The organism is Cyanobium sp. BA5m-10, assembly GCF_024346255.1.
Taxonomy (GTDB): Bacteria; Cyanobacteriota; Cyanobacteriia; order PCC-6307; family Cyanobiaceae; genus Cyanobium_A; species Cyanobium_A usitatum.
The window spans coordinates 1-44,424 of the sequence record NZ_JAGQCP010000023.1; the positions used below are offsets into that span (position 1 = coordinate 1).

55 protein-coding genes, 2 tRNA genes and 1 pseudogene are annotated in these 44,424 nt (G+C 58.1%); 37 read left to right on the forward strand and 21 right to left on the reverse strand.

Annotation, left to right across the window (positions count from 1 at the left end; all coding sequences use genetic code 11):
- Nucleotides 1-419: 419 nt before the first annotated feature.
- Nucleotides 420-902 (reverse strand): cytochrome b6-f complex subunit IV, encoded by a 483-nt coding sequence (gene petD / locus KBY85_RS09255; RefSeq protein ID WP_106632801.1) that lies wholly within the window; start codon nt 900-902, stop codon nt 420-422.
- Between the two features lie 88 nt (nt 903-990).
- On the reverse strand, nt 991-1,674 hold the full coding sequence (petB, locus tag KBY85_RS09260; RefSeq protein ID WP_106632802.1) for a cytochrome b6: 684 nt from the start codon (nt 1,672-1,674) through the stop codon (nt 991-993).
- Between the two features lie 100 nt (nt 1,675-1,774).
- Between petB and ctpZ the strand changes: the two genes are divergently transcribed.
- From ctpZ to minC, 3 genes are read left to right on the forward strand one after another with little or no spacing between them, the layout of a single operon-like run.
- On the forward strand, nt 1,775-3,001 hold the full coding sequence (gene ctpZ, locus KBY85_RS09265; RefSeq protein WP_254961214.1) for a carboxyl-terminal processing protease CtpZ: 1,227 nt from the start codon (nt 1,775-1,777) through the stop codon (nt 2,999-3,001).
- Between the two features lie 2 nt (nt 3,002-3,003).
- Nucleotides 3,004-4,245 (forward strand): HD domain-containing protein, encoded by a 1,242-nt coding sequence (locus tag KBY85_RS09270; RefSeq protein WP_254961215.1) that lies wholly within the window; start codon nt 3,004-3,006, stop codon nt 4,243-4,245.
- A gap of 57 nt (nt 4,246-4,302) precedes the next feature.
- Entirely contained in the window at nt 4,303-4,980 is a 678-nt protein-coding gene (gene minC, locus KBY85_RS09275) for a septum site-determining protein MinC (RefSeq protein ID WP_254961216.1), read from the forward strand.
- Here the strand turns inward: minC and KBY85_RS09280 are convergent.
- Genes KBY85_RS09280 through KBY85_RS09290 form a run of 3 tightly spaced genes read right to left on the reverse strand, consistent with a single transcriptional unit; the run spans nt 4,970 to nt 7,129 of the window.
- Nucleotides 4,970-5,572, reverse strand: a complete 603-nt coding sequence (locus KBY85_RS09280; protein WP_106632805.1) for a chromate transporter — start codon at nt 5,570-5,572, stop codon at nt 4,970-4,972. The genes minC and KBY85_RS09280 overlap by 11 nt on opposite strands.
- Nucleotides 5,569-6,120, reverse strand: coding sequence for a chromate transporter (locus KBY85_RS09285; RefSeq protein ID WP_254961218.1), 552 nt, complete (start codon nt 6,118-6,120; stop codon nt 5,569-5,571). Before KBY85_RS09285 ends, KBY85_RS09280 begins: the two co-directional genes overlap by 4 nt.
- Entirely contained in the window at nt 6,113-7,129 is a 1,017-nt protein-coding gene (locus KBY85_RS09290) for a phospholipase D-like domain-containing protein (RefSeq protein WP_254961220.1), read from the reverse strand. The genes KBY85_RS09285 and KBY85_RS09290 overlap by 8 nt, the downstream gene beginning before the upstream one ends.
- Nucleotides 7,130-7,244: 115 nt before the next feature.
- Here KBY85_RS09290 and minD point away from each other — a divergent pair, with 115 nt between their 5' ends.
- The 4 genes from minD (at nt 7,245) to KBY85_RS09310 (ending at nt 8,741) form a co-directional block, all read left to right on the forward strand.
- Nucleotides 7,245-8,063 carry a septum site-determining protein MinD gene (minD, locus tag KBY85_RS09295; protein WP_254961223.1) on the forward strand — a complete coding sequence of 273 codons (819 nt, stop codon included), beginning with the start codon at nt 7,245-7,247 and terminating at the stop codon, nt 8,061-8,063.
- 5 nt (nt 8,064-8,068) lie between these two features.
- The gene (gene minE / locus KBY85_RS09300; RefSeq protein WP_254961228.1) at nt 8,069-8,383 is read left to right on the forward strand and encodes a cell division topological specificity factor MinE; all 315 of its coding nucleotides are present in this window, start codon (nt 8,069-8,071) and stop codon (nt 8,381-8,383) included.
- Nucleotides 8,384-8,422: 39 nt separating this feature from the next.
- Nucleotides 8,423-8,635, forward strand: coding sequence for a response regulator transcription factor (locus KBY85_RS09305; protein ID WP_106632809.1), 213 nt, complete (start codon nt 8,423-8,425; stop codon nt 8,633-8,635).
- 34 nt (nt 8,636-8,669) lie between these two features.
- Nucleotides 8,670-8,741, forward strand: a tRNA-Thr gene (locus KBY85_RS09310).
- Between the two features lie 660 nt (nt 8,742-9,401).
- Here KBY85_RS09310 and KBY85_RS09315 read toward each other — a convergent pair.
- Genes KBY85_RS09315 through KBY85_RS09335 form a run of 5 tightly spaced genes read right to left on the reverse strand, consistent with a single transcriptional unit; the run spans nt 9,402 to nt 12,714 of the window.
- On the reverse strand, nt 9,402-9,569 hold the full coding sequence (locus tag KBY85_RS09315; RefSeq protein ID WP_254961229.1) for a hypothetical protein: 168 nt from the start codon (nt 9,567-9,569) through the stop codon (nt 9,402-9,404).
- Nucleotides 9,570-9,581: 12 nt separating this feature from the next.
- Entirely contained in the window at nt 9,582-10,193 is a 612-nt protein-coding gene (locus KBY85_RS09320) for an L-threonylcarbamoyladenylate synthase (protein ID WP_254961230.1), read from the reverse strand.
- Nucleotides 10,183-11,079 carry a peptide chain release factor N(5)-glutamine methyltransferase gene (gene prmC, locus KBY85_RS09325; RefSeq protein ID WP_254961231.1) on the reverse strand — a complete coding sequence of 299 codons (897 nt, stop codon included), beginning with the start codon at nt 11,077-11,079 and terminating at the stop codon, nt 10,183-10,185. The genes KBY85_RS09320 and prmC overlap by 11 nt, the downstream gene beginning before the upstream one ends.
- Before the next feature lie 9 nt (nt 11,080-11,088).
- Nucleotides 11,089-12,243 carry a DNA-processing protein DprA gene (locus KBY85_RS09330; protein ID WP_254961232.1) on the reverse strand — a complete coding sequence of 385 codons (1,155 nt, stop codon included), beginning with the start codon at nt 12,241-12,243 and terminating at the stop codon, nt 11,089-11,091.
- Between the two features lie 27 nt (nt 12,244-12,270).
- Entirely contained in the window at nt 12,271-12,714 is a 444-nt protein-coding gene (locus KBY85_RS09335; protein ID WP_254961233.1) for an acyl-CoA thioesterase, read from the reverse strand.
- A gap of 113 nt (nt 12,715-12,827) precedes the next feature.
- Here KBY85_RS09335 and KBY85_RS09340 point away from each other — a divergent pair, with 113 nt between their 5' ends.
- Nucleotides 12,828-13,676 (forward strand): universal stress protein, encoded by an 849-nt coding sequence (locus KBY85_RS09340; RefSeq protein ID WP_254961234.1) that lies wholly within the window; start codon nt 12,828-12,830, stop codon nt 13,674-13,676.
- Here KBY85_RS09340 and psbM read toward each other — a convergent pair.
- Nucleotides 13,673-13,780 carry a photosystem II reaction center protein PsbM gene (gene psbM / locus KBY85_RS09345; RefSeq protein WP_015109223.1) on the reverse strand — a complete coding sequence of 36 codons (108 nt, stop codon included), beginning with the start codon at nt 13,778-13,780 and terminating at the stop codon, nt 13,673-13,675. The genes KBY85_RS09340 and psbM overlap by 4 nt on opposite strands.
- Before the next feature lie 48 nt (nt 13,781-13,828).
- Nucleotides 13,829-14,314 carry a 2Fe-2S iron-sulfur cluster-binding protein gene (locus KBY85_RS09350; protein WP_254961235.1) on the reverse strand — a complete coding sequence of 162 codons (486 nt, stop codon included), beginning with the start codon at nt 14,312-14,314 and terminating at the stop codon, nt 13,829-13,831.
- A 114-nt stretch (nt 14,315-14,428) separates the two neighbouring features.
- Here KBY85_RS09350 and psbB point away from each other — a divergent pair, with 114 nt between their 5' ends.
- The 12 genes from psbB to KBY85_RS09410 all read left to right on the forward strand — a co-directional run bounded on the left by psbB (nt 14,429) and on the right by KBY85_RS09410 (nt 23,547).
- Nucleotides 14,429-15,988, forward strand: a complete 1,560-nt coding sequence (gene psbB, locus KBY85_RS09355; RefSeq protein ID WP_254961236.1) for a photosystem II chlorophyll-binding protein CP47 — start codon at nt 14,429-14,431, stop codon at nt 15,986-15,988.
- A 24-nt stretch (nt 15,989-16,012) separates the two neighbouring features.
- Complete coding sequence (locus tag KBY85_RS09360; RefSeq protein WP_010314684.1) at nt 16,013-16,108, forward strand: photosystem II reaction center protein T; 96 nt, start codon at nt 16,013-16,015, stop codon at nt 16,106-16,108.
- 124 nt (nt 16,109-16,232) lie between these two features.
- Nucleotides 16,233-16,727, forward strand: coding sequence for a transcriptional regulator NrdR (nrdR, locus tag KBY85_RS09365; protein ID WP_106632821.1), 495 nt, complete (start codon nt 16,233-16,235; stop codon nt 16,725-16,727).
- A 151-nt stretch (nt 16,728-16,878) separates the two neighbouring features.
- Nucleotides 16,879-17,964 carry a 30S ribosomal protein S1 gene (locus KBY85_RS09370; RefSeq protein ID WP_254961238.1) on the forward strand — a complete coding sequence of 362 codons (1,086 nt, stop codon included), beginning with the start codon at nt 16,879-16,881 and terminating at the stop codon, nt 17,962-17,964.
- Nucleotides 17,965-17,988: 24 nt separating this feature from the next.
- Nucleotides 17,989-18,804: an HAD family hydrolase gene (locus tag KBY85_RS09375; RefSeq protein WP_254961239.1), complete on the forward strand. Its 816-nt coding sequence runs from the start codon at nt 17,989-17,991 to the stop codon at nt 18,802-18,804.
- Between the two features lie 21 nt (nt 18,805-18,825).
- Complete coding sequence (gene metK / locus KBY85_RS09380) at nt 18,826-20,073, forward strand: methionine adenosyltransferase (protein ID WP_254961241.1); 1,248 nt, start codon at nt 18,826-18,828, stop codon at nt 20,071-20,073.
- Between the two features lie 16 nt (nt 20,074-20,089).
- Entirely contained in the window at nt 20,090-21,355 is a 1,266-nt protein-coding gene (locus KBY85_RS09385; RefSeq protein WP_254961243.1) for an FGGY-family carbohydrate kinase, read from the forward strand.
- A gap of 175 nt (nt 21,356-21,530) precedes the next feature.
- Entirely contained in the window at nt 21,531-21,797 is a 267-nt protein-coding gene (locus KBY85_RS09390) for a DUF2470 domain-containing protein (RefSeq protein ID WP_254961244.1), read from the forward strand.
- Nucleotides 21,798-21,959: 162 nt separating this feature from the next.
- Nucleotides 21,960-22,529 (forward strand): ComF family protein, encoded by a 570-nt coding sequence (locus KBY85_RS09395; RefSeq protein ID WP_254961246.1) that lies wholly within the window; start codon nt 21,960-21,962, stop codon nt 22,527-22,529.
- Nucleotides 22,520-22,592 (forward strand) — tRNA-Phe (locus tag KBY85_RS09400). The genes KBY85_RS09395 and KBY85_RS09400 overlap by 10 nt, the downstream gene beginning before the upstream one ends.
- Nucleotides 22,593-22,675: 83 nt before the next feature.
- Complete coding sequence (locus KBY85_RS09405; RefSeq protein WP_254961249.1) at nt 22,676-22,924, forward strand: hypothetical protein; 249 nt, start codon at nt 22,676-22,678, stop codon at nt 22,922-22,924.
- A gap of 29 nt (nt 22,925-22,953) precedes the next feature.
- Entirely contained in the window at nt 22,954-23,547 is a 594-nt protein-coding gene (locus KBY85_RS09410; protein WP_254961252.1) for a chromophore lyase CpcT/CpeT, read from the forward strand.
- A gap of 12 nt (nt 23,548-23,559) precedes the next feature.
- Here the strand turns inward: KBY85_RS09410 and KBY85_RS09415 are convergent, their stop codons facing one another.
- On the reverse strand, nt 23,560-23,973 hold the full coding sequence (locus tag KBY85_RS09415; protein WP_254961253.1) for a hypothetical protein: 414 nt from the start codon (nt 23,971-23,973) through the stop codon (nt 23,560-23,562).
- Between the two features lie 552 nt (nt 23,974-24,525).
- Between KBY85_RS09415 and KBY85_RS09420 the strand changes: the two genes are divergently transcribed.
- From KBY85_RS09420 to KBY85_RS09465, 10 genes are all read left to right on the forward strand, one after another.
- On the forward strand, nt 24,526-25,044 hold the full coding sequence (locus KBY85_RS09420) for a phycocyanin subunit beta (RefSeq protein WP_254961254.1): 519 nt from the start codon (nt 24,526-24,528) through the stop codon (nt 25,042-25,044).
- 42 nt (nt 25,045-25,086) lie between these two features.
- On the forward strand, nt 25,087-25,575 hold the full coding sequence (gene cpcA, locus KBY85_RS09425) for a phycocyanin subunit alpha (RefSeq protein WP_254961255.1): 489 nt from the start codon (nt 25,087-25,089) through the stop codon (nt 25,573-25,575).
- 187 nt (nt 25,576-25,762) lie between these two features.
- On the forward strand, nt 25,763-26,179 hold the full coding sequence (locus KBY85_RS09430; protein ID WP_254961256.1) for a hypothetical protein: 417 nt from the start codon (nt 25,763-25,765) through the stop codon (nt 26,177-26,179).
- Nucleotides 26,180-26,205: 26 nt separating this feature from the next.
- A complete protein-coding gene (locus KBY85_RS09435; protein WP_254961257.1) occupies nt 26,206-26,784 on the forward strand; it encodes a phycobilisome polypeptide in 579 nt (192 codons plus the stop codon).
- An 82-nt stretch (nt 26,785-26,866) separates the two neighbouring features.
- Nucleotides 26,867-27,598 (forward strand): pentapeptide repeat-containing protein, encoded by a 732-nt coding sequence (locus tag KBY85_RS09440; protein ID WP_254961258.1) that lies wholly within the window; start codon nt 26,867-26,869, stop codon nt 27,596-27,598.
- A 116-nt stretch (nt 27,599-27,714) separates the two neighbouring features.
- Nucleotides 27,715-28,599, forward strand: coding sequence for a phycobilisome linker polypeptide (locus KBY85_RS09445; RefSeq protein WP_106632835.1), 885 nt, complete (start codon nt 27,715-27,717; stop codon nt 28,597-28,599).
- A 132-nt stretch (nt 28,600-28,731) separates the two neighbouring features.
- Nucleotides 28,732-30,348 carry a phycobilisome rod-core linker polypeptide gene (locus KBY85_RS09450; RefSeq protein ID WP_254961259.1) on the forward strand — a complete coding sequence of 539 codons (1,617 nt, stop codon included), beginning with the start codon at nt 28,732-28,734 and terminating at the stop codon, nt 30,346-30,348.
- Nucleotides 30,349-30,419: 71 nt separating this feature from the next.
- Nucleotides 30,420-31,160: a phycobilisome rod-core linker polypeptide gene (locus KBY85_RS09455; protein ID WP_254961260.1), complete on the forward strand. Its 741-nt coding sequence runs from the start codon at nt 30,420-30,422 to the stop codon at nt 31,158-31,160.
- Between the two features lie 273 nt (nt 31,161-31,433).
- Nucleotides 31,434-31,976 (forward strand): phycobiliprotein lyase, encoded by a 543-nt coding sequence (locus tag KBY85_RS09460; RefSeq protein WP_254961261.1) that lies wholly within the window; start codon nt 31,434-31,436, stop codon nt 31,974-31,976.
- 8 nt (nt 31,977-31,984) lie between these two features.
- Nucleotides 31,985-32,623 (forward strand): chromophore lyase CpcT/CpeT, encoded by a 639-nt coding sequence (locus KBY85_RS09465; protein ID WP_254961262.1) that lies wholly within the window; start codon nt 31,985-31,987, stop codon nt 32,621-32,623.
- Nucleotides 32,624-32,917: 294 nt separating this feature from the next.
- Here the strand turns inward: KBY85_RS09465 and KBY85_RS09475 are convergent, their stop codons facing one another.
- A complete protein-coding gene (locus tag KBY85_RS09475) occupies nt 32,918-34,279 on the reverse strand; it encodes a HEAT repeat domain-containing protein (protein ID WP_254961263.1) in 1,362 nt (453 codons plus the stop codon).
- A 417-nt stretch (nt 34,280-34,696) separates the two neighbouring features.
- Nucleotides 34,697-35,125, reverse strand: coding sequence for a DUF2656 family protein (locus tag KBY85_RS09480; RefSeq protein ID WP_106632840.1), 429 nt, complete (start codon nt 35,123-35,125; stop codon nt 34,697-34,699).
- Between the two features lie 72 nt (nt 35,126-35,197).
- Here KBY85_RS09480 and KBY85_RS09485 point away from each other — a divergent pair, with 72 nt between their 5' ends.
- Nucleotides 35,198-36,088 (forward strand): HEAT repeat domain-containing protein, encoded by an 891-nt coding sequence (locus tag KBY85_RS09485; protein WP_254961264.1) that lies wholly within the window; start codon nt 35,198-35,200, stop codon nt 36,086-36,088.
- 19 nt (nt 36,089-36,107) lie between these two features.
- On the opposite strand, the gene KBY85_RS09490 is transcribed toward KBY85_RS09485, so the two are convergent.
- The 3 genes from KBY85_RS09490 to cpeB all read right to left on the reverse strand — a co-directional run bounded on the left by KBY85_RS09490 (nt 36,108) and on the right by cpeB (nt 37,938).
- Nucleotides 36,108-36,728, reverse strand: a complete 621-nt coding sequence (locus tag KBY85_RS09490; RefSeq protein ID WP_254941609.1) for a HEAT repeat domain-containing protein — start codon at nt 36,726-36,728, stop codon at nt 36,108-36,110.
- A gap of 93 nt (nt 36,729-36,821) precedes the next feature.
- Nucleotides 36,822-37,316, reverse strand: a complete 495-nt coding sequence (gene cpeA / locus KBY85_RS09495; RefSeq protein ID WP_106632843.1) for a class 1 C-phycoerythrin subunit alpha — start codon at nt 37,314-37,316, stop codon at nt 36,822-36,824.
- A 61-nt stretch (nt 37,317-37,377) separates the two neighbouring features.
- Nucleotides 37,378-37,938, reverse strand: coding sequence for a class 1 C-phycoerythrin subunit beta (gene cpeB, locus KBY85_RS09500; RefSeq protein WP_197148055.1), 561 nt, complete (start codon nt 37,936-37,938; stop codon nt 37,378-37,380).
- Between the two features lie 371 nt (nt 37,939-38,309).
- Between cpeB and KBY85_RS09505 the strand changes: the two genes are divergently transcribed.
- The 4 genes from KBY85_RS09505 to KBY85_RS09520 are packed head-to-tail and all read left to right on the forward strand — an operon-like array spanning nt 38,310 to nt 40,735.
- Nucleotides 38,310-38,564: a hypothetical protein gene (locus tag KBY85_RS09505; protein WP_254961265.1), complete on the forward strand. Its 255-nt coding sequence runs from the start codon at nt 38,310-38,312 to the stop codon at nt 38,562-38,564.
- A 31-nt stretch (nt 38,565-38,595) separates the two neighbouring features.
- The gene (locus KBY85_RS09510) at nt 38,596-39,183 is read left to right on the forward strand and encodes a phycobiliprotein lyase (RefSeq protein WP_254961266.1); all 588 of its coding nucleotides are present in this window, start codon (nt 38,596-38,598) and stop codon (nt 39,181-39,183) included.
- Nucleotides 39,184-39,209: 26 nt separating this feature from the next.
- On the forward strand, nt 39,210-39,917 hold the full coding sequence (locus tag KBY85_RS09515; protein ID WP_254961267.1) for a 15,16-dihydrobiliverdin:ferredoxin oxidoreductase: 708 nt from the start codon (nt 39,210-39,212) through the stop codon (nt 39,915-39,917).
- Nucleotides 39,914-40,735 carry a phycoerythrobilin:ferredoxin oxidoreductase gene (locus tag KBY85_RS09520; protein WP_254961268.1) on the forward strand — a complete coding sequence of 274 codons (822 nt, stop codon included), beginning with the start codon at nt 39,914-39,916 and terminating at the stop codon, nt 40,733-40,735. The genes KBY85_RS09515 and KBY85_RS09520 overlap by 4 nt, the downstream gene beginning before the upstream one ends.
- On the opposite strand, the gene hemH is transcribed toward KBY85_RS09520, so the two are convergent.
- Complete coding sequence (gene hemH / locus KBY85_RS09525) at nt 40,714-41,889, reverse strand: ferrochelatase (protein ID WP_254961269.1); 1,176 nt, start codon at nt 41,887-41,889, stop codon at nt 40,714-40,716. The genes KBY85_RS09520 and hemH overlap by 22 nt on opposite strands.
- A gap of 240 nt (nt 41,890-42,129) precedes the next feature.
- On the opposite strand from hemH, the gene KBY85_RS09530 reads away from it, so the two are divergent.
- Nucleotides 42,130-42,960: a hypothetical protein gene (locus KBY85_RS09530; protein ID WP_254961270.1), complete on the forward strand. Its 831-nt coding sequence runs from the start codon at nt 42,130-42,132 to the stop codon at nt 42,958-42,960.
- Here KBY85_RS09530 and KBY85_RS09535 read toward each other — a convergent pair.
- A complete protein-coding gene (locus tag KBY85_RS09535; protein WP_254961271.1) occupies nt 42,939-43,856 on the reverse strand; it encodes an NAD-dependent epimerase/dehydratase family protein in 918 nt (305 codons plus the stop codon). The genes KBY85_RS09530 and KBY85_RS09535 overlap by 22 nt on opposite strands.
- Nucleotides 43,857-43,987: 131 nt before the next feature.
- Between KBY85_RS09535 and KBY85_RS09540 the strand changes: the two genes are divergently transcribed.
- Nucleotides 43,988-44,230, forward strand: a complete 243-nt coding sequence (locus KBY85_RS09540) for a hypothetical protein (RefSeq protein WP_254961272.1) — start codon at nt 43,988-43,990, stop codon at nt 44,228-44,230.
- 27 nt (nt 44,231-44,257) lie between these two features.
- Here the strand turns inward: KBY85_RS09540 and KBY85_RS09545 are convergent.
- Nucleotides 44,258-44,424: pseudogene (locus KBY85_RS09545) on the reverse strand (heme oxygenase); the annotation flags it as partial.

The following is a 44,424-nucleotide window of genomic DNA, read 5'->3' on the forward strand; positions in this document are numbered from 1 at the left end:
CAGCGACTCAGAAAACTTACAACACCGTCGGCTCTCGCCTTCTTCGTCGTAAGCCTGCTCGCTTCGGGATCTTCCCCCTTGCGCGCAGTCCAAAAACATATCACCTCCAACGCCCTTCTGGCAAGGACCCGTATCGAGCGCGACAGCGCATCAAGCCAAAACCATTGCGGCCAGGCATGTAGGTGCATTCCATTTGCTGCCTTCCCCCTGGCGCCGCTGCAGGCCTTTCAGCGCCAATTGCGCCAAGAGTTGGCCAATAGGGAAGCCACTGGGGCAGGGAGGCTCCCAGAGCTCTGCCAGGGACGGGCCAAAGCAGCTGAAAGAGCCTCTCTATTCATGCCATAAAAAAAGCCGCGACCGAAGTCGCGGCTCAATGAGGGGACCTAGACAGAATGCCTAGGCTGATTTGCTCCTAAATCTCAGAACAGACCAAGGGTGAGTGACTTGTCGATCGGCATAGCTGCGCCAATGCCGAGATAAATCGCAAACACCGTGCCGAACAAGAAGGTGGCCATGGCCACGGGCCTGCGGAAAGGATTCTGAAACTTATTGAAACTCTCGATGAAAGGCACCAGCATCAGGCCCAGGGGGATCATCGTCTGCAGGGCAATGCCCAAAAGCTTGTTAGGAACGACCCTGAGGATCTGGAAGACCGGATACAGGTACCACTCAGGCAGGATCTCGAGAGGGGTTGCAAACGGATCAGCCTTGTCGCCCAGCATGGCCGGATCCATGACTGCCAAACCAACCATGCAGCCAATGGTCCCGAGGATTACCACGGGGAACATGTAGAGGAGGTCGTTGGGCCAGGCTGGCTCACCGTAGTAATTGTGACCCATGCCCTTCGCCAACTTGGCGCGGAGCTTGGGATCGGTGAGATCAGGCTTCTTAAGGATGTGCATGGCAGCTGCCGGCAGCAGGGATCTTTGTAGTAATGGTGTGGAGCTTAAGGGGTGAGATTCGGGAGGCGAGAGGCCTCGAATCAATAGGTCACAAGGGACCAGAGATGCCCTGCTTCCGGATCATCAGGAAGTGCATCAGCATGAAAACGGCAAGCAGCCAAGGCATCACAAAGGTATGCAGACTGTAAAAGCGGGTCAGAGTGGACTGACCAACGCTCTCTCCACCGCGGAGAAGCTCAACCATGAAATCACCGATGACCGGCACAGCCGCAGGGACTCCAGAAACAATTTTGACGGCCCAGTAGCCGAGTTGATCCCAAGGCAAGGAGTAGCCGGTAACGCCGAAGGAAACGGTGATCACCGCCATGGTGACGCCAGTAACCCAGGTGAGCTCCCTGGGACGCTTGAAACCACCGGTGAGATAAACGCGGAAGACGTGCAGGATCAGCATCAGCACCATCATTGAGGCGCTCCAGCGGTGCACAGACCTGATCAACCAGCCAAAGCTGACGTCGGTCATCAGGTACTGGACAGAGGAATAGGCCTCGGCCACCGTTGGCTTGTAATAGAAGGTCATCGCAAACCCAGTGGCGAACTGGATAAGGAAGCACACCAGGGTGATGCCGCCCAGGCAGTAAAAAATGTTGACGTGGGGGGGCACGTATTTCGACGAGATGTCGTCGGCAATCGACTGGATCTCAAGGCGCTCGTCGAACCAGTTGTAAACCGGGTTCGAAGCCTGTCCGGAGTTTCCAGCAGGAGTGTTCGCCATGCAGCTGGGGTATTGGTTGAGAGATCCTACCGATGACCTCGAGCCGCTTGTGAGTGTCCAGCCCTCTAAGCCAGCGCCTTCTCAACCGTTTGCAACAGCCGTGAAAAACCTTTTGGCAACACTGCTGCAGCGTTTGCTTGGCCCCGTGCTGGCCCTAGCCCTGCTGGCAGCCTCCGGCGCCTCGGCCTTGGCCCTCAGCGATACCCAGCAGCTGGTGGTTGAGGCATGGCGCCTAGTGAACCAGAGCTACGTGGATCCCGGACGCTTTGAAACGGTGCATTGGAAGCGGCTGCGCCAAAAAGCGCTCGAGCAACCAATCAACAGCTCAGGAGATGCATACGACGCCATCGAATCAATGCTCACCCCCCTTGGGGATCCCTACACCCGCCTTTTGCGGCCTGCCGACTACGCCACCCTGCGCTCCAACACTCAGGGCACCGTGACCGGAGTGGGACTGCAGCTGGGCTTGCGCAGCAACGACCAAGCAGTCGTTGTGATCGCCCCACTGGACGGCTCCCCCGCCGCTGAAGCCCTTATCCCTAGTGGCGCCGAGGTACTGCAGGTAGATGGCCAGAACACTGGGGGGCTGGGGCTGGAACGCACCGCAGCCGCCCTGCGCGGCCCCGCCGGGAGCCGGGTGCTGGTGCAACTCAACATGCAAGGACAGCCGCGCGAAGTGGAGCTCGAACGGCGTGAGGTGGAGCTGCGTCCTGTGCGCAGCAAGCGGCTGCGGGTGGGAGAGCACACGCTCGGCTACCTACGTATCACCCAATTTTCTGAACCGGTGCCCCAGGACGTGCAGGAAGCCCTCGCCGATCTCAACAGCAAGGCGATCGAGGGACTGATTCTTGATCTGCGCAACAACTCCGGCGGGCTGGTGAGCGCCGGCTTAGCCGTGGCCGACGACCTGCTCAATGGCGAGCCCATCGTGGAAACCCAGGACCGTGATGGACTCAGCTCGCCCCAACAGGCCAACCCCGGCATGCTCTTCGACGGGCCGATGCTCACCCTGGTGAACGGCGGCACAGCTAGTGCCAGCGAAATCCTGGCGGGAGCACTTCAAGACAATGGCCGCAGTGAGCTGGTGGGAACTCAAACCTTCGGCAAAGGGCTGATTCAGACCCTGATACCCCTGGGCGACACCAGTGGCCTGGCCGTAACCGTGGCCCGTTACCTCACCCCCAGTGGCAGGGACATTCAGCACCAGGGAATCGCACCGGATCTAGTGCTGCCCGAACCCGAACCCTTAGATCCCGGCGGTGAGGGTGACAGCTGGCTCGATGCCGCGGGCCGCTTGCTGGCCAGCCGGCTGGAAGCGACCCTCTGAATATGGGAGAGCGCACTTATCACGATCCACTGCACGGAGCGATTCGACTCGATCGCACCGATCCAGCTGAAGCCCTGGCCATCGACCTGATCGATTCCGCTCCCTTCCAGCGCTTGCGCCGAGTACGTCAATTGGGCCCAGCCTTTCTGACCTTCCATGGAGCCGAGTCCAGCCGCTTCACCCATTCCCTCGGGGTGCTGCACCTAGCCCGCCTAGCCCTGCAACAGCTGGAGCGCCACCACCTTGAACTGGCGGAACATCGAGCCGTGCTCTACGCCGCGGCCTTGCTGCACGATGTGGGCCATGCTCCCCTAAGCCACTCCGGCGAGGAGATGTATGGGCTGCACCACGAGGCTTGGTCGGGGCGTCTGATCCGGGAGCATCCGGCCTTGCGCGACCGCCTCGAAGCCCACTCCCCCGGCACGGCCAGCGTCGTGGCCGACCTGCTAGAGCACGGCCGCCACCCCTGCCCAGCGATCAAGGCCCTAGTGAGCAGCCAGCTGGACTGCGACCGGCTTGATTACCTGGTCCGCGATAGCTACAGCACGGGCACTACCTACGGGCGACTGGATCTCGAGCGGATCCTGGCCGCCTTCACCTTGGCTCCCGATGGCCAGCTGGCGATCACCCCAAAGGGCCTGATGGCCGTGGAGCACTACCTGGTGGTGCGCAACCTGATGTATCGCAGCGTCTACAACCACCGGCTCAACGTGGTGTGCAACTGGCTGCTCAACCAGGCCATCGCCACCGCCCGACGCCTGGGACCAAAGCGAGTTTGGGCCGACCAGGTGATGGGCCGCTGGCTGTGGCACTGCGACGCTCTCGATCTGGAGTCATTTCTTGCCAACGACGACATCCGCACTGGCTACCACCTGATGCGCTGGATGGAAGAGGGCCCGGACGAACTGCAGGATCCTTGCGGTCGGCTGCTGGAGCGGCGTCTACTCAAGGCCACCGATGTGAGTCACTGCAGCCCCGCCCAGCGACTGGAGCTCCTGGCTGCAGCGAGGCAGTTAAGCGAAGCAGAGGGCCTGAGTGCCGAAACCAGCTGCGGCCTACAGCAGCGCCAGAGCCGCGGTTATCACCCCTACAAGGGTGGCCTGCGCCTTTGGGATGGCGAGCACCTACAGGCCCTGGAGCAGCGCTCAAACCTGGTGCAAAGCCTCACTGTTGAAGTCGAGCTGGCCTGGCTGATCCATCCCGGTGAGGTGGCACCTAGGTTGCGCCAATTGCTGGGGCGCTGAGGGGGAATGGGGATGGAGATAGGGCCGGGAACGGAGTTGGAGCCTGCTCGGGGAGCCTTGTTGGTTGCAGACGAATCTGGGCGAGGCAGCCACCGGCTAGTGCTGCCCGCCTCTTGCCAGACCCCTTTGCCCGCTCTGGTGCAACAAGCAATCGATAGCGGCGCCCTGCTGGCTAATCGGCCAATCGAGGGCCAGGTGCTGCTCGAGGCTGGGGCCTGGCGTATCGGCCTAAGCCAACTTGGCGAGCTGCAGCGCACCCTGAACGGCCGGGGGCTTGAGCTGGTGACGATCTGCAGCAGTCAGCCCCACACCCACGTAGCAGCTGCGGGGCTGGGGATCTTGAGCCAGTGGCCTAATACAACCGCTCCAGAGAGCCCCGCCAAACCAGATTCCGACCTGCAAGTGCATCGGGGCACCCTTCGCTCCGGCGACCATCTGGAAACATCGGGCAGCGTGCTGCTGCTTGGGGACGTAAACCCAGGGGCGCGGATTTCAGCCGCAGGCCATGTGCTGGTGTGGGGGCGATTGAGGGGTGTTGCCCACGCCGGCTGTCAGGGCGACAACTTCGCCCGCATCGTGGCCCTGCAGCTACGACCGCTGCAGCTGCGCATTGCCGGGGCGGTGGCTAGGGGCCCCGAGGGCACCCCCCCAGCCGGGTTTGCCGAAGAAGCTCGGATAGTGGCGGGCGCCATCCAAATAGACCCGGCCCAACCAGTCTGGCCCCTTAGCGGTTAATTACACCCAGACCGCCCAGCACACCGGCCACCGCCATAAACCAGAGCGGCGAAATGCGGGTGCGCAACATCAGCACGCAAACCAGAACTGACACCACCACCCCAGCCCAATTGGTGTCAGCCGTGCGCAGAATCTTGAGCCCCACGGCAAACAAAATTCCTAAGGTTATTGGCCCTAGGCCTCGCTCAAACGCCACGCGCCAGGGGGAGTGTTCAAGGCGCTTCCAACTAAGGCAGGCCATGACCATAAGCAAGGTAGAGGGCAACAGGATCGCTGCTTCGGCGCCGTAGGCGCAGAGCAGGGCCCAGAAAGGCCCCTCCCGCCAGCCGGCCCCGAGACCAAGCAAACCCACCAACATTGAGCTGGGACCAGGTGCCGCCTCCGCCAGGGCATAAAGATCGGCGAATTGGGTATTAGTGAGCCAGCAAAACTGGGCCACCGCCAAATGGTGATATTCCGCCAGCAGGGTGTTGCCACCGCCAAGTGAAAACAGCGACAGCGATAAAAACTGCCACAGCACCTGCACCAAGGTGCCCAAATCCGAGAGGCGAGCTGGCTCACACGCCACCGCCGCGGCCAGCAGCCCACTCATGGATTGCTCTGCCGGCGGGGCCAATACCAAGCCATGGCCAAGGGACCGGCGATCAACACCACTGGAATCAAGCGCTGGTTAAACAAGCTGAGTGCCAGAAAGACCACCACAGCAAGCAACAAAGCAACCCGATCATTCCAATACTGATCAAGAATCTTGAAACCCATGGAAAGGGCCATCCCTGCTGCCGCAGCCACCACTCCGGCCAGCACCCGATCTACCGAGGGGATGGTGTGGAAATGGAAGTAGGCCAAACCCAGCCCCATCAACAGGCTGAAGGGGAGCAGCAACATGCCGGCCAGGGCTACTAAAGCGCCTGGCAAACCGTGGAACTCGGCACCGATGTACACGGCCATGTTGATCTGGTTTGGCCCGGGGAAAAGGCGGGCAACCGTGAGTCCGGTGAGGAATTGCTCGTTGGACATCCAACGGCGCTGCTCGACCACAATCCGCTGGCTCCAGGCGGACAGGCCACCACCAAAGGCCGAGAGCGCCACCTGGAGCATCCCCCAGAACAACTCAGAAAGGCTGGGGCGCCGCTCAGTCATGGACGAAGTGGGGATCTGGTGGCAATTCGCCGTCCTCGTGCAGGCTGGGATTAAGGGGATCTGGAGCGTGATATTTCTTTGCCGCATCCCAATCAGCCTGGAAGGTGCTGCGCAGCCTCTCCACCACCTCGGGAGCATCGGATTCGATGCCAAGCTCGCGCCGCAGATCAAAGGCACTGCGATCGATGTTCATGGAACCGGTCTGGGCGTAGGCACCGTCAACCAAAAGCAACTTGGCGTGCAGTTTTAGATGCTTCTGCCGCCGCACCTTCACACCAAAGCGCTCCATTACCCGCAGCGAAGAGAATGTGTCGTAGATGTCCCAGTCGGAGATGCCGTGCTTGCCACCACAGAGGAAGCGCACCTTCACGCCGCGCTCCCGGGCCGAAATTATTCTCTCCAAAATCACCGCATCCACAAATTTTGGGTGCTGAATCCAAAGGCTTTCGAGCGCCATATCAATGATCCTGGCCATCTGGCCGCGGCTGTGAACGCTGCTCCACACCAGGCCCACAGTGAGATCGGGATGGAAAAAGCTGCGGTTCCAGTCGGCCTCAAAGCAAGCGATCACCTGCTCCACCACAGGCACTGCATAACTGACGACCCCGTAGTCACGGGTCTCAGTGAAGTATTTGTCGCTGAGGTTAAAGGTGGCAATTAGCACGCAGGTGGAATCCACCACCAGCGACTTCTCATGGGTGACTGGAAAGGCTTCGCTGGTCCAGGCCACCTGAATGCCGCAGGCATCGAGGCGGGCATGGGCCTCATCATTCCAACGGTCACCGCCGGAGGTGTGCGGATTGAGCATCACCCGCACCAGCACGCCACGCTGCTGAGCCCGGATCAAGGCCTGCTCAATGGTCTCCGACTGCAACTTGAACTGCTTAATCCGAAGTGTCTCCTGGGCAGAGTCGATCAAAGCCACCACAGCCACTGCGCCGTCATCGGGCATCACCAGCAGCTGCTGGTGATGGTGCAGATGGTTAGGCCCACCTGGGGTTTGGGTCATCCCTTCTCAGAGCCTGAACACCCCTTTTAGAGCAGCTGCCGCCAGTAGCAATGCCAGCCCCAATACCTGCAACTCAAGGTTTTGGCCTTAACCTGACCTCAATCCAGCCTGTGCCGTGGCAGCCACGTCTACCCGCTACATCCTGATCTGCTCCGGCAAAGGAGGCGTGGGCAAAACCACCCTCACCGCCAACCTCGGCATAGCCCTTGCCAAGCAAGGGGCTCGCACCGCCGTTCTCGATGCCGACTTCGGCCTACGCAACCTCGACTTGTTGCTCGGCCTGGAAAACAGGATCGTTTACACAGCCCAGGAGGTGCTGGCCGAAACCTGTCGCCTGGAGCAAGCATTGGTGAAACATAAGCAGGAGCCAAATCTGGCCTTGCTTCCCGCTGGCAATCCACGGATGCTTGAGTGGCTCCAGCCCGACGACATGCGAAAGATCGCTGCCATGCTCGGCGAGCACTTCGATTACGTTTTAATCGATGCGCCGGCAGGCATCGAGGGGGGCTTTAGGAACGCGATGGCGGCCGCACGCGAAGCAATCGTGGTCACAACACCGGAGGTTTCGGCCGTGCGCGATGCCGACCGGGTGATTGGCCTGCTCAACAGTGAAGGCGTAAAGCCGATCCAGCTTGTGCTGAACCGGGTGCGGCCAAAAATGATGGCAAATCAGGAGATGCTGGGCGTCAGCGATGTCACCGACATCCTGGCCCTGCCCCTACTTGGCCTAGTGCTGGAAGACGAACAGGTGATTGTGAGCACCAACCGCGGTGAGCCCCTCACCCTCACCGGCAATAGTTCCCCTGCTGGCCGCGCTTACACCAATGTGGCTCGCCGCCTGCAGGGTGAAGAGGTGCCGCTGATCGATCCGAGCAAAGAGCGCCAAGGGCTGCGGGCCACGATCGGGCGCCTGATGCAAACCAAGATCTTCTGAAGCCGATGACCTTGCTTGATGTGATCAACAAACTGTTGGGGCGGCAGCCCGCCAGTGCCAACACGGCTAAGCAGCGACTGCAGTTGGTGCTCGCCCACGACCGCAGCGACCTCAATCCCGAGCTGCTGCAACAGATGCGCCGCGAAATCCTTGAGGTTGTGAGTCGTTATGTGGAAATCGACTTTGAGGAAGGGGATGTGACCCTGGAAACGGAGGACAGAGTTACGGCCCTGGTAGCCAACCTGCCGATTCGGCGAGCCAAGCTGCCGGCTCCCGCCCCTATCCCTGAGTCAACCCTGGAGAACGAGATCAGTTCCTGAGACGGTGTGGGAACTCTTAGGGGCAGCCACACCAATGCCATGCCCTGTTCAACCGCCTTCGAGCATTCAGAACTTTCCGCCGCAGAGCGGCGTGTGCTCGAGCAACTGGAACGGGGCTACAGCAACAAGGCAATTGCCGCCGCCTTAATTCTCAGCAGGCGCACGGTCGAAAGCCATATGTCGAGCCTGCTAGCCAAAACCGGCTGCCAAAGCCGCACCCAGCTGCTGCTCTGGGCGCTGGGTGAGCGATAAGCTCAGAACACGAAGCCGCCAAGCGACTTCCATTGCCGGCTTAGCTCAGTGGTAGAGCAGCGCTTTTGTAAAGCGAAGGCCATCGGTTCAAATCCGTTAGCCGGCTTTCAGATCCAAATCGGTCGTGGCAGCTATGGACACGGGTATCTGCATAGCGGACGTGCTCAACACCGATACCAACATTGATCAAACGCACATAAGGGACGAGTTGACAGATAGCAAAGGAGCGCATCGCTACCGAGCTGCCTCAAAGCAGGCTGAGTCATGCCCCACCCCCGAATACTGATCATTCTCCTATATCAAGCAGCCGAAGAGAGATTTCAATCATCACACCGCGGTGTTTCAACCATCCGTTGCCTACCAGAGTTCATCATCTCTGTGTAGGAAAGAGCCCTTGGCCATTCCGGTTCGAAGGCAATAGTCCTTAGGTCTTCTCTTTGAGCCCTAGGTTTGCCTGCAATGAGTTTTCTAACCATCCATGCCACGGACAAGGAAACGACCAGAGCAACAAGGACTGTCATGGGCTCTCCGCAGATCTTGCCTTCCAAATTATGCAGTAGAAACAGCTTCCACCTGAAATACACAGAGCCAAGATCACCAGCGTCTGTGGATCGGCTGAGGTCACCAAAAAAATGGCGGTGCACTGCGACACCCTGCCGGTGAGCAACCAATCCGGCCAGGGAGACTGGAGCAACTGGCGCCTGCCGCTATCTCAACAGAAGTGGTCCGCCACAGCCAAACCGTTACTAGTCCAAACCCAGGCGCCCTAGGTGTCCCCCTGGGCTCGCCCAGCCAGAAGCCAGATACCAAGGGCCAGCAGCAACCAGGGCAAAAAGCTGAGCTCCATCAAGTCGGACAACACCTGCAGCAAGGGCGCCATAGCCCAATAAAACACCGCTACCGAGACCGCCACCACAACAATCAGAGCTCCCATGCCTACGCGCTCCTAAATGCCTGGGGGCAGTAGAGCACCGGCCCGCAATACCCGCCAGCCGCCCTCAGCGCGCCAAGCAACAACCGTGCTGGCCTGACCTGCAGCGAGGGGCCAGGGGATCGGTGCCAGAAGCGGCACCCCGGGAAATTGCTGGGCAGCCTCCTGAGCTGTACATGCGGCCGGACAGCCTGAAATGTTAGCGCTGGTTGTAGCCAAGGGGCCACTTAGCTGCAGCAAGGCCTGGGCTTCCGCACTGGCCGGCAGCCGCAGGCCCAGGCTCGACCCACCGGGATTAAGGGCCTCTGCCACCACTCCAACGGCAGGTAGCACCAAAGTGACCGCCCCTGGCCAGGCCCAAGCAGCCATCTCCAACCACTCAGTGCGCGGCGCTACGCCAAGGCAAGCAAACAGTTCTTCGGAGCTGGCCGCCATCAAAATCAAAGGCTTGTCTGCCGGGCGTTGTTTCAGGCGCCAAAGCTGGTTGGCCTGGCCAGGTGAAGCCGCCAGGGCTGGCAAGGTATCTGTGGGGAACAGGGCAGCTGAACCCTGAAGGAGCAGTGCCGCCAGATCTGGCGGCTCCACGGCTGGAGATGGAACCGGCAACAATCCGGTCTTAATGGTCATGGCAATCCCTGCCCGATCCTGGCCAGCGAGCCGACGCAAAGCGCTCTACACCCTCGAGATCCCCATGGGAGCGCACCTCGGCATATCCGGCAGCACTGAGTAGGTCGATCACCGCATGGCTCTGGTCGAAGTGATGCTCCATCAGCAACAGGCCTCCTGGAGCAAGAGCCGCCGCCCCACCCGCCACTATTAGGCGCAAGGCATCGAGTCCATCGACTCCACCATCGAGGGCTATTACGGGCTCATGCTCCCTCACCCCGGGCTCCAAACCAGCCCATACCGCTGTCGGTATGTAGGGGGGATTGCTCACCACCAGATCAAACTGTCCCCACCAGGGGCTCAACGGCTGCCACCAACTGCCCTCCAGCAATTGGACCCGATCGGCAACGCCTCCTGCCGCCAGATTGAGGGCCGCCTGACTAAGCGCCCCTGGACTGCAGTCGACGGCCCAGCCGCGACTGGAGGGCCAGGAGAGGGCCAAGGCCAGGGCCATACAGCCAGAGCCGGTGCCGAGATCGGCCCAACAGCCCGCGCTGGAAGGGGCCAGCTCCAGGGCCAGCTCCACCAGTAATTCCGTTTCCTGTCTAGGGATCAGCACTCCTGGGGCGACGCTGATCTCCAGGTCACGCCAGGGGCAGCGCCCCACAAGGTATTGAAGAGGCTCGGCCGTATCGAGATGGCAGCGCCACATCGCCTCCAATTGGTTGAGATCACAGGCCAGTTGAACCGGCAGCTGAGCATGAAGCCGCAGCTGCTGTTGAGCCCGCCAGGGCAGGCCTCCCGCCAGATCCAGCAGCCAGTCAAAGTCTCCAGGGCTCCCGCCCAGGGCTAGTTGCTGTCGGCGCCAGGCCAACAACTGCTCCCCATCGAGCTGCCCATTCACCATGGATTAAGGCTAGGCCGGACGCCAGCAAAGCCCAGGCTCAGCCCGCACCAGCCCTTGAAGCTCCAAGGCCAGCAGACGGGAGGCAAGGGAGGCCGCAGGCTCCTCCAGCATCAGGCAGAGCTGCTCAAGCGAAGCTCCGTGCCCCAAGGCTGCTAGCAGCGCTGGATCGGCTGATCGCAGCAGCCCATGGGAGGCCGCAGGAGCAGCGGGATCTGGCGAGGCCAGGGGGCCAGGCCCTAGCTGGCGAATTAAATCTGCGGGCTCAAGCAGCACCGTGGCGTCTTGGGCGAGCAGACGATTGCTACCGGCAGCAGATGCCTTGCCCGCATCAGCCGGCACGGCCCAGACCGGCAACTCCTGCTGCATGGCGAGGGTGGCCGACTGGAGAGCCCCACTGCGCATAGGGCACTCGACCACCACCACCGCCCGAGCCAGGCCGACCTGCAGCCGGTTGCGAGCCGCAAAATGGCCTGCCTGCACCGCAGTGCCCGCCGGCAACTCGCTTACCAGCAGCCCCCCGGCACCCACCTCAGCCTGCAACTGCTGATGGTGCCTGGGATAAACCCGCTCAAGGGGAGTGCCCAACACCCCCACAGGCCGGCCGCCCTTGGACAAGCAGCCTCGGTGGGCGGCTCCGTCGATCCCTTCAGCCAGGCCACTCACCACCGGCCAACCCGCCTGGGCAAGGGCCGCACCGATCGCCTCAGCCATGGCCAGCCCATGCAGGGAAGGCCGGCGCGTGCCCACAACCGCAATGGCCTGGCGGCGCCGAAGCAGGGGCCACAACCCGCCCTTACCCCGCCAATACAGGCGCAGAGGCGGCCGCGCCAAGGCGAGCAACTCGGGCGGAAAGGCCGGATCAGCCGGCACCAACACCCCCTTGCCGCCGCGCAGCTCTTGGCAGAGACGGGGCAAGGGATCGGGACCCCAGCGATCGCGATAACGCTGCAGCTGGCGGCAGCCCACCGCACCAAAACCGGCAAGGGCAGCAAAGGCCTCGAGCGGTGCGCCCCAGGCTGCCGACCAGCCACAAAAGTTGTCCCTAATGGCAACCAGCCGCTGGGCGCCAATGCCTGGACAACCCGACCACAGCAGCCACCAAAGCCGCTGCTCCTGATTCCAACCGGCGCCATCGGCGCTCCGCAGCAGCCCCTGAATCGCCATGACGCCTTCAGTACAGATGTACTGATCCTAATGCGGTCCCCGCGCCAGGGTCGCAACCGCGGCCTCCAGATCCGCGGGCAAGCGGCGCACCAGCCGGCGCCGATCCAGCCCAGGGGCGCTCTCCACCAGCACAAGCTCAACCCTTGCCTCAGCCGCCAGCTTTCCGCTTGCAGCAACAAAACGGCTTCGCCAGGGCAATTTCAGGCCAAAGCGCGGCAGCACCTCGCTCCACAGCTGCACTGCTTCGCCGTGAAACAGGGGCTGCTTGTAGTCAATGGTCAAACTCACCACCGGCAGCTCCAAGCCCCGAGCGGAAAGATCGCTGTAGGCGATACCAGCTGCAGCCAGGGCCTCTACCCGCGCCTCCTCAAGCCAAGCCAAGTAAGCGCCATGCCACATCACGCCGGCGTGATCCGTGTGTTGGGGCAGCACACGGCGCTCCAGCAACCAGCCCTCAGACACTCTTTTCACCAAAGCTGGGCCTGCTTGGCCGAAGGGGGATGGTTCCGGTGTGGCGGGCAGATGGTTCGCGCTTGCAGATCGGACATAGGGTGACAGGCAGCCTGCTACTTCGAGTCGTCTCAGTGTTTCGCAACGTTCTAATCGCCGATTCCGGCAAAGGCCACGTGGAAGAGATGGTGCGCATGCTGCGCGACATCCCGGCGGTGCGTGCGGCCCGCATCAACCTGCTGCACGTGGTGCCTGAGCAGGCTGGTGAGAGCTTCGCGGACCAATCCCAGAAAGCGGCGACTATCGCCGCCGAAGCCGTGCAACGGCTCGGGCTCAACCCCAGCGAGGTGAACACAATCATTCGCCAGGGAGACACCAAGCAAACGGTGCTGAAGGTGGCCGACGAACTCAACAGCGACCTGATCGTGATGGGCTCCAGAGGCATGGGTCGCCTTCAATCGATCCTTAGCAACAGCGCCAGCCAATACGTATTCCAGCTGTCGACCAGGCCGATGCTGCTGGTGCGCGACGACCTTTACATCCGCCACATCAACCGGGTGATGGTGGCCATCGATGGCACCGGGGTCGGAGACGACGCCCTGAAACTGGCCTGCGAGCTTGTGCGGGAGATTCCTGGCGGCAGCCTCACCGGCGTGCACGTAACCCGCCAAGACATCACCCCTTCTCGGGGCGGCAAATCCCCAGCGGATGAAGTACTCGAGAAAGCCAGCCAGCGAGCCCGTAGCTACGGAGTGGAGCTCAAGGCAGTGCACCTCAGCGGCGATGTCGGCCGCAGGGTGTGCGCCGCCGCTGAGGATCTCAAAGCCGACCTGCTGGTGATCGCTTCCCAGGATCGGCGCCCGGTGGTTGCTCGCAGCCTCGTCGACATCGACCGGCTACTGGGCAGCTCGGTGAGCGACTACATCCGCGTTCACGCCCCAGCCCCTGTGTTGCTGGTGCGGGAGCCTGAAGGGAGGCGCTAGCCCCCCTGGCGGCTGTTGGTTTGGATGTAAAGAATGATCAAAAAGACCGCGGGAACCAACACGAACAAAAGGCTGGCAACAAAGCCGAGATCGTTGGTTTCCATGGCTGAAGGGGAAGTGAGGGGAGGGTATCACCGCCAAATGGGCGCTTCTCAGGAGGCTTCACCGCTCGTTGCGGTTGGCGCCTGTTCTTCACCCTCGCTGGGGCCTTCAGCCCCATCCTCTAAATCCTCGTCGCCTTCCTGTACCGGAGGGGCAGGCCAGGCTGTGGGGCCGATGGGCAGGGGCTTGGTCTGGGCCTCCGCCACCAAATTTTCCTGGTCGGCCATGCCCACTTGGGGCCGAGTCAAAACCAAAACAGACTCCTGAACCATGGCTTGACAGGCAAGCCGCCAGGTTTGGGGGCGCCGGCGCAGTTTTTGGTCTTCCACGGGAGTGCGGCCGCTTAGCACCTGGGCAGCGGTGCCCTCCGGAATGGCCACAAAGCAGGTGATGCACTGGCCGCAGCCGCCGCAATTACCTAGGGCACCCTTGAGCCCGTAGAGCTGAATGCCCTCCCGCAAAGCCACTTCTCGCAGGTTTTCGCCGGGGTAGCACTCAATGTCGCGGCCCTCGCGAACAAATCGGATCACGGGCATGAAACCTTTCTGCAGAGGTCTTCATTCTGGGCCAGGCCGTTGCGGTCCGTTACCTGGAGCGCACGGCGGCCGGAGCGCCCCTTACGATCGCCCAACCCACCCAGAACTACCCCCATGGGATTGCCCTGGTATCGGGTGCACACGGTCGTGATCAACGACCCGGGCCGATTGCTCGCCGTGCACCTCATGCACACCGCCCTGGTTGCCGGCTGGGCCGGCTCCATGGCGCTCTATGAGCTCGCAATTTTTGATCCGTCCGACGCGGTACTCAACCCGATGTGGCGCCAGGGCATGTTCGTCATGCCCTTCATGGCCCGACTCGGCGTTACCGGCAGCTGGGGCGGCTGGAGCATCACCGGCGAGACCGGTGTTGACCCAGGCTTCTGGAGCTTTGAAGGTGTGGCTGCAGCCCACATCGTCTTTAGCGGCCTGCTCTTCCTGGCCGCCATCTGGCACTGGACCTACTGGGATCTAGAGATCTGGCAGGACCCACGCACCAGCGAACCAGCCCTCGATCTGCCCAAAATTTTTGGCATCCACCTGCTACTAGCCGGCCTTGGTTGCTTCGGATTCGGGGCCTTCCACCTCACCGGGGTCTTCGGGCCTGGCATGTGGGTCAGTGATCCCTATGGAGTCACGGGTCACTTGGAGGCAGTCCAACCATCTTGGGGACCAGAAGGATTCAATCCCTTCAACCCTGGCGGCATCGTGGCCCACCACATTGCCGCTGGCATCGTTGGAATCATTGCTGGCATTTTCCACATCACCACTCGACCGCCGGAGCGCCTATATAAGGCCCTTCGAATGGGCAACATCGAAACGGTGCTGGCCTCGGCCATCGCGGCCGTGTTCTTTGCAGCCTTCATTGTTGCCGGCACGATGTGGTATGGCGCTGCTGCAACCCCTGTAGAGCTGTTTGGCCCCACCCGCTATCAGTGGGACCAGAGCTACTTCAAGACGGAAATCAATCGTCGAGTCCAAACAGCTCTCGACAACGGAGCCACCAAGGAACAGGCCTATGCCTCGATTCCTGAGAAGCTGGCCTTCTATGACTACGTCGGCAACAGTCCTGCCAAGGGCGGCCTGTTCCGGGTTGGTCCGATGGTGAATGGCGACGGCTTGCCCACCGGCTGGATTGGCCACATCTCCTTCACTGACAAAGATGGCCGGGATCTGGAAGTGCGCCGCCTGCCCAACTTCTTCGAGAACTTCCCTGTGATTCTCCTAGACCAAGAGGGCATCGTGCGAGCTGACATTCCCTTCCGCCGTGCTGAAGCGAAGTACTCCTTCGAGCAGACCGGCGTAACCGCAACCGTTTACGGAGGCGCCCTCAACGGCCAGGTCTTCACTGATCCTGCCGATGTGAAGCGCCTGGCCCGCAAGGCCCAGCTCGGGGAAGCCTTCGAATTTGACCGCGAGACTTATCACTCCGACGGTGTATTCCGTAGCTCGCCCCGCGGCTGGTTCACCTTTGGCCACGCCACCTTCGCCCTTCTCTTCTTCTTCGGCCACATCTGGCACGGTGCTCGCACCCTGTATCGCGATGTATTTGCCGGTATTGATCCTGACCTTGGCGAACAAGTGGAATTCGGTCTCTTCCAGAAATTGGGAGACCGCTCGACCCGTCGTCTGCCCGAGGGCTACGTGCCCCCGGCAGGCAGTCCCCTCAGCTGAACGCCAGCACCCCCGAGGACATCCATGGAAAGCTTCGCTTACATCCTGATCCTGGCCCTGGCCATCTCCACGCTCTTCTTTGCAATCGCCTTCCGCGATCCCCCCAAGATCGGCAAATAATCAGCCAGAGCCCTTTAAAGCCCCTGCTTCGGCAGGGGCTTTTTTGTTGTGCAATAGGCGAATGCAGGCCTTTCCAAATGAAAAAGTGCTGCTTACACTTGAAAGACACGCCCGGATGCCAGGGATGCAATGTCCCTCATGCCAACACACCGATAGCCGGGTGCTCGAATCTCGAGCGGCCGACAGTGGTCGCAGTGTGAGGCGGCGGCGTGAGTGTCTCAACTGCGAATTCCGCTTCACTACCTATGAACGGGTAGAGACAGTGCCCATCACTGTGGTGAAGCGCAACTCCTCGCGGGAAACCTTCAACCGCGTCAAGTTGCTGCACGGGCTGCTGCGCGCCTGCGAAAAAACAGGCCTAGAGCCGGCCCGGCTCGAAGGGGTAGTGGATGAAATCGAACTCCAACTGCAGCAGCGCAGCGGACGGGAGGTGAGCAGTGCCGAAATCGGTGAACTTGTGCTTCAGCAGCTCAGCGAAATGAGTGAGGTTGCCTATGTGCGCTTTGCCTCTGTCTATCGCCAGTTCCAGGGCGTAAGCGACTTTGTGTCCACCTTGGAAGGACTGCACAAGCGCAGTGGTGGCCGCTTGCGCAAAGCCAGCTTGGCCACGGTCAGCTGACCTGGTTCAGCTGACCTCGTTCAACTGACCGTGGTCAAAGCAACGGAAACACGCTGCTGCCGAATTGGTACAGTGACAAATCGGGTTTGCTCTGCTGGCGGGCAGATCACCCGTTCCTTTCCTACTGCTTCAGGCAGACCGCCACCTATCCATGACCGTGACCCCTTCCGATACCAGCACTGAAGCGCTCAACCAAGAAGCGACCAGTGCCGAGGCCGAGCTCGACTTCGCCGCCGCCATGGGCGATGACCTCGATCTAGCTATTCCGGAAGAGGTCCCCACCGCCGATGACCCCAGCAGTCGCGCTGCATCCCGCAACGACGCTGATGGCGTGGGTTTCACCCTCGATGAGTTTGCGGCGCTGCTGAGCAAGTACGACTACAACTTCAAGCCGGGTGACGTTGTCAACGGCACCGTGTTTGCCCTGGAATCGAAGGGCGCCATGATCGACATCGGCGCCAAAACAGCGGCGTTTATGCCCGTTCAGGAGGTGTCAATCAACCGGGTTGAAGGTCTCAGCGACGTTCTCGTGCCAGGCGAGATCCGCGAGTTCTTCATCATGAGTGAGGAGAACGAAGACGGCCAGCTCTCGCTTTCCATCCGCCGCATTGAGTATCAGCGTGCCTGGGAACGGGTGCGCCAGCTGCAGAAAGAAGACGCGACCATCTACAGCGAAGTGTTTGCCACCAACCGTGGTGGCGCCCTCGTACGGGTTGAAGGCTTGCGCGGCTTCATTCCCGGCAGCCACATCAGCACCCGCAAGGCCAAAGAAGAGCTGGTGGCCGACTTCCTGCCCCTCAAGTTCCTTGAGGTGGACGAGGAGCGCAACCGCCTGGTGCTCAGCCATCGACGCGCCCTGGTGGAACGCAAGATGAATCGCCTCGAAGTGGGCGAAGTGGTGCTCGGCACCGTGCGCGGCATCAAGCCCTACGGCGCCTTCATCGACATCGGTGGAGTCAGCGGCCTGCTCCACATCTCCGAAATCAGCCACGAGCACATCGAGACACCGCACACGGTGCTCAATGTCAACGACCAGATGAAGGTGATGATCATCGACCTGGATGCCGAGCGGGGCCGGATCTCCCTCTCGACCAAAGCGCTCGAGCCCGAGCCCGGCGACATGCTCACCGATCCCCAGAAAGTGTTCGATAAAGCCGAGGAAATGGCCGCCCGCTATAAGCAGATGCTGCTTGAGCAGGCCGAAGACAACGAACCAATTGGCGTCACCCTCGACTGAGCCAGGCCCAACAACGAGTCCTCCATGGCTGAGCTGTTTCTGCGGGGAGAACCCCTGGCCGATGCCACGGGAACACCATTCCCAATCGAAGCGGTGTTGTTCGACAAGGACGGCACCCTTTGCATCAGCGAACCCATGCTCCACACCCTGGCCGAGGCCAGGGTTTTTCATGCCTGCGAGCTATTGCTGCTGCGCCACCCGGAGCTACCCGCCAGCCGAGGCGACGAGCTGGCTCAGCTACTGCAGCGGGCCTACGGGCTCCGCAATAGCTCTATCCATCCGGCAGGCGCCACGGCCGTCGGCTCCCGCAGCCACAACCTGATCTCCACCGCCACAGCGTTGGCCCAGGTTGGCCTTGGCTGGCCAGAAGCCCTTGAACTCAGCGAAAGCATATTTACGGCCACCGATGGCCTGCATGGCCAGGGGAGTGAGCACCGGCCCATCGCCACCGCCGGACTCCACGATTTGATGCAAGCACTACAGGAAGCAGAAGTGGTGTGCGCCGTGATCAGCAACGATGACGAGGCTGGCATCGAAGCTTTTCTGGCCAGCCAAAACCTCAGGTCCAGGTTTCAAGGCCTGTGGAGTGCAGACCACAACCCGCGCAAGCCAGACCCGGCGGCGGTGCACGCACTCTGCGCCCAACTCGGAATACAGCCCAACCGTTGCGCCCTGATCGGAGATGCCAATAGCGACCTGCGCATGGCCCAGCAGGCGGGGGTGCCCGTGGTGCTCGGCTATGGGGCGGGCTGGAGCATCGCTCCGCCGCTAAATCCCCGCTTCCCCTGCCTGCAACATTGGCGCGAGCTCCAAGTAAACGGAGGTCAGCACATAAGCTGAGTTCAGTTGATTCAAGGCTGCATGAGCCGCTACGTCTTCACCTCCGAGTCGGTAACAGAAGGCCATCCCGACAAGATCTGTGACCAGGTGAGCGATGCGGTGCTCGACGCCCTGCTGGCCCAGGACCCGGCTTCTCGAGTTGCCTGCGAGACCGTGGTCAACACCGGCCTTTGCCTGATCACAGGTGAAGTAACAACAACCGCCCGGGTTGACTTCAACACCCTGGTGCGGGGCGTGATCAACCAGATCGGTTACGCCGGTGCCCGCGCCGGCGGCTTCGATGCTCACAGCTGCGCCGTGCTGGTGGCCTTAGACCAGCAGTCCCCCGATATTGCCCAGGGGGTAAATGAGGCCGACGACCACGATGGCGACCCCCTCGATCTGGTGGGAGCAGGCGACCAGGGGATCATGTTTGGCTACGCCTGCAACGAGACGCCAGAGCTAATGCCTCTGCCGATCAGCCTGGCTCACCGACTGGCGCGGCGGCTGGCGGAGGTGCGTCACAACGGCAGCCTCACCTATTTGCTGCCCGACGGCAAAACCCAGGTGAGCGTCGTCTACGAAAACGAAGTGCCCGTGTCGATCGACACGATCTTGATCTCCACCCAGCACACAGCTGAGATCGATGGCATCTCGGACGAAAAAGCGATTCGGGAGCGCATTGCCGCCGACCTCTGGAGCCACGTGGTGGAGCCCGCCACCGCCGATCTGGCCCTCAAGCCCTCCCAGCCAGACACTCGCTTCCTGGTGAATCCCACCGGCAAATTTGTGGTGGGCGGCCCTCAGGGTGACGCCGGTCTAACGGGCCGCAAAATCATCGTCGATACCTACGGCGGCTATGCCCGCCATGGCGGTGGCGCCTTCTCGGGCAAGGATCCCACCAAGGTGGATCGCTCCGCCGCCTACGCCGCCCGCTACGTGGCTAAAGCCCTGGTGGCCTCAGGCCTGGCTCGCAAATGCGAAGTGCAGCTCAGCTACGCCATCGGCGTAGCCAAACCTGTGAGCATCATGGTGGAAAGCTTCGGCACGGGCGCCATCAGCAATGCCGACCTCACCACCCTGGTGCAGGAGCAGTTCGACCTGCGCCCCGGGGCCATCATCGCCAACTTCGGTTTGCGGGAGCTGCCCCAGCAACGTGGCGGCCGCTTCTATCAAGATGTGGCTGCTTACGGCCATTTCGGCCGCACCGACCTGGATCTGCCCTGGGAAAACGTGGACGCCATCGCTGCCACGCTCAAGCAGGTCACCGCGGCGCAGGTCAACGCCTGAACTGCCGGCCCGGCGGGTGAACACGGCACTTGCCCTTGGGGTGGATCTGGGCAGTAGTGGCCTGCGGATTGCCCTGATAGGGCCAGACGGCGAGCAGCTGATCGAAGAGGCCAGCCCCTATCCATCCAGCCTGGAGGAGCCTTTGGGCTGGGCGGAGGGCCTAACCAGCCTTTGCGGGCTGCTGCCAGCAGCTACCCGCAAGCAGGTTGGCGCCCTGGCGGTGGATGGCACCTCCGGCACCCTGCTGCTATGCCGTCCCAATGGCCAGCCTGGCCCTGGCTGCCTAGGCAAAGCCTTGGCGTATCACTTCGCTTGCCGTGAGCAGGCCCCTATTGCTGCAGCCATGGCCGGTTCAGGCCCAGCCGCCAGTGCCAACGGCAGCCTGGCCCGGGCCCTCCACCTGCTGGCTCAGGCCCAGGAAATCGGAGCGGGCGGCCCCTGGCTGCTGCGTCACCAGGCCGACTGGCTAACCGGCTGGTTACTTGGTGACTGGAGCTGGGGAGAAGAGGGCAACAACCTGCGCCTCGGCTGGGACCTACAACGGCAGGGCTGGACTGGCTCGATCGGGCGCCAGCCGTGGTCCACTGCCTTGCCGGCGATTCGCCCCAGCGGCGCGGTGCTGGGGCGAATCGCTGCTACGACCGCCCGAAAGCTGGGACTTGCACCTGGCTGCCAGGTGGTGGCAGGCAGCACCGACGCCAACGCCGGGGTGCTAGCCGCCCAGCCTGGTAGGGGCGATGGCGTCACCGTGCTGGGTACCACCCTGGTGCTCAAACAGTTCAGCCCCAGGCCGATCGAAGGGCCAGGCATCAGCTGTCACCGAGTGGCAGGCAGCTGGCTGGTGGGTGGCGCCTCCAATGCCGGAGCCGGCATCCTGAGGCGCTTCTTCAGTGACGGCCAGATCGAAGAGTTGAGCCGCCAGATCGATCCTCGCCAGCCCACGGGCCTGCAGCTGCGGCCTCTGCCAGCCCGTGGGGAGCGCTTTCCCGTGGACGATCCTGATCTCGAGCCGCTGCTAGGCCCGCGCCCGATCAGCGACGTCCTCTACCTCCAGGCCCTGCTGGAGGGCCTCACAGCCCTCGAGAAACAGGGCTGGCAGCGGTTGCAAGCGGCCGGCGCCCCCGCCCTGGAGCGGGTGATCACCCTGGGGGGCGGGGCCCGCAACCCCCAATGGCGGCGGCTGCGCCAGCAGAGCCTCGGCATACCGGTGCTGAATCGACCGGGGTGCACAGCTGCCCTTGGCATGGCCAGAATGGCCGCAACAGCCCTGCAAAAACCATGAACGACCGCCTGCGCTCTGTGATCTCCATGGCGGTGTTTGTGGTGCTGGCTGGCTATGTGGGCTTCAGTGCCCTGCGTCTTGGCCTGTTGTTGTGGCAGCGCTTCGGCGCCGCCTAACTCCCTCAGCAGCTTCGTCCGAGCCAGAATCATTCCCATACCCACCGCCGCTCAGCACCATGGCCGCCGACCCCATCACCCCCGCCGTGAGCGATCGGATTTGCCGACACATGAATGACGACCATGCCGAGGCGGTGCTGGCCTATGCCCGTCACTACGGCGGCCTAGGCGCAGCCGAAAAGGCAAGCCTGGTAGCAGTCCGAGCCGAAGCCATGGAGCTTGATGTGGATGGCGCCAAGGTCACAGTGCCCTTCGACCACTGCATTAGTGACAGTGAAGATGCCCATCGCACCCTGGTGGCGATGTTGCGGGCCCTGCCCCGCTGAAGCCGGCGGCGTGGGAACCCTGCGGGAAACCTGCAGACCCATCCATGGCCTCCTGGCCCCCTGGCCCAACTCCCCTAACGGCAGGGCTGTTAAAGCTGCTGCCACTGGACTGGATCGCCAAACCACCAAGCCTGCACGCCGATCTGGCGGCGGAAACTAGCCGTGGGGGGACGCCAGGGCAGTGATCCCATCCATTGGTGGGCCGCTGGCATGTACTCGGGGCAGCTGCGCCGGCAGCTTCTTTATCTGCGCACCCATCCGAATCCAGCAATGGTGGCAGTTCTGGCACAGCAACTAGCCACAGGACTGGGCGCCGAACCTTGGGCCAGACCACCCCTGCTGGTTGCGATCCCCAGCTGGAAGCGGCGAGCCAACCCTCTGCCCAGCCTCCTGGGCAGAGCCCTTAGCTGGCAACTGGGCTGGCGCCAAGTACCCCTCCTGCAACGCAGTCGGGCAGTGCTGGGCCAGCACCATCTAGGCCGCGAGCTGCGCTGGGCTAACCAGGCAGGAGCCTTTCGCTGCTCCGCGTCTGGGCAGCAACAGCACCCCCGGGATAAACCTGCGGTGGTGCTGTTGGACGACATCCTCACGACGGGTGCTACGGCCTGCGCCGCCGCTGACAGCCTGCGCGACCAGGGCTGGCAGGTGGCTGGCATGGCCTGCCTGGCCCGAACCCCATGGCAGGGTCGTGATCTAAGATCGATTCGTCGCTTAGGCGACGGGCCGGGATAGCTCAGTTGGTAGAGCAGGCGATTGAAAATCGCCGTGTCCCCAGTTCAAATCTGGGTCCTGGCATTCTCATCCCACTACTTTCCTTCCGCGAAAAGCCTGCAGGGTTTGGGATGGCTCAACTAGAAACAGCTGAATATTGCAGCACCATGCGTGAACATCCACTGAACTCCAACCGGGTGTTCAATAACGCCGACAGCTTTGCTCAGGCTTTCGATGAAGCCTGGCAAAAACATGAACAACTCGACCCCCACCACGGACTCGATCCAGCAGCCAAGGTCGACCTGATTCTCGAAGGGCTTGGCGAGCACCCCTTTCTGCAAAACCAACCAGAGCTGGCTCAGCAAGTAGCCACTTTTCGACTCCGCCTCCTGGGGTTGGCCGAGCCCAGCCAGTAGCGTCATCTTCACAGCCGTGAACTGGCGTGATGGCGAGCTCCTTGGAGCGATTGGTGCGGATGTTGAGCGGTGGCTTCAACAACCAGGAGCAGGCTTTTGAGAATCCGCCCCTATACGCCCACATCCTGGTCAAATTACGTCCCCTCCCCCAGCTGGCACCGGGCTCCCTGCTGCTGGAACAGAGCTATGCGATTAACCCGGCAGCTCCCTACCGAATTCGGGTATTGAGGGCGGAAGCACAGAACGACCAGCTAACGATCGTCAACCAGGCGCTGGCAGACGATCAACGCTTCTGGGGAGCGGTTGAGGACAACGAACTCCGTGGCTGCATTCAATCCAGTGACCTCATGCCCCTCGATGGCTGCGCCTACGTGGTACGCGAAGAGAGCGAAGGATTCGTAGGGGAAGTGGAGCCTGGATGTCGCTGTCTGGTGGAACGCAAGGGAGCTACCTCCTACCTGGTGAGCCGGCTGGAACTAGACCCAGCTGGCATGCGCACAATCGACAGGGGCCACGATCCCATCACCCACGAACATCTTTGGGGATCGCTGGCGGGTCCCTTTGAATTTGCCCGCACCCACGACTACAGTGACGAAATACCAGCGCATTGGTTTGAGAAGTAGCGGGATTGAATGTCAGGCGCTGAGCTCATCGAGGAAGGGTTGCTCCTCTTCATCAAGGAAGGGCTGCTCGACCAGGCTGTCATCAAGAAAGCTCTCCTGCTGAGCCTCCTGGGCAAGGGCCAGCTGGGAGGGAATAACTGAACGCAGGTGACGGCCTACCCCTTGATTCTCGATACCTTTAAGCAAGCCCTCAAGGCGCGCCAGCCGGTCTTCCGTGTCATCGAGTCGTAGCTCCGTCTCGTCAGCGAGCAAGCCCTGGCTATCGGCATGGCGCTCAAGCAGGGGCTCGAGCCTCAACTCCTGGGCGGCAAGCCGCTCCTCCAGTTCAAGCAGCCGGAAGGTGATCGCTTCAGCCACCTCCGAGAGGGTCTGCAGCTGGTCAGCCAGCCGCTGGGTGCAGTCTGCAACCGTTAGCTCAACAGCCATAACCATTGCCCATGGAATGGGCGGATGGTATCGGCGCAGCCAGAAGGCGCCAGGGGTTGGCGCCCCAAGGGCCTGCAGCGCAGCGTTTGTAACGATTGTAAAAGACTTGTAATCCGATCAAAACAGGCCCATATGGGTCGCGCGGCCATGACACATGCAAAAGTGAGCGAATTAATGGGAATAACAAGCGGGTGCTTGCCGGTCAGTACGCAATGTCCTGCGAACGCCTCAAGGGCTCGAGTCACTGGTCATTCGGAGGCTGGACGCGGCCAAGTTTTTTGAAAACCACCACACCCACCGCTTTATTGAGCTCAAAATGAGGTACTTGCTGTGGCCATTTGCACCGACCAAGCCCACCAGGCCTTAGAGCAGTGACCGTTTGTTAAGGGAGCAGTAAGCAAGCAGGCATCTTGAAGAGAATGGGCAAACCAAGTTGACAACAGCCAGGTTGCTGCTTCGTGCCCACAAGGGGCATTGCGCAGCCCTGGGCCCTGACCAGCCTGGAACCCCTATCCACCCTTCCGACTCTTCGTCGCGACTAGGAGCCTCCCAATGTTCGACGCCTTCACCAAGGTTGTAGCCCAGGCTGATGCCCGTGGCGAATTCATCAACGCCGGTCAAATCGACGCGCTTGCGGCGATGGTTTCCGAGAGCAACAAGCGTATGGATGCTGTGAACCGCATCACCTCCAACGCATCCAAGATCGTCACCAATGCGGCCCGCGATCTTTTTGAAGCTCAGCCAGCGCTAACAGCTCCTGGTGGGAACGCCTACACCAGCCGCCGCATGGCTGCGTGCCTACGCGACATGGACATCATCCTCCGTTACATCACCTACGCGATTTTCAACGGCGATGCATCCGTGCTGGAAGACCGCTGCCTCAACGGCCTGCGTGAGACCTACCTGGCACTCGGAGTTCCTGGAGCTTCGGTTGCTGAAGGAGTTCGTAAGATGAAGGATGCAGCCATTGCAATTGCCAACAACCGCAACGGCATCACCCAGGGAGACTGCACAGCTTTAATCAGCGAGATCGGCACCTACTTCGACCGCGCTGCAGCAGCCGTCGGCTGATCAGCTCACTAAAAATTCAAACCAACTTATTCCCCTCTTCCCATGAAGACTCCCCTTACCGAAGCCGTCGCAGCAGCTGATTCTCAGGGACGGTTCCTTTCAAACACTGAGCTCAACTCCGCTTTTGGTCGCTTTGACCGCGCCAAAAATGCTCTTGCAGCTGCCAAGGGCCTAACAGCCAACGCAGACAACTTGGTGAACGGCGCTGCTCAAGCCGTTTACAACAAGTTCCCCTACACCACCCAGATGCAAGGCGCAAACTATGCCTCTGATGCCCGTGGCAAGGCTAAGTGCTCCCGTGACATCGGCTACTACCTCCGCATGGTCACCTACTGCCTCGTGGCTGGTGGCACCGGCCCCATGGATGAGTACCTGATTGCCGGGATTGATGAAATCAATCGCGCTTTTGAACTCTCCCCCTCTTGGTATGTGGAAGCTCTTAACTACATCAAAGCCAACCATGGCCTTGCCGGCGAAGCAGCAACAGAGGCAAATAATTACCTCGATTACGCAATCAACGCGCTTGTTTGAGCAAGCTGTTTTTTAGAACGTGATCAATAGCCTCCCCATAGAAGGGAGGCTATTTTTATTGAACAAAAGATAAAGAGATGGGCAAAAGTGAGCACAAAGACAGTAGCCGTGAAGAATTAGACGTCCAAAAGATTCGGCAAAAGTCATACAGCCGGGGAAACCGTCCTCTTGCCAAAACAAAAACGTCATGCCGCCCGAAGAAATTTTAAGCATAAAAGACTTGGTAAAACAAGCCGGAGAGGAACAGGAAATTCAGTACGGACCAAGCGAGGCACGCCTGCGTATAGACCTCAGAATTGACGACATTGGGCTTTGGAAATCCCATCACAACAAAAATCCTGACAACAACAATATTCTGCTTGCCTGCGAGAGTAATAGCGGCGAACTGTCAGAAACCAATCTGACCTGGGTAGTCGGAGCTGCAATACGTTCTGCGTTGGTAGAAGGAACGGCCCAAGCAAAGGATCTGCTCAAAAACCTCGGAGTGTCAGAAGAACTGGTGGATCTAGCATCTGAACACTGTCCAGGCCTAGGCGGGAAAGCAATATGGGCTTTCCATTTGGAGCGACATGGCTGGCTTACCGCAACTCCTGTGGAATCGTGAACCTGACTACAGAAGCAGATCGAAAGATGGAGATCAGCCAACTGGCCAAGGCTGCAAAAGTATGCGGCCTAAGCAATCGCGACAGCCTTCCCGAAGCAGTGAGAGCGGTGGTAGCTAAAGCCGATACTTCAAAACGGTTCCTAAACACAGAAGAATTAGAAGAGATATGCAAATATTGCAAAACCTCAGAACATGCCATTGGGCTACTGATAGCTGAGTCAAACCAGGTGATTGATAAAGCAAGACAACAATTACTAGCCCAACAACCACAGCTCATCCTGCCTGGCGGAAAATTACACCCCGAACCAAGAGCAGAAGCCTGCTGGCGAGATTGCCAACAGTTTCTGCGAGTGATCATTTACGGGGTGGCGTGCGATTGCACAGAAGTAACAGATGCGGCAGGAATGAGAGCATTACGTCAGTTATACAAGGAGATGGAAGTGCCTATCCCTGCGATGATGTATATCCTAGCCCAGATGCGTACACTAACCACACAAGTCCTAGAAGCTTCTGGCCATCTTCGCGAGACAACCTGCCTCGACAAGGCTTTTGATAATCTGATCAAGGCCTTGCTACCAACCACGCCCAGACAGGAAGACAAGTAAACCTGGCAACCCATTACCAAAGCAAGCGAAACCACAGAACACAAACGTTTCTGATTACTAGCGAATCGAATCCCATCTAAACATGAATCAAAAGCATCAAGCATCTTTGTTGCCGGAAGATCCAAGCCAATGGAGTGCTCCTGAAAAGTCGAAACCTACTGCGGCTCAGCATCAACCCGTAGATGCGCGCGGTGCATGCTGGAACAACCGTGTTCTGCAACCACTTGACCTGCGCCAGGCGAACCTTTGTCGCATAGATATAAGGGGAACAGACCTAAGCGCCTGTCTACTAGAAGGATGCAATCTTACACTTGCGCGTTATGACAGAAAGACTCGTGTACCGGCTGGTTTTGATCTTGAAAAGTCAGGAGCGGTAGGCCCTGGCGCAGCTCTTAATGGGGCCTTTCTGAATGGTGCAGATCTCAGGGGTATGGATCTTCGGCACACCAACTTCATGGGTGCGTACCTAAGCGGATGTGACTTAAGTGGTGCAGTATTAGACGGAACACGTTTTGTCGGAGCAGACCTAAGGTTTGCGAAACTGCAAGGCTGTCGCTGCATCGCAACACGCTTTACCGGCAGTCAGATACAGCAGGCAGACTTTAGGGCTGCTGATTTAACAGAGGCAATCCTAGATGGGGCTGAAAGTATTCAGGGCGCTGACTTCAGTCAGGTAACAGGCCTGGACAAGAAACAGCTAACAAACCTCCTAACGCGCTCTCACATGGAACTGGATTGCTGGAACCCACTCACCCGGCAAGCCACCCGAACGACACTTGAATCGTTGCTAGGATCAGCGGAGCAATCAGCATAGCTAGCTGGCAAGGCCAGACAAAGCGAAGCGATTGAAACAAAAGATTGAGGTTTATAAAGCTGCGGTCGATGGCTATGGGATGCCGGGGATAATTGCAAGGTATCGCCACGAAAGTCATGCCGTTTGGTCCAGCCTCCATCCTGGGTGTGGAGAGCTTCTCCCAAGAGTGCGAGGCACCACGTGAGCTAGTTCCAGGGGACGACGACCAAGCGAAGGAGTCAGTAATCCGGGCTGTCTACAGACAGGTGCTTGGGAATGCCTACGTCATGGAGAGCGAACGACAAGTTGTTGCAGAATCGCAGTTCAAGCTAGGCGAGATCAGCGTTAGAGAACTGGTAAGACGTATCGCAAAAAGCGATCTTTATAGCACGCGCTTTTTTGACTCATGCGCCCGCTACCGCTATATCGAACTAGCTTTTCGCCACCTACTCGGACGTGCTCCAGCAGATTTTGAGGAGATGCGAGGGCATGCCGAAAGACTAGATACAAGTGGTTACGAAGCAGACATCGACAGCTTCTTGGATTCTGACGAATATCAGAACACCTTTGGTGAGTGGACAGTTCCATATCAGCGTGGGTGGAAAACAGAATCCTGTGCAACGCTTCAAGAGTTCACCTGGTCATTCCAGTTGCTACGCGGCAACAGCAGCAGCAGCCTAAAAGGCAACTTGGCTGGAATCAGGAGTCGTCTTGGCGGTGCTGCCTATCAGAACCGCCCCCTTCCTGTGGTAGCTCCCTCATCACAAGATTCCCAAGGCTGGAGCTTCCGCCCAGCTGCCAACCTGACAGATCCCGTTACCCGGATAGGTGTACTCGCAGGTGAAGCAGGCAAAGTCTATCGAGTTGAAGTAACAGCCTACAGGGCCAATAACGTGCGCCCCACATCACGCTATAGGAAAGCAAACAGAGTACTCTTCGTCCCATTCAACAAGCTATCTGAGCAGTATCAACTTATTCACCGCGAGGGGGGCAAGATCGCAAGCATCACACCATTAAGCTGATCCATTGCTCAAACCAGCCCTATTGAGTAACAGAGCTCCCAAACCGGCAAAAACAAAGGGATTAGATGTCCCAAAGACGTCTAACGACTTATATCCTAATTAACAAAGCAAGTCCGCTAATCCCATAGCCCCATGACAGCAAATCAAAGCAAGTCACTTGATTTCGGAGCCACTCAGCTTCTTGAAGCACCAGCGAGGTTTTCTCGCCGAAGAACTGATGACGTAGAAACTGCCACAAGCGAAGATCAATTTCGCAACCAGCAGCTACTGAATACACCGTCAGCATTCACCGCAAACGACAATGCTGCTTTTCACATCGCAGTAAGAGCAGCATACCGGCAGGTATTCGGCAATGTTCAGCCGATGGAAAGCGAGCGACTGCTGAGTGCCGAATCAAGATTACGCAATGGGGACATAAACGTACGGGAATTCGTACGAAGATTGGCCCAATCTAGTTTTTATCGCTCACGCTTCTTTGATGCCGTATCTCCGCATCGAGCAGTTGAGCTTAACTTCAAGCATTTGCTGGGCCGCCCCCCGCAGAATCAAGCAGAGGTTGCTAGCCATGTGGCATTAATCGCCACAAGTGGCTTTACCGGCGAGATCAATAGCTACCTTGATTCCGATGAGTATCTAAAATGCTTCGGCGAGGAAACAGTTCCATACCCAACAAGCTGGAACTCACCAGTAGGCCAGCCTCAAGCAGCGTTCAACAGGATCGCAGCACTTGAGCAGAATTTCGCTGGCAGCGACACAGCCGTAGGAACCAAAAGTCAACTGCTAGGCAATCTAGTTAGCGGCTACAGGCTCTCAATAAAAGTGCCTGCACAGGTTTACCGATCTGGTTCCCTAAGTCAGATGGGTAGAACAGCGGCTGGTTCGAACGGAATGTTAGTGCCTGTCAAGCGGAACAGTGCCGATGGAGGCGACTCGACACCGATGCGTGGTGATCTATACGTTGGCTTTGGGCTTGGCCAGCGCCAGCAGGAAGTATTCGAGCGCTGCAACGGTGATTCAGCAGATCAGATTACTGCGCTGATCCGCTCGGTATACCGCCAAGTGCTGGGCAATCCCCATGTAATGGACAGCGAGCGCAACTTAACAGCAGAAAGCCAGTTTGCTGAGGGAAGGCTCAGCACCCGTGAATTTATAAGAGCTATTGGACTCTCTGCAGACTATCGCCGTCGCTTCTTCGAAACAAATGCTCCCTACCGTTTTGTTGAGCTGAATTTCAAACATATTTTGGGGCGTGCACCCGCATGTCAGGCCGAGATGAGTGAGCATCTACAAAGGCTAGCCATTCACGGCTATGACGCAGAAATCAACAGCTACGTTGATAGCGAAGAGTATCAGAACACCTTCGGCGAGAATACTGTTCCCTACCTGCGTGTAGCAACTGAAAATGGTCGCGAACAGGTTTCCTTTAATCGACACATAGCACTAGTTCAAGGCTATGCGGCCAGTGACACCATTCAATGTGCCTCAAGCCTGCTAAATTCGGTAGCAACAAGATCTGCACCTACAAACTGGACAAATACAACCGTACGGATTAACAGGCTTGGTGCAGCCTCTGGATCAGCTGATCCCACATCCAAGCGGTTCCGTATTGTCGTCAATGCCCAGCCTGCAGGCGGCCGCCAACGCAACCCGAACGCCAGCTACGTAGTAAGCGGCAATGACATTACAAGCCAACTGGGATACATCCATAGACGCGGTGGTCAGATCATTTCTGTGACCGAAATCACCTAGATGACTATGGCTCGTTTTTCGGAACAATAGCTAACTTCTTCACTCCCTCTCCCCCTACCAACCCAAAAACAATGGAAATCGAAACTCTTGACCGGCCCAATTCGGGTTTACGCCAATCAGAAGCTCAAGCCCAGCTGAAAGCCGCCTACCGCCAAGTATTTGGCAATGCACACCTCTTTGATGAAGAGCTCTCAGTCTCTGCAGAGAGTCTATTCATCAACGGCGACCTCACTGTGCAGGGGCTGATCAATGCCCTAGCCCTGTCCGACAGCTATCGGCGTCTCTTTTTTGATGCAAATGGTCCCTATCGGTTTGTTGAACTAAACTTCAAGCATCTCCTAGGCCGCGCCCCACGAAATCAAGCTGAACTGAGCAAGCATGTTCAGCTCCTGGCCACAGAAGGATACGAAGCAGAAATCAACAGCTATATATACGGAGCCGAGTATCTAGAGGTCTTTGGCTTTGATACAGTACCTTATGACAGGGGAGTGGCAAGCCAGAAAGGTGAATCGACCCTTACATATAACAGAACACGTGCCTTGACTTCAGGCTTTGCAAGTTTTGATGGTGACGGGCAATCACAATTATTAGTCAGCCTGGCGACCAGATCAGCCCCCGGAGGCAGTCAAAAGACTCCCGGCCCAGGAGGTCGCAACAAGCAGCGCTACGCTATTCGCTGGACAAGCGTTAATCCAGTCGGCCTAAATCGACGGGTAACGCAAACGACAACCGTTCCCTTCAGCTCGCTATCATCAGCCATCCAATCAATTCATCGACGCGGAGGTCGCATCACCTCAGTAAAGGAATCCTAAATCAAACTAAACCGGAGGCGATTCAAAGCCTTATTATAGATATCAAGGCTTTGAATCGCCTGCCAAAAGCATCAACAGCAAGTACTCAGGCTGCAATCCATGAATTTAAAGGACAAAGACTATCGCAAAGCAGAGTGCACTCAGATTGATCGGAGCACTGAAGAAACGCAGCCTGCGATCAACATGATGATCGATACATGGGTACACATGGTTCAGGCAGGTCGTCTGCCAGTTGCAAGGACCACTCACAGAAACAAGGCCTGAGCAGCGTTGATGCAGCTGGAATCTTTTGTAGCTCGTAGCCTAGGCCGCTGGCGATCCATGAGAAGTGGTCATTCTCTTGCTTTTCAGCAATTTGAGGATGTTCGCAGTTCAGTATTGATTGAACCAATTGGACTCCAAGATCCGTTGGTACTTAAGTTAATTAGAGACTGCAAGATACACGACGCCAAACCCCTTCTGCCATTCCGAATGGAATGGAATGCAGAAAGTGACTGGGAGCCAGATAGCCCCAGTGAAGTATCAGCAGGATCATGCATCCTCGTTCCAATCCCAACTGATAATCAAAAAGGAATCTTACTGCGAAGCGCTGGATACGCAGAGGCCGAGCAAGCAGTATCAAACTATGCTTTTTTAGAAGATGATACTTTTACACTCACTACCCAATATGGTCAATCGATTGCAGAGGAAAGGATCTGGTTCGTATCTGAGAACGTTCGCTGCCGCTCATCAGTGCTGCGAACTTCAGCCGGCTCAGGAATACTGCAAACCTCCTTCGCATCTGAAATCAGACGGTTAGATTCCTTCAGCCAGTAGAGTTCGCCATGATAGGTATTACCCTAAAATTCGCTAAAATTCTAGCTGGACACTACAGTAATTTCTCTCAGTCACAGAGCGATCCCGTAAATTTTGCCCATATTAACATCTATTTTCGCCCTCTGCCTTGGGAAGTATTTCAGGGCCCTGGTTTTTACTCCGAGCAGAGCTATGGGCACGATCCTTGGCGACCTTATAGGCAAGGTGTACATCGACTGATTTCGACCGAGAAGGTGCAGATTGTTGAAAATTTTGGATTCGACCAACCAATTCGCTTAGCTGGAGCAGGCTTCACGCCTAAACTGCTCAAGCTAATTCATATTGATCGCCTTCAACAACGCTGCGGTTGTGCGATGCATTTCCAAGAGACGACACCGGGTTGCTTCAGCGGAAAAGTAGAGCCTGGTAATAAATGCCTAGTGCCACGCGATGGGCGGCCTACCTATCTAGTGAGTGAGGTGTTGGTTGATCACGAAAACTGGATTAGTAGAGATCAGGGTTTTGATCCAGCTACCAATACCTTGCAGTGGGGCTCCGAACATGGGCCACTACGTTTTGAACGCGTGGCTAGCTTTGAAAATGAAGTCACAGCTGAGTGGGCACATCTAAGTAATCATAAGGGAGAAGAATCTGAACAAATTGGATAAAACAGAAACCATACAAGCTGACGGACCAGCTATCCAGCAATTCCGTAGCTGGATCCGCTCGCAGCACCTAATTTGCCAAGGCCAAGACTTTATTTTTGAAACAATTGATCATAGTCAGCTTGAGCGTTTTGAAGCCTGCCTAAATATGCTTGATGGGCAAGTGCGGTCTGTAAGAGCAATTGGAAACTGGCCCATGGGGCCCCGTCGAACATTCAAGATACTGAGAGCTGAAGCAGCTGTGCCGAGGCCCAAAGGCCTGGAAATTCAACGCTACTGGGCTGAGCGTGGGTCCTTTCAAACCCGGTTTTCTGAAATAAGCAGTTGACGCCTACGATCTACAAAAATATCAGGATCCTGCACGGCAAAAGCATTCTGTAATAGCTGAATTATTTCATGGTTATTCCCAACATCAATTGAATCAAGACCTATCAATGCAGCATAACGTAGCTCCCAGCTTGGCGTGAAATCGGAGGACAAAAGCTGCCTCACACTTTTGCACCATATATCAGGAAAGTGTTTATTCAAAGCCAAGCAAGCAGCCGCTCTTGATTTACCGAATTGTGGGCGCTTGCTGTTCATAGCTTCCAGCAGCAATGCCTCAATGACAGGAGTAGCAGCGGAAGGCCAGATATCCACACTGCCAAGAAGCTGAATGAAGAAATAATGAGCACCATAGTCATTATAAGCATCCTCCTGCCATCGCTTCCAGAAAACAGGCCAGAGCTCTTCTACTGGCCTATGCTTCAATGTGGACAATGCTAGGTAGCAACGGCTAAAGTCAGTACCAAAAAACTCATCAAATAAAAATAATATGGTTGGTTCAGTGTCGTAGCAGTGCGCCAAGACCAAACCTTCTGGCTGATCCCACATCAGCGAATCTAAACAAGTAAGCAGGTCAATGCCTGCGTGTTCTTTGTCTTGGCCCGGCCAGAGTGTCCGCAGAGCGCGCAACCTGAAAACAGGGGACACGGGCGCCTTGAGAATCGAAGGCAATAGATATGTAGCCCGACAGTCAATTAAATCCTGAATCGCCGACTGCCGGTCCATTTGGTTAGGCAGGGTCAGGTGGTCTTCCAATTCTTGAAGGCGACTGCCATCTCCACTGAGCTGTGCAACCCCGGCCAAAGCAGCGCCGCGAACCCCTGGATTCGCCTCATCTTGCAGCGATTGAAGTACGGGCAAGGCCGCATGCACTTCTAAACCCACAAGAGCCTGGATAAGAACCCGGCGGCTCTGGCCTGGATCATTGAGCAGCGGGAGCATTGCCTGATGGAGTTCAACATCCTGGCAATTGAGCTGAAGAAGGGCCCAGGCGGCATTTTCAACGAGATAGTGATCATTGCTCCTTAGGCAACGCCCAATGCTGGGGATGGCCCGTTGAACCCCAAGCCGGCCCAAAACTTCGACCGCTTTGCGGCGCGCAAGGTTAACCGCCTGTTCGCCCGAAGAATTATCAATGAGCCTCAATAATGCCTCCTCCGTTTTATCGCCGGGGAAATTCACGAGATGGGCGGCCGCCATGTAGTAGTCGCTGGCAGAATCAAGCGAGTCAAGAGATTGTTCAAGAATCGCTAGCGCATCATGGTGGCTGAGCCCGGGATGGATATTGTCGTAACTGTTGCTGGAGCTTGCCAAAATACTGTCCTCAGAAGTCAAAGTGGACGCGGCTGTGGAGCTCAAAGCAGAGCTGCTTCCAACTCTGATAGCCGGCAGGGCAAGAGCGCTGAAAGTTTAAGAGTTATGTGTCTTGATGCAACCCAGCCAGGAAGCGTTCAATATGAACCCATCTAAATTAGAGGCACAATGGGACCCCATCAATGTGGTGCGCTTTTACTTGTTACAAGCATCAATTCTGAAACTCCCCAGAGGGTTGCTCAGAAGCTGCGAGTTCCGCGCCATATGCTGAGCCACACTATGCAGCAACTACACCAGAATGGAATCCCGGTTACGTCGGTATGTCTGATGGAGGCGGCCAGCTCAGTTTCCGCAGTGGCGACCACAGCCTCTACGGATCCAGTCGAATCACCCAAGTCTGGACAGCAATCACCTCGCCGCCGCCGCAAATAGCCCAGCTCAGCCTTGAAGCTCGAACACACCATCAGGAGCACGCCCCTGTTTGAGCAGATCCCAGTTGATTGACTGAAGGAAAGCGGCGGTGTTCAGAGTCTCCACCACATCGACCCCCCAGTCACTCTGCTGCAGCAACGCTCCAGAGGCGCCTTGATCGTCCTTGCGTCCACCTAAGGCCAACAGCTGGCAATCATGATCAGTAGCACCTGCAGAGCAGCGAAGCTGTCGCCAGGCCAGGAGTACGGCATTGGCCAAATCGACGGGCAGCAGGTCGGCTTCCACCTGAACCAACCAGTGAGGGTGGCTGACTGCCTGAACCCGGACATCGGTGGACAGGTGTGCAACGAGACCAGCCGCCAGTTCCGCGGAATTCAAGCCCTTCAGGTTGTCGGAAACCACCTGAAGGTTGTGGGAGAGCAAAAAGCGTGTCATGTCCTGATCTTGTTAAGCCCACCATAGGATCGCGGCGGCTATCCCTGATAATTAGTTCAATAGGAGGGACCCTTGTCTGCCGAGCTGTCCGCTACCCCCGCATCTGGAATCCAGCAACTGAGCGTTGAGGAAGCCAACATTCTTGCTGCAGAGCTTCGTTCCCAACTTCGTCAGGGGTTAGTTCCTTCATCCGACACCCCAGCTATTGAGCGCATGGTGGCTGGTCTCGGCGATACCAGGGGCTTGATGCGGCTCACCTTTGCCGAAAGCCTTGGAGCAGTGGGTGCTGCAGCGGTGCCAACTCTCTGCCGTGCATTGCAGTCTCACGACAACGTCACCGTTCGACGCGCTGCAGCTAAGACTCTGACCCTGATTGCAGATCCAGCTGCCTTGCCCGTTTTACTCGAAACCCTACTCTCAGATTCGGATCCCGTTGTGCAGGGATCAGCGGTCGGAGCGATGGCTGCAGTCGGCGAGCAGGCTCTCAATCCACTCCTCTCAGTGCTGGTTCATCCAAAAGCTTCGGCCATGCAACAGGGGCTGGCCAGCTGGGGGATCGCTTTTATCGGCGCCAAGGCGCCCGAAGCGCTTCGCCAAGCAGCCAGCTCGCCGGATGCCAGGATAAGAGCGGCAGCAGTAGCAGCTCTCGGCGAACAGATCCAGTCTTTGGGGGATGACGAGGCGAGACAGCTGCTTCTAACCGCGCTGGATGACCTGGACTCCGAAGTGCGGGCAGAAGCTGCAACGCTGATGGGGAAGTTGCAGGAGCCAGAATGGGCCTGCCCGCGCCTGCTCCCCCTGCTCACCGACTCGGAAGAACAGGTTCGCAAAAACGCTGCTCTATCGCTGATGAAGCTAGGGGCCAGGGATGCATTGCCTGACTTAAAAGCAAGTGTGGAACAGGAAGTACAACCTGGTGTCAGATTAGTGCTAGAGCTAGCGATCAGTCAGCTAAGCAAGTGAGGATAACAATCGTCTCGCGTCAGCCCGGCTGAGGTTGACGTGCTTGCAGTTCCCTTATTCGAGCCAAGGCTGATTCAAGGGTCTCTCGCACATAACTATCTAACTTTGGTTGGTGCTGCAGATCCTTAAGAGTCGGTTCAATTGCAGGATCATCAATCTGGGCGAGTGCATTGACAGCTGCTACCGCCTGGGCTGGATTATCACCGCCCACCACTCTTAGCAACAGCGGCACCGCCTGCCCACCAACCTGCCCAAGGGCCATCACCGAAGCAACAGCCACAACCGGTGAGTCGTCGCTAAGTGCCTCCTCGAGAGCCTGCATCGCTGTCTCGGGGAAATGGATCCCAGGCTGGTTTGAAGCCACCTGGGCATAGGCCTTCACGCAGCTGGCGCGGATAGTGCTGTCCGTGCTAGCCATAAGAAGATCCGCTAAGGGCAGCAAGGCTGCCGCGCCAAAGGCGCCAATACCACGAACAGAAGCCCTGCGTAAAGCTATATCCGGTTGGGCCAACAAACCAAGCAGGCGAGGTAGAGCTTGCTGAGGCCAATCCCTGACCATAGCCATAAAAGCCTGGCTTTGAATATAAGGATTAGGGTGGGCAAGATCATCAAATAAGATATCTAATGCTTCCATTTCCATCGAGGAGAGGGGGTAGGCGACGGCTCATTTTCACACAAAAAAGGAGGCCCGAAGGCCTCCCTGGTTTGTCCTCAACAATTAATCAGAAACTGATCAGGAGAGGGCGTTAATGGCGTAATCAAGGTACGACTTCAACTCATTGAGAGCCTGGGGGCTCATGTCACGAGGGGAGCAAGCCCGATCGCGGGTGAAGGTGAGCGCTTCCACGTAAGCAGCGGTAGGCAGACGCAGGGTGCGGTACACCTCACGGGCTCCGGCAATGCCCCACTCATCGAGAGGGCCAGTGCCGCCCACAACCAGGCAGTAGTTGATCAGACGCAGATAGTGAGCGATGTCGCGGTAGCACTTGTCCACCTTGACCTGGTTCTCACCAGCTTCGCCAGCTTGCTTGAGGTAGGGGTACTTGCTGAAGCAGGCGTCACCAGCCTCCTTGGTCACTTTGTCCAGACCGGCAGCCAGCTTTTCAGCAGCTTCAAGGCGAGCAGTAGCTCGCTGAATGTTGCCCTGAACAGCTTCCAGGTCGTTCTGGGAGGGGAAGCGACCAGCGGCATCAGCGGCGGTCACAACAGTGGTCACAACAGACTTCATCGTGAAGATCCTCGTTTAATTGAGTAGTAGTGGTTTAAAAAAAGCAATCTCTTCGGATGAATCAGCTGAGGCCGCTGATCACACGGTCAAAGTAGGTAGCAGCTTCAGCCACTAGAGCGGAGCAGTCGCCCTGAACGGTTTCCATCTTGCGGAAACGGGTTTCCACAGGGTTGGTGCCGCTGGTGTTTGTCTCGTTGATGTGAGCTGTGGAAGAAGCCTTCATGATGGCCACGGCGCGAGCGGCAGACTGAAGGGGAACGCCCAGAGCGATGTAGGTCTCCTTGAGGCCGTTCAGGCAGCGGTCGTCCAAAACCGATGCGTCGCCTGCCAGCAGCGCGTAGCTGATGTAGCGAAGCACAATTTCGCCATCGCGCAGGCAGGCGGCCATGCGGCGGTTGGGATAGCAGTTGCCACCAGCCTGGATCAGGCCAGTGTTTTCGCAGATCATGCCGGTGACTGCATCTGAAACGATGCAGGAGGCATTGCTGGTGATGGCGTTAACAGCGTCTAGACGCTTATTTCCCTCAGCAACATAGTTACGGAGAGCAGCGAGCTCACCGCCTCCAATAGGGGCAGTCTTCGAATCTGCGCTGACGACAGCGCGTGAAAAGGCGTCGAGCATGGGAAAGGGGCCAGGGGTGCTTGTGCTTAGCCAATTGACAGCCAGTGAAGATCGTTAGATCTGTTCAGGTCTGTATGGCGTAGCTGCCTCTCGGGGAAGGCGTAAGGGGAAACTACGGTCATCTCCCGCCTCAGGCCCCCCATCAAGCCAATCATGCAAACTTTCGTCACCCATCGCGCTCGGACTTGAAAAGTGCAGCGCTGGCAAAGGGTTTTGGCAAGGGGAAGGCACGCACTCCCTCCTAATCGCGGAACAAAGCACCAGGAGATTTATCTTTTCTTCCATTTTCACCATGGATGCGACCCATTTGAAGCTGCTCTAGTGGATCGCAGCGGTCGACTCCGTATGCTGACATCCGCCCAATCCAACCCATGACCGACGGCACCACCGCTCGCGCCGACACGTCTGCAATCAACGGATCCGATCCCAGCCGGCAGGAGTTGGAGGAGTCGATTGATCAGCTAGCGGCCTACCGCGATCGACTTATCAAAGATGTGATCGGCATGGGGCAAAGACTGAAGCTCCCTCAGAAGCAAGTCGAATTCACCCTGGCTCAGCACCCCGAGCTGCAGAAGCTAGAAGCAATTCTGGCTCAGCTTGAGTCCCAGAAGTCCGAGCAGGACTAACCCCCATCCCCCTCACCCGCCCGTGGCACCCATGGACCCAGCCCGAACGATGGACCAGTTCTTGGCGGCCAGTCGAGGGGCCTGGCTGACGCGACGGGCTGTGCACCACCTCGACCACCAAGATGATGAATTCGGCGATTCCAATCTTGTTATCGAGCCCTTCTCCGCTGAGGATCCAGCCGTCGAGCAGATATGTCTAACTCTTAATATCAATCCTCTTCTAGCAGCAGGAGGGGCCCGTTTCTGGTGGGAGAGCAATCTAAAACCCCTAACCAGAACAGAAGATCAAGCGGCTGTATTAATAGATATCCCTCTAGCAGGAGATCCCTCTCAGGGTTTCCTGGTCCGTGACAAGGGCTACGTGGAGAAGCAGCCCGTCCTCAGTCAATACACCTTTTCCAGCGATGGCGTCATGACCGTTACCACGCGCTATGACAGCAATGTCGGCACGGAGCGCTGCTGGTTCGTCACGGATCAGGTGCGAATGCGGGTGAGTTCAGTGCAGTGTCTCGATGGTGTGTCGATGACCACCTACTGCACGGAGCTTCGTTGCCCCTCCGACGCAACTCTGCAGTCGCTTCGGGAAAGCGCCGATTCCATGGCCGCCGGTTTCCGTTAACCCACCCTGCTCCTGATCGCTCCGAGATGTTTGACCCTTTTTTGCAAGAGCTCAATAGCAGGCTGGAAAGGTCTGGAGCGCAGCCCATTGCCCCACCCGATGGGCTAGCTGAATGTCACTCCCCGAAGAGGCAGAGCGTGATCCAAAGCTGGCTCTGGCAGGTGCCTGGGTTCCGGCGCTGGCGGGTGACCAGGATGGACGCGGGGGACAGCCTGCAAGTGTTGAATTCGGTGGCCTATCCCGAATACAACAACGATCAGCCCCTTATGGGAATCGATCTCCTTTGGTTCGGCACCCGCGGCAAGCTGGTCGCAGTGCTTGATTTTCAGCCACTACTGCAGGATCAAAATTATCTTGACACCTATTATCAAGGCCTAAAAGAACTTATTTCTCGCCACCCGGATCTTCACGGTGCTGAGGCCATGCGCTCATTTGATCCAAACCAATATTTTTCGCCCTGGCTGCTGTTCTGCCGTGGAGGAGCTGAGGAGGCGCAGGAATCGTTGCCCAGAGCTTTCACTGCCTTTCTCGACTGCTACTGGCAGCTCAGCGCCGAAGCCGGCCAACGCACTTCCATAGTTACAGCAGAAAAGGTGAAAACCCTGCAGGAGGCATACGATGTCTATAGCGCCGAAAGAGATCCGGCTCACGGCCTGTTTAGCAGCCACTTCGGCAAGGCTTGGTCGGATCGCTTTCTGCACGAGTTCCTTTTCCCATCTAGCCCGCAGCAATGACAGCACCGCAAAGCTGCAGCCTTGATCAGGTCAGAATCGCCGGTTGGCGTTGGCAGCCCTTTCTTGATCATGCGGTCGACATGCTTCAGGCGTTGCAGCCAGCCGCCTACCCCGTGCCGGAGCAGTTTCTGCAAAAAACCGGATCCACCGGTTCGAAGGCACAGCCGGTAGTTGTGCAAACTGCAACCTGGGCCTGTCGAACCAGCAAGCTTCGCCAGGTGAGGGCCGCCTGTGTGGAAGCGGGACCAGCAGCGTCCGTGCTGAACCTAGTCATCAATCCCCACTGCCGTTTTGATCTGCCTTTCTTCGGAGCCGATTTGGTCACGCTGCCCTCAGGTCATCTGCTAGCCCTTGACCTGCAGCCAGTTGACCGCAGCGATTCCCTCCATACCCAACCTGTCTGGGATCGATTACTCCCAATTTTTAACAGCTGGAAACCTCACTTACCCGATGGAGGACCCATTCCTGCTGAGGCAAAACCTTACTTTTCGCCTGCATTTCTCTGGACCCGTCTACCTTTGGGTGCAGCCTCCGATGAGCTGATCGCCACCGTTATATTTCAAGCCTTTGCTGAGTATTTAAAGCTTTATTTACAGCTCGTGGATGAAGCACCCCCCGTAGCAGACGATCGCTCAGCAATATTGCTCGATGGCCAACGCCGCTACACCAGCTACCGGGCAGAGAAAGATCCGGCAAGAGGGATGCTCAGCCGCTTTCACGGCGCGGAGTGGACCGAGACATATATCCATGAGGTGTTGTTCGATCTGGACAGACACTATCCCGAGCAAAAAGGAGATCAAAGCAGGCCTATGGAATGAAGAGGCCCACTTCCACTGATCAGCTCCACTAGAAAAGCGGAGAATCCGACCATAGCTAAGCGGCCATTCCACACTTCTGAGCTGTTGCTCCAGCCCCAAGCCCACTTATCTTGGGGGTAGAGCTTTACAGTGCTGGGCAAAGCCGCTGCCTGGTCAAGATTCACTTCGGGTCCATCCAGGGCCTGCTGGACAAGTCTCGCAAGCCCCTGGATGAACGCAGGGTTGGTGTCAAGCGCCGGCACACGCCGAAAATTGGTGATGCCCGACTCGAAAGCCAGCTTGCGGTACTCGATGTCGATCTCTTCAAGGGTCTCGATGTGCTCGCTCACAAAACTGATCGGCACAACCACCAGATCCTTCACACCCTGCCGCCCTAGCTCCTCCAATGCCTCGTCGGTGTAGGGCTTGAGCCACTCCACAGGACCCACCCGGCTCTGATAAGCAAGGGTGAAAGAGTTGCTGTGGCCCAATGTGGCCTCCAACTTCTCGATGATCAGCCGGGCGCAGGTTTCGATCTCCCCTTGGTAGGGATCGCCCGCTTCTTCCACGTAGCTCTTAGGAACACCGTGGGCGCTGAAGAACACGTGGGCGCTGTCAGGGTCCGGGCAGGCCTGGATCTCGCGGGCGATCAGCCCGGCCATGGCGTCGATATAGCCCTGGTCATCGTGGTAGCTGCGGATGCATCGAATCGGCAAAGCTGCAAAGACAGGATCAGCCTGGCGAAGACGCTGAAGCTCCCTAAAGCTGGAACCGCTGGTGCTAATTGAGAAGTGAGGGTAAAGAGGCAGCACCACCACCTCGTCCACATCGTCGGCTTTGATATCTGCCACCGCCGATTCGGTAAAGGGGTGCCAGTAGCGCATCGCCACGTAGCTGGTGGCCTCGATCCCAAGCAGGCGCAGGGCACTCTGTAGCTCCCGCGCCTGCTGCTCGGTGATTCGCCGCAGTGGCGAGCCCCCGCCGATGGAGCGATAAGCCTCCTGCGACTTGCTCGCCCGCAGGCTGCTGATCAGCCAAGCCAGTGGTTTCTGCAGGGCCGGGCTGGGTAGCCGGATGATCTCCGGATCCGAGAACAGGTTGTAGAGGAAAGGGCCGACGTCCTGGATGCGCTCCGGACCCCCGAGGTTCAGCAGAAGCACACCTACCTTGGCCATGGCTTGACGATCATGAGGCCAAACATCATTTTACGTCTACAACTGCCGGCAACTGCACTCGCTCGGTTAATTAAGAAACGTTTAGGGTCAGCCCTGACAACGAAGTGGATCAAGCCACGCCCCAGCCCCAGGGATCTTTCACCAGCGGATAGTGGCCTGAGAGTCCCATAAACTTTTCGCTGCGGACCCTCTGATTACGAAACAACGATTCTGGAAAACCCGACTACCGAACTGAAGACGATGGAAGGTTCAGACAATCACGCCAAAGCAGCAGCTGATCGGCAATGGGACCTCATGCGCGCCAGCTTTGATGGCGACTGGAAGGGAATAACCACCTGGTATGGCCGCAACGGCCGTGGCATGAACCTGAAGCAGGGCAGCGTCAACCCGGAGGCCTCGCTTTACTCCATCCGCTTCTCGGATGCGCACACGGGTGAATGGCATGGGACCGGCCTGCGATTCGCACCCGGTGGAGAACGCCGCTTCCCCCTATATCGGCACGATTACAACCTCGGCCACAACTGCTGGCATTTTCCGCAGACGGCTGGTCAGTCGAGCCTGCAAATGGCCGGCAGCAGCGGCCGTGCTGGGCATGAGGTGAACTTCTTCAGCGGTCGCAGTCGTTCGATGCTGGTGGCACTTTACCAGCAACAACCTGATGGTCAGATGCTGCTGGACTCAATCGCCGCCACACCCTTCCGCTGCCAACGCACCAGTCCTGACCCCGAACGTGCTCAGTTCCAATCTCTGGAGGCAGTATTCGAGACCGTCTTTGGCTGGCAAGGAGTGGAGTCAGTGATCAGGCCAGGATTCAGTTCTGGAAATGAAGCGACAGATAAACGGTTGGCACCATTCTGTAGCGAATTGTTTATCAAGAATGAAGTGAATGCGCTATTTGTGGATAATTTAATCTGCAGCTTGCCTGAGAGCTTGCCAAAGCATTCATTTGACATCCACTTCGGCTGCATACTGAATCGTCAAAGCTTTGTGCATTTGACAATGGAGTTTGATGCCAATCACAATCTCTTGGCCTGGATAGAGCGCCGATATCAGCCCAACATGCATGGATGAGAGAGGCTGAAGCCAAGCTGCTTAAGCTTCTCATTACTCACCCGCGCATTAAGGATTCGATCGCTGGTGTCTCTGGTCAACCACTTAGCTAGAGGCAGGCCAGCGCGCTCACACAGCCGATCTGTGAGCTCCTGGCCGTTGTACTGGGTATCATTGACCAGGTTGTACGTGTCATTGAGACCTTGATCAAAGGCAAAGTTGATACCGCGAACGATGTCGTCGCGGTGAATCCAGCACGGCACATTCAGGCCATTACGCTGCACTAAGCCGCCAGCTGCACTCAGCAACATGGCCGGAATATCGCGTCCAGGCCCGTATATGCCACCGAGGCGCAACACGCAGACCTTGATAGATTCGGAGCGGACCGACGCGATCATCTGCTCTGCTCTCACGAGCACGGAATTCACTGGATGATTTGAATCGGTTGTATCGCTCTCACTTGTGAGCGCTCCCTGCCGGTTGCCATACACGCCACAGCTGCTGAGGTGAACAAGCTGGAGTGGCGAGCTGACAGGCCGACGCCTAAGCGTTTCGATCAGCCGCTGCAGGCCGCCAAGAAAGGTCTGCTCGTATTGGCTCAGCTCAACACTGGAACTCTTCGACGGAGCGAAGGACACCAAGACACCGTCGAGATCTGCTGCGAAGTCCAGGCTGCTGGAGGGATCCGTCGAATCAAAAACCAACGGATTCTCGACTAGATCGGCCAGCTCTGGCAAGCGTTCACGCCGGGTTGTGGTGCCCCAAAGTGCGTGCCCCTCCTGCTTCCAGGATTTGGCAACCGCTTCGCCCACGTAGCCACAACCCAGGATTGCGCGACGCTCACCCGAGGGCAGGATCGGGCGCTCTTGGAGAGACAGCAACTGATAGAGGGAGGCCAGATCTGGGGTAGAAGTCATCCCGCAAAGCCCAATCATGAAGTTTTGCAACCCTAGGCCTGCCGGATGTGGGGTTGCGTTGTCACCGCTACGGATGAGCATCCTGAGCCCTACTCGGTTCTTGTGGCAGGCTGAGCTATCGCCTTAAGCCCATGCCCGTCTTTTGCGTCGAAGTGCCTGGGCTTCCGCCACTTTCCGTCACTTGCGCCGGCTGCAGCGGAGATGCTTTGCAACTGGCACTACGGGAGCAGGGACTGGACAACTTCCGTGTGGAGCGGCGCAGCAAGGATGGCCGCCAGTGGTGGTTTCAGGCCAACTTCATGCCAGGCACCATCGACCCAGACACCAGTGGAGGTCTCACCCGGCTGGTGAGCGTCGATCTAATCGAGGACTGATGGGTCCGAACCAAGCGCCGCTAAGCCTCAGGCCGCCGCCACCTCAGTGCTGCCCGAACGCTGACGGCGGGTAAGGAAGCCAAACAGAACCTTGCCAATAGCGGCGATCAGATTGCCTTCCAGTTCCTGGAACATGGTCATGTTCAGGTGGAAGGCGTGGTTGGCCTCCTCCACAATGCGATCGGCCATGGCTT

Excerpts from the sequence above, each read along its gene's own strand:
- petD (WP_106632801.1), bottom strand. The coding sequence starts at position 902 with ATGCACATCCTTAAGAAGCCTGATCTCACCGATCCCAAGCTCCGCGCC.
- petB (WP_106632802.1), bottom strand. The coding sequence starts at position 1,674 with ATGGCGAACACTCCTGCTGGAAACTCCGGACAGGCTTCGAACCCGGTT.
- KBY85_RS09270 (WP_254961215.1), top strand. The coding sequence starts at position 3,004 with ATGGGAGAGCGCACTTATCACGATCCACTGCACGGAGCGATTCGACTC.
- KBY85_RS09280 (WP_106632805.1), bottom strand. The coding sequence starts at position 5,572 with ATGAGTGGGCTGCTGGCCGCGGCGGTGGCGTGTGAGCCAGCTCGCCTC.
- KBY85_RS09285 (WP_254961218.1), bottom strand. The coding sequence starts at position 6,120 with ATGACTGAGCGGCGCCCCAGCCTTTCTGAGTTGTTCTGGGGGATGCTC.
- KBY85_RS09290 (WP_254961220.1), bottom strand. The coding sequence starts at position 7,129 with ATGACCCAAACCCCAGGTGGGCCTAACCATCTGCACCATCACCAGCAG.
- minE (WP_254961228.1), top strand. The coding sequence starts at position 8,069 with ATGACCTTGCTTGATGTGATCAACAAACTGTTGGGGCGGCAGCCCGCC.
- KBY85_RS09305 (WP_106632809.1), top strand. The coding sequence starts at position 8,423 with ATGCCCTGTTCAACCGCCTTCGAGCATTCAGAACTTTCCGCCGCAGAG.
- KBY85_RS09315 (WP_254961229.1), bottom strand. The coding sequence starts at position 9,569 with ATGGGAGCTCTGATTGTTGTGGTGGCGGTCTCGGTAGCGGTGTTTTAT.
- KBY85_RS09320 (WP_254961230.1), bottom strand. The coding sequence starts at position 10,193 with ATGACCATTAAGACCGGATTGTTGCCGGTTCCATCTCCAGCCGTGGAG.
- prmC (WP_254961231.1), bottom strand. The coding sequence starts at position 11,079 with ATGGTGAATGGGCAGCTCGATGGGGAGCAGTTGTTGGCCTGGCGCCGA.
- KBY85_RS09330 (WP_254961232.1), bottom strand. The coding sequence starts at position 12,243 with ATGGCGATTCAGGGGCTGCTGCGGAGCGCCGATGGCGCCGGTTGGAAT.
- psbM (WP_015109223.1), bottom strand. The coding sequence starts at position 13,780 with ATGGAAACCAACGATCTCGGCTTTGTTGCCAGCCTTTTGTTCGTGTTG.
- KBY85_RS09350 (WP_254961235.1), bottom strand. The coding sequence starts at position 14,314 with ATGCCCGTGATCCGATTTGTTCGCGAGGGCCGCGACATTGAGTGCTAC.
- psbB (WP_254961236.1), top strand. The coding sequence starts at position 14,429 with ATGGGATTGCCCTGGTATCGGGTGCACACGGTCGTGATCAACGACCCG.
- KBY85_RS09360 (WP_010314684.1), top strand. The coding sequence starts at position 16,013 with ATGGAAAGCTTCGCTTACATCCTGATCCTGGCCCTGGCCATCTCCACG.
- nrdR (WP_106632821.1), top strand. The coding sequence starts at position 16,233 with ATGCAATGTCCCTCATGCCAACACACCGATAGCCGGGTGCTCGAATCT.
- KBY85_RS09370 (WP_254961238.1), top strand. The coding sequence starts at position 16,879 with ATGACCGTGACCCCTTCCGATACCAGCACTGAAGCGCTCAACCAAGAA.
- KBY85_RS09375 (WP_254961239.1), top strand. The coding sequence starts at position 17,989 with ATGGCTGAGCTGTTTCTGCGGGGAGAACCCCTGGCCGATGCCACGGGA.
- metK (WP_254961241.1), top strand. The coding sequence starts at position 18,826 with ATGAGCCGCTACGTCTTCACCTCCGAGTCGGTAACAGAAGGCCATCCC.
- KBY85_RS09390 (WP_254961244.1), top strand. The coding sequence starts at position 21,531 with ATGGCCGCCGACCCCATCACCCCCGCCGTGAGCGATCGGATTTGCCGA.
- KBY85_RS09405 (WP_254961249.1), top strand. The coding sequence starts at position 22,676 with ATGCGTGAACATCCACTGAACTCCAACCGGGTGTTCAATAACGCCGAC.
- KBY85_RS09410 (WP_254961252.1), top strand. The coding sequence starts at position 22,954 with ATGGCGAGCTCCTTGGAGCGATTGGTGCGGATGTTGAGCGGTGGCTTC.
- KBY85_RS09415 (WP_254961253.1), bottom strand. The coding sequence starts at position 23,973 with ATGGCTGTTGAGCTAACGGTTGCAGACTGCACCCAGCGGCTGGCTGAC.
- KBY85_RS09420 (WP_254961254.1), top strand. The coding sequence starts at position 24,526 with ATGTTCGACGCCTTCACCAAGGTTGTAGCCCAGGCTGATGCCCGTGGC.
- cpcA (WP_254961255.1), top strand. The coding sequence starts at position 25,087 with ATGAAGACTCCCCTTACCGAAGCCGTCGCAGCAGCTGATTCTCAGGGA.
- KBY85_RS09430 (WP_254961256.1), top strand. The coding sequence starts at position 25,763 with ATGCCGCCCGAAGAAATTTTAAGCATAAAAGACTTGGTAAAACAAGCC.
- KBY85_RS09435 (WP_254961257.1), top strand. The coding sequence starts at position 26,206 with ATGGAGATCAGCCAACTGGCCAAGGCTGCAAAAGTATGCGGCCTAAGC.
- KBY85_RS09440 (WP_254961258.1), top strand. The coding sequence starts at position 26,867 with ATGAATCAAAAGCATCAAGCATCTTTGTTGCCGGAAGATCCAAGCCAA.
- KBY85_RS09445 (WP_106632835.1), top strand. The coding sequence starts at position 27,715 with ATGCCGTTTGGTCCAGCCTCCATCCTGGGTGTGGAGAGCTTCTCCCAA.
- KBY85_RS09450 (WP_254961259.1), top strand. The coding sequence starts at position 28,732 with ATGACAGCAAATCAAAGCAAGTCACTTGATTTCGGAGCCACTCAGCTT.
- KBY85_RS09455 (WP_254961260.1), top strand. The coding sequence starts at position 30,420 with ATGGAAATCGAAACTCTTGACCGGCCCAATTCGGGTTTACGCCAATCA.
- KBY85_RS09460 (WP_254961261.1), top strand. The coding sequence starts at position 31,434 with ATGCAGCTGGAATCTTTTGTAGCTCGTAGCCTAGGCCGCTGGCGATCC.
- KBY85_RS09465 (WP_254961262.1), top strand. The coding sequence starts at position 31,985 with ATGATAGGTATTACCCTAAAATTCGCTAAAATTCTAGCTGGACACTAC.
- KBY85_RS09480 (WP_106632840.1), bottom strand. The coding sequence starts at position 35,125 with ATGACACGCTTTTTGCTCTCCCACAACCTTCAGGTGGTTTCCGACAAC.
- KBY85_RS09490 (WP_254941609.1), bottom strand. The coding sequence starts at position 36,728 with ATGGAAATGGAAGCATTAGATATCTTATTTGATGATCTTGCCCACCCT.
- cpeA (WP_106632843.1), bottom strand. The coding sequence starts at position 37,316 with ATGAAGTCTGTTGTGACCACTGTTGTGACCGCCGCTGATGCCGCTGGT.
- cpeB (WP_197148055.1), bottom strand. The coding sequence starts at position 37,938 with ATGCTCGACGCCTTTTCACGCGCTGTCGTCAGCGCAGATTCGAAGACT.
- KBY85_RS09505 (WP_254961265.1), top strand. The coding sequence starts at position 38,310 with ATGACCGACGGCACCACCGCTCGCGCCGACACGTCTGCAATCAACGGA.
- KBY85_RS09510 (WP_254961266.1), top strand. The coding sequence starts at position 38,596 with ATGGACCCAGCCCGAACGATGGACCAGTTCTTGGCGGCCAGTCGAGGG.
- KBY85_RS09515 (WP_254961267.1), top strand. The coding sequence starts at position 39,210 with ATGTTTGACCCTTTTTTGCAAGAGCTCAATAGCAGGCTGGAAAGGTCT.
- KBY85_RS09520 (WP_254961268.1), top strand. The coding sequence starts at position 39,914 with ATGACAGCACCGCAAAGCTGCAGCCTTGATCAGGTCAGAATCGCCGGT.
- hemH (WP_254961269.1), bottom strand. The coding sequence starts at position 41,889 with ATGGCCAAGGTAGGTGTGCTTCTGCTGAACCTCGGGGGTCCGGAGCGC.
- KBY85_RS09530 (WP_254961270.1), top strand. The coding sequence starts at position 42,130 with ATGGAAGGTTCAGACAATCACGCCAAAGCAGCAGCTGATCGGCAATGG.
- KBY85_RS09535 (WP_254961271.1), bottom strand. The coding sequence starts at position 43,856 with ATGACTTCTACCCCAGATCTGGCCTCCCTCTATCAGTTGCTGTCTCTC.
- KBY85_RS09540 (WP_254961272.1), top strand. The coding sequence starts at position 43,988 with ATGCCCGTCTTTTGCGTCGAAGTGCCTGGGCTTCCGCCACTTTCCGTC.